Below are 55,134 nucleotides of genomic sequence, written 5' to 3'. Positions count from 1 at the left end.
CCGCCAGCTCCTCCAACGTCCTGCCCTTCTGCAGGTAGCCGGAGCGAAGGTACGGGAACAGCGGCACCGGGAACGGCTTGGCCATGCCCAGCGGATACTTGCGCACATAGGTGTGATCCGCGATTTGCCAGGACTGGACCGGCTCGCCCTCGGGAACGGACTTGATCATCGCGTCCACGTAGTCGTAGTAGCCGTTGGCCTCGTTGACAAAGCGCCTGCCGTTGGCCAGCACGCCGATGGAGCCGGGCTTGGCACGGTCCATGATGTGCGGGAAGGTGCCCACGCGTCCGCTGCGGTACGGCACCAGGGAGACCGGGCACCAGGCCGCGGCGGAGGCCAGGTCCGTCGTGAACCGGGCACCGACGGACTGGCCCAGGTTGATGCCGTCGCCGTCGGTTTCCTTCGGTGCCAGGGTCTAGTGCTCCCGGCCCGTGGGGGTCTTCGGGCACAGTTCGCGGCGGCGTTCGACGTCGTTCGGGAAACCGCCGGCGGCCAACACCACGCCGCGGGCGGCGTTGATGGCCAGCTCGCCTTCGGGGGGAATATACGACGGCTTCAGCCGCAGGATCTCCACGTCTAGGACCGTGAGGGCCGCGAGGGAAACGGGGCGGGTCATGCGGCACTCCTGGCCAGGATATCGGCGATTCCGACGGCGCCGCCGGTCTCCGAAGCACGCTGGGCGGCTTCGATCAGCGCGAGGGTGCGGCCGGCGTCGTCCAGCGTCACCAGCGGCTGCTCCGCACCGCGGGCGACGGCGGCAAAGTGCCGCAGCTGGTTGGTGTAGGAATCGCCGGGGTTCCGCGGTTCATAGCTGACGCTCAGCGGATGGTTCCAGTCCGCGCTGCCGGCCTCGCGGTGCGTGCCGGCGTGGCGGTAGTGGGCCAGTTGCGGGAAGGACAGCGAGCCTTCGGTGCCGGCGATCGAGTAGCAGTTGGTCCCCGGGAAATAGGGGAACGTCGGATCGTCCTCGGTGGCCTGGTCCCAGCTCCACGGTGAGACCGCGGCATCGGATACGACGAACGAACCCAGCGCGCCGCCGTCGAACTCCAGGACCAGGCTGGCGGTGTCCTCCACCTCGAAGCCGCGCACCCTGTTGCTGACCCGGGCCTGGACCGAGGTGATCTCGCCGCAGATGAAGCGCAGCAGATCCAGGTCGTGGACCAGATTGACGAGCATAACGCCGGCCCCCTTGCGGCGGCGCCAGTCGGCGTCGAAATAGCTGTCTGCTTTCCGTGTCAGCCACATGCCGCTGACCGCGACCAGGCGGCCGAGGCCGCCGTCGGCAATGACCCGGCGGGCCGCGGCCACGGCCGGATGGTGGCGCCGGTGGTGGCCCACCAGGATCGGGGTGCTGTTCTGCTGCTGGGCGGCGGACAGTTCTCGGACCTCGGCCAGGGACGTGGCGACGGGCTTCTCCAGCAGGGCCGGGACGCCGGCGTTGAGGCAGTCGACGGCGGTGGCCACGTGGGCGGCGTTGGGATTGGCAATGATGACCGCATCGACCAGGCCGCTGGCCAGCAGGTCGCGGTGGTCCGTGAAGTGCGGCACGCCGGAGGCCTGGGCCAGATCCTTGCTGAACGGATCCGCGACGGCAGTCAGCTCGGTGGCCGGTTCGGCGGCGACGAAGCCGGCATGCCGGCGGCCCATGAAGCCGGCGCCGATGATGCCGATGCGCAGGGGCGCGGGTGAGGGCTGCATGCGTGTTCCTTCTGTGACGGGGGTCGGGCGACGGCTCCACAGTGGCACGGCCCACACAGCGGCGGCAATAGAATTGCCAAATCGTGCCACAATGGGCGCCGGAGGTGCGCAGATGACTGAGGAAGCAGGCGGCCGGAGGCGAACCCTGCCGCGGCCGGTCCGGCTCTACGAGATCGCCCGGGAGGCCGGCGTCGCACCGTCCACCGTCTCCCGCGCGTTCTCCAATCCCGAACGGGTCAACTTCCAGACTGTGGAGCACATCCAGGCCATCGCCGCCATGGGCTACCGGCCGCATCCGCTGACCGAGACGGCCCCCGGGCCCCAGGCCCGGACTCTGGACCTGCTGGTGCAGGACATCGCCAACCCCGTATTATCTGGGACTGATCAAGGGCGCCGAACGGCAGGCAGGCGCCGCCGGCTACACCGTGGTCCTGCGGGATGCCGCGGGGGCCTCGGAACTGGAGCGCGCCCACATCAAGCGGCTGCGCGGGATCGTGGACGGGTTCATGATCGCCGCGCGCTGGCTGTCCGACGCGGAACTGCACCGCCAGCGGCCAGTGGTCCTGTTCAACCGCGAGGTGGAGGGGCTGTCCAGCGTCGTGACGGACTCGGCGGACGGCAGCGGGCAGATCGTGGAGCATCTGGCCTCTCTGGGGCCTGAGTCGATCCTGTATCTTTCCGGGCCGCGGGCATCATGGTCGGACGCGAAGCGCTGGCAGGCGCTGTCCGCGGCGTCGAAGGCGGCCGGCATCACGCTGGCGAAGGCCGGTCCCTTCCTGGCCACCGTGGCCCAGGGTGCGGCGACCGCCGTCGTCGCCTTTAACGACCAGCTCGTGATCGGCGTGCTGCGCCGCTTCCTCAACCGCGGCGTTCGGGTGCCGGCAGAGGTCAGCGTGGTGGCTATGACTACACCTTTGGCTCGGACTTCTGCGAGCCGCCGCTGACCACGCTGGCAGCGCCGGTGGAGCAGGCCGGCAAGGTGCTGGTGGACGTGCTGCCCACACAGTTGCGGGTGCGGGAGTCCACGGGCCGGGCGGGCGAGGCTGAGCCCGGCTGGGCTGAGGCGGAACGGTGGCCTGCGCGCGCTTGGAGGGCATAGGATCGCGTGGGTAAGGAACGTGATGGGCCCGACAAGGGAGGCAGTATGACGCCCAATAACAGCTCCGGCGGCAGGGTGGACTCGAAGGAGGATCTGCTCCGTATTTACCAGGACGCGAAGACCATCGCGGTGGTGGGTGCGTCCGCCAAGGAAGGCAAGCCCGCCAACGCCATTCCGCGGTACCTGCAGGACCAGGGCTACGAGATCATTCCGGTCAATCCCGGCGGTGGGGAGATCCTGGGCCGAAGCGCGGTCGCTTCGCTCGCCGGAATCGAGGGCGCGGTCGACGTGGTCGACGTCTTCCGGCCGCCTGCCGAGGCGGAGATCGTGGCCCGTGACGCGGTCGCCAGCGGCGCCAAGGTGCTGTGGTTCCAGCCCGGCACCCACACCGAGGAGGCCATCCGGCTAGCGGCCGACGCCGGCCTCAGCGTGGTCGCCGAGCGGTGCATGGGCGTCACCCACGGGGAGCTGGGGCTGGGGCCGGGCCCGGACTGAGCGCCGGTTCCAGTGGGTATCAGCTGAGCAGCCAGGCCGCGGCGACGAGCGCGGGGACGGCCATTATGGAGGAGAGCAGCACGACGTCGCGGGCCACGGCAATTCCGCGGCCGTAGCGGCTGGCGAAGAGGAACACGTTCTGGGCGGAGGGCAGCGCCGCCATGAGCACGGCGCCGAAGACCTGCTGGTCCTCGAGCCGGAACAGGAACCGGGCCACCAGATAGGTGAGCACCGGCATGACCGCGGATTTGAGGGCCGTTGCCGTGATGATTTCGGCCCGGCCCTGGCTGATTTTCAGCGGCCGGCTGCCGCGCAGGGACATCCCGAAGGCCATCAGCACCAGCGGGACGGCGGCGCCGCCCAGCAGCATGAGCGGCTCCCAGACAACGTCGGGCAGTTCGACGCCGGTCCACGCCACCAGCACGCCCAGGAAGGATGCGATGATCATGGGATTGCGGACCGGCTGGGTCAGGATGTTCTTCAATGACGGTTTCCGCCCGGAGGTCAGGTCCAGGATGGCCAGGTATGTCGGTGCCAGCAGCAGCAGCTGGACCAGCAGTACGGGCGCCACGGGCGTGGCGTTGCCCAGTGCATACAGGGCGATCGGGATGCCGATATTGTTGGCGTTCACATAGGAGCTGGCCATGGCGCCGACGGCGGTTTCTGCCGCCGGACGGCGGAACCAGACCAGGCTCAGCAGGACGTAGAGCAGGGCCGTGGCCACAGCCGAGACCAGCGCCACCGGCACGTAGGCGGAGAAGACCGCGGCCAGGTCCGCCTGGGCCAGCACGGTGAACAGCAGGGCCGGGTTGGTGATGAAGAAGGCCGTCTGGGTCAGCGCCTGCCCGGCCTGCGGTCCGCCGATCCGGAACCGGGCGGCGATGTAGCCGACCAGGATGACCGCACCGACGATGGCGAAGCCGACCAGTACACCGCCCAAAAGCCCTCCGGATGGAATCGAACCGCGTGGTATCGCGCGTGAAATGGAAGCGGGCTCCGGCCGCTTGCTCCAAGGGCAAGCGGCCGGAACCCGTGTGGCAACCTAGCGCACCAGTGCCGGCCGCTTCGGGTCGAACTGCCAGCCCGGAATCAGGTACTGCATGGCCAGGGCGTCGTCGCGGGCGCCCAGGCCATGCTGCAGGTACAGCCGGTGCGCGTCCTCGAGTGCCTGACGGTCCAGCTCGATGCCCAGGCCGGGGCGCTGCGGGACCTCGATGTAGCCGTCCTTGATCTGCAGCGGGTCCCGGGTCAGGCCCTGGCCGTCCTGCCAGATCCAGTGCGTGTCCAGGGCCGTGATCCGGCCCGGTGCCGCCGCGCCCACATGGGTGAACATGGCCAGCGAGATATCGAAATGGTTGTTGGAGTGGGAGCCCCAGGTCAGTCCGAAATCGCTGCACAGCTGGGCCACGCGCACGGAGCCCTGCATGGTCCAGAAGTGCGGGTCCGCCAGCGGAATGTCGACGGCGTTGGACCGGATGGCGTGGGCCATCTGGCGCCAGTCGGTGGCGATCATGTTGGTGGCGGTCGGCAGCCCGGTGACCCGGCGGAACTCGGCCATGGTTTCACGGCCGGAGTAGGTTCCCTCCGGACCGCACGGATCCTCGGCGTAGGCCAGGACATTGCGCAGCCCGCTGCACAGTTCGATCGCGTCCTTCAGCAGCCAGCCGCCGTTGGGATCCAAGGTGATGCGGGCCTCGGGGAACCGCTCGGCCAGGGCCGTGACGGCAGCAACCTCCTCCTTGCCCTGCAGGACGCCGCCCTTGAGCTTGAAGTCCTGGAAACCGTAGCGCTGCTGCGCGGCCTCGGCCAGGGCCACGATCGCCTCCGGCGTCATGGCCTCTTCGCGGCGCAGGCGCTCCCAGTCGTCGGCCGGATTCTCTTCGGCCAGGTAGGGCAGGTCCGTCTTCTTCCGGTCGCCGATATAGAAGAGGTAACCGAGCATCTGGACCCTGTCCCGCTGCTGCCCCTCGCCCAGCAGCTCCGCCACGGGCACTTCCAGGTGCTGGCCCGTCAGGTCCAGCAAGCAGGATTCCAGCGCGGTGACTGCATGGATGGTGGTGCGCAGGTCGAAGGTCTGCGCACCACGGCCGCCGGCGTCGCGGTCCGCGAACGTGGCCGCCACCTGGCGCAGCAGCTGCCGGAACCGGGCGATCGGCTGGCCCACCAGGAGTTCGCCGGCCTCCTCGATGGTGCTGCGGATGGCCTCGCCGCCGGGGACTTCACCCAGGCCGGTGTTGCCGTTGCTGTCGGTGACGATGGCGATGTTGCGGGTGAAGAACGGTGCATGCGCGCCGCTGAGGTTCAGCAGCATGCTGTCATGGCCGGCGACCGGAACGGCCTCGACCGAGACGATGGTGGGCTGGTTGCTCATGCGGCTACTCTCCTGCGCGCTCGATGGTGCCGTCGATGCGGCGGTTGAGGTTCCATGGGTTGGACCCGCGGACGGCGGCCGGCAGCAGCGCGTCCGGGATGTTCTGGTATGCGACGGGGCGCAGGAAGCGCTCGATCGCCAGGGTGCCGACACTAGTGGTGCGGCTGTCCGAGGTGGCCGGGAACGGCCCGCCGTGGACCATTGCATGGCCCACTTCGACGCCGGTCGGCCAGCCATTCGCCAGGATCCGCCCGGCCTTGCGCTCCAGCACCGGCAGCAGCGGCGCCACCGTCGGGTGGTCCTCGTCGGTCAGATGCAGCGTGGCGGTCAGCTGGCCCTCCAGCCTGCGCGCTGCCTGGACCAGTTCTTCGGCCGATGCGTACCGGACGATCAGCGAGGCGGCGCCGAAGATTTCCTCGTGCAGCACGGTGTTCGACAGGAAGGTTTCCACCTTGGTGCCGAAGACCATGGGTGCCGGAGCGTTCCGGGTCTCTCCGGCCTGCCCGCGGGCAACCAGTTCGACGCCGTCCTGGGCTCCCAGGGACTCGACACCGGAGGTCCACGACTCGGCGATGCCCTTGGTCAGCATGGTCTGGCCCCGGGCCTCGGACATGGCCCGGTTGACAGCTGCGGCGAACCGGTCACCCGTTTCGCCGGCAGGAACGAAGACGAGTCCGGGAGCCGTGCAGAGCTGTCCGCTGGAGCCTGTTACCGACGCGGCGTAGGCCTGGGCCAGCGCATCGGGATCGCCCTTGAGCGCGCCGTCGAAGAAGAAGACCGGATTGATGGAGCTCATCTCGGCGTAGACCGGAATCGGTTCCGGCCGGGCAGCCGCAGTGGCCATCAGCGCCGTGCCACCGGAACGGGACCCGGTGAAGCCGACGGCCTTGATGGCCGGATCGGCTACAAGTGCCTGCCCGATGCTCGTTCCCGGGCCGTAGACCAAGGAGAACACGCCCGGGTGCAGCCCGCAGTCGCGCACGGCATCGGTGATGGCCTGGCCCACGATTTCACTGGTGCCCGGGTGGGCGTTGTGGGCTTTGAAGACCACCGGGCAACCGGCGGCCAGAGCGGAGGCAGTGTCCCCGCCGGCGGTCGAGAAGGCCAGGGGAAAGTTGCTGGCGCCGAAGACGGCCACCGGGCCGAGGGCGACCTTGCGCTGGCGGATGTCCGCCCGGGGCATGGGCTGCCGCTCCGGCTGGGCGGGGTCAATCCGCACTCCGCGGTGGTCGCCCTGGCGGACTACCGCAGCGAAGAGGCGAAGCTGGCCGGTGGTCCGCCCGAGTTCACCGGTCAGGCGCGCCTGCGGCAGACCCGTTTCGGCCATGGCGCGCTCCACCAGTTCGGTGCCGGCAGCCTCGATATTGTCCGCGATTTTCTCCAGGAAGGCAGCGTGTGTTTCCGGATCGAGCGAGCTGAAGCTTTCGAACGCCTCTTCCGCGGCAGCGGTGGCTGTGGCCAGCTGGGCCTCATCGATCAGGGTGTAGGCCGGCTCCAGGGCGTCATTGGTCCGCGGATCGAAGCCGTTGACGGTCCGGCCGTTGCCGGGAACCGGGACGCCGGCAATGATCGAGTGGCCGGCCAGAGAGGTTTGCGTAGTGGGCATCAAGTACTCCTTATGACTGCTGGGGGTGCTGTCGTTGAGTCAGGCAGGCTGGGCGATGGCTGCATCCCGCGGACGGATGCCTGCAGCATCGATCAACGCGGCCAGGTCGGAAATGTCGGTTGCGGTCAGGTCCTGCAGCGGGGGGCGGACCGGTCCGGTGTCCCGGCCGATCGCCTTCAGGCCGCCCTTGACGATGGAGACGCCGTAGCCCTTGGCCCGGTCCCGGATCTCCAGGTAGGGGAGTACGAACCGGTTCAGCTTTTCGTTGACGGCGACCCGGTCCTGGTTGCGCACGTCGCGGTAGAACTCCAGGGCGAACTCGGGCACGAAGTTGTACATGGCGGAGGAATACGTGCTCATGCCCAGCTGCAGTAGCGGCAGGGCAAAAGTTTCGGCCGTGGGCAGGCCGCCAAGGTAGAACAGCCGATCGCCGTTCTTGGCGTAGACCTTGGTCAGGTGCTCAATATCGCCGAGTGCATCCTTGAAGCCGATGAAGTTGGGGTGACGCTCCGCCAGCTTTGCGACCGTGTCCGCCGAGTAGATGGCGTTGGCGCGGTTGTAGACGATCACGCCGATGTTCGTTGCGGCGCATACCTCCGAGACGTGGGCGAATAGGCCGGCCTGGTCGCATTCGGTCAGATACGGGGGCAGCAGCAGCAGGCCCTCCGCCCCTGCAGCCTCGGCATCCCTGGCGTTCTGCACAGCCTGGGCGGTGGACCCGCCAGCGGAGGCCAGTACGGGAACCTTGCCGCCGATCTCATCGACGGCCACCCGGACCACGCGTTCCATTTCCGCCGGCGTCAGGGAGAATCCCTCACCGGTCCCGCCGGCGGCAAACAGCCCGGCAACGTCGTAGCTGGCCTGCCAGGCGAGGTGCTCGCGGTACCGTGCCTCGTCGAACTGCAGGTCCGCGTCGAAGTGCGTCACCGGGAACGAGAGCAGTCCGGATTTGAGTCGGGCAGCGAGTTCGGCTGGAGTCAGCTGTGCCATGGCGAAAGTCCTTTGGTGGGGCGGCCGGGAGGGGCCCGGGCCGCACTGTGACGGTGGATACGCAGATCAGCCTAGGGACCGATGTGATGCTTGTCTAAGAGTGTTTTTGAATGGACTCATACCCGGGGAGCATCGTTGGGGCTGCTGAGCTATGCCTCCTGGGCTACGCCGTCGATTCATTGATGTAGTCCAGGATCCGGTGCAGCGCGGGGTTCTTCGAGTCCCGCCTCCAGATGGCATGCAGCTCCACCGGGTCCTTCTTGAGGCCGCTGAGCTCGGCGTATTCCACGCCTTCAATGCCCAGTACCGTGGCCGAATGCGGAACCAGCGCTGCCCCGCGCCCAGCCGCGACGAGGGACACCATGGTCAGGACCTGGCGCACCGTGTGGACGACATTCTGGTGCGCGATCGGTACCAGGCCGACCACGAGATCGTAGAAGTACCGGGCATGTGTGGGCGAATGCATGATGAGGGGCTCGTGCTTGAGATCCTCGGCATTGACCGGCCGTCCGAGCCGGGCCAGACGATGGCCGGCCGGGACGGCCACGACCATCGATTCCCGGTAGAGCAGTCGGGAATCGAACTGCTCGTCATCGAAGGGCGGCCGGGCCAGTCCGAGGTCGATCTCCCCCTTGGCCAGAGCGGCCACCTGCTCACGGGTGACCATCTCCCGCAGGTCGATGTCGATTTCGGGGAGCTGGCCGGCAAGTTCGTTCAGCAGCGCCCCAAGCAGGCCGAACGTTGACGCCGCAGTGAAGCCGATCCGGATGATGCCAGCGGAGCCGGCCGAGATGCGCCGCGCGTGGTCAGGGGCGCTGTCCGCCAAGGCCAGCAGCTTCCGGGCCTCGGATAGAAAGGCTTCGCCGGCGGCCGTCAGGCTCACCCGCCGGTTGTCCCGCTCGAAGAGTTGCACGTCAATGGACCGCTCGAGCTTCTGGATCTGGCGGCTCAGCGGCGGCTGGGTCATGTTCAGGCGTTCGGCGGCCCTGCCGAAGTGGAGCTCCTCGGCGACGGCGACAAAGCCGCGGAGTTGGTCAAGGGAATACATGATGCAGAGAGGGTATCACTTCATGCAGTAATGAACTTAGACAGGCATCGTACGTGCGTTTAGGCTTCCAACAGCGGCACGGCAGGTGATGGGGTTCACAAATACCGCCGCAGCCGAACAGACTCACGTTGCTAGGAGATTTAGATGAACAAGCTCAAGTTCAGCCGCCGCTCGGGGATGGCGGCGGGCGCCGCCGTCGCAGTTGCGATGACGCTGACCGCCTGCGGTGGCAATGTCGGCACCTCCGGCGCGGCCGGAGAGGGCAGCGAGTTCCCCTCCGGACCGGTGACCCTGACCATCGGCCAGGATCCGGGCGGCAGCACCGACCTGATCGGCCGCGCCGTCGCGGAAAACGCCAGCGACGCGCTGGGCGCACCAATTCCGGTGGTCAACAAGCCGGGCGCCAACGGCGCGCTCGCCACCAAGGAGGTCACCGCCGCTGAGCCGGACGGCCAGAACCTGATCCTGCTGAACGCCTCGCTGATTGCCATCACTCCGCTGGCCGTCCCCGCGGAGGAGGCCGTCACTCTGGACGAATTCGAAATCGTCACCGGCATTTCCCAGGACGACTACGTCCTTGTGGCCAATGCCGATTCCGGCCTGAAGACCATGGACGATCTCACCGGCGCCGGCAAGCAGTTCAACTTCGCCACCACCGGCGTGGGTACCGGCAGTCAGCTGGCCCAGGCACTGCTGTTCAAGCAGGCGGGCATCGAGGGCACCGACGTACCGTTCGACGGCGGTTCGCCCGCCATGACTGCGCTGCTGGGCAACCAGGTGGACCTGGCCACCATCCAGCTCGGCGAGGCCATGCCGCAGATCGAAGCCGGCAAGCTGACCCCGATCGTCACCTTCTCCGAAGAGCGCAACCAGTACCTGCCGGACACCCCCACCGCGATCGAAGCCGGATACGACGTACCGGTCTCCCAGTACCGTGCGATCGCCGCACCGAAGGGCACCCCGGAGCCGGTCCTTGAGGAGCTCCGCGCAGCCTTCACCGCGGCCTTCGAGTCCGAGGCCTACCAGAAGTTCAATGAAGAGAACCTCTTCACGCCGAAGGAGATCGACGGCGCCGAGCTGGCCGAGGACTGGGCCGGTTACGCCGAGAAGTACAAGCAGCTCACCGAGGAGCACGGCATCGACCTCGGCGGCGGACAGTGACCACATCATACCGTGATGCTCTCCGCACCGGCGGCAGCCGCTCGGCTGCCGCCGGTGCGGCGGCTGTGGAGGATGCAGTGAACCCAGACGACCTGACCCCGGAGCAGCTTGCGGAACTCTGGGAAGAGGACCGGTCGCCGGCTGCGGGCCCGCTGGCCAATCTGGCCGCAGCCCTGGCGGTTGCCGCCGTCGGAACAGCCGGCATCGTGGGTTCGCTGGCCCTTGGCCTGGGAACCCCGGCCGCGCCGGAACCCGGCATGTGGCCGTTCATCATCTCGCTCGTGCTGGTGGCGCTGGCCGCCGCGCAGGCCGCGTTCGGGCGCAAGTCCCGGGACGCGGAAAAGTTCTCCGGCTCCAGCTGGCAGGTTCTGGCCGGGCTGGCCACCATGATCGGGTTCGTCCTGCTGGTCGGCGCGATCGGCTTCGAAATCCCGGCCCTGCTGCTGACATTCATCTGGCTGAAGTTCCTTGGCAAGGAAACCTGGCGGATGTCGGTGGTGCTCAGCTTCGCAGTCGTCGCCGCCTTCTACCTGATCTTCGTCATGGCACTCAGCGTGCCCATTCCCCATCTTTTGTAGGGATACCTCATGGAATTTCTTGACCCGGTTATCAGCGGCTTCGGTGTCGTACTGGAACCGATGAACCTGCTCTACTGCCTCATCGGCGTGCTGATCGGCATGCTGATCGGCGTTCTTCCGGGACTTGGCCCGGCAGCGACCATCGCCATCCTGCTCCCGCTGACCTTCGCCGTCGAACCGGTGACTGCCATCATCATGCTGGCCGGTATCTTCTACGGCGCCCAGTACGGCGGAACCATTACATCGGTGCTCCTGCGCCTGCCGGGTGAGGCATCCTCGGTGGTTACAGTCTTCGACGGCTACGCGCTGGCGAAGAACGGCAAGGCCGGCACCGCCCTGGGCATCGCCGCCATCGGCTCCTTCATCGGCGGCACCGTCTCCATCTTCGGCCTGACCCTGCTGGCCCCCATCGTGGCCGGCTTCGCGCTGGACTTCGGTCCGCCGGAATACACCGCGCTGGCCATGCTGGGCATCCTGCTCGTGGCGACGGTCAGCAACGGCGGCAAGATGAAGTCGATTATCGCCGCCTGCCTGGGCCTGCTGCTGGCCACCGTGGGCCGCGACGGCTTCACCGGCGAATCCCGGTTCACCTTCGGCAGCCTGTCCCTGGCCGACGGTCTGGACTTCGTGCCGATCGCCATGGGCATCTTCGGCCTGGGCGAAATCCTGTACAACCTGGAGGAGCGGCACAACAAGGTGCAGGCCCCGTCCAAGGTGGCCAACGTCTGGCCCTCCCGCAAGGACCTCAAGCAGTCCTCCGGCGCCATCGGCCGCGGCTCCGTCCTCGGTTTCTTCCTCGGCATCCTGCCCGGCGGCGGCGCCACGCTGTCCTCGCTGGCCGCGTACGCGATGGAGAAGAAGCGGGCCAAGGACCCCTCACGTTTCGGCAGGGGAGCGGTCGAAGGCGTTGCCGCCCCGGAGTCGGCCAACAACGCGGCGGCGACGTCGTCGTTCATTCCGCTGCTGACCCTGGGCATCCCCGCCAACGCCACCATGGCGATCATCTTCGGTGCCCTGCTGATCCACGGCGTGACTCCCGGCCCCCAGCTGGTGGGCAACGAGCCGGAGCTCTTCTGGGGCGTCGTCAACTCGATGTACATCGGCAACATCCTGCTGCTGATCCTGAGCATTCCGCTGGTGGGCGTCTTCGTGCGGATCCTGCGTGTGCGCGCCGCGATTCTGGCGCCCATCACCGTGCTGATCACGCTGGTCGGTGTCTACACGCTCAACAACAGCGTCTTCGACATCGCGCTGGTCATCTTCTTCGGGGCCGTCGGCTACCTGATGAAGAAGTTCGGCTTCGAACCCGGCCCGCTGGTGCTGGCCTTCGTGCTCGGCGCCCTGCTGGAGGAAAACCTGCGCCGTTCGCTGCTGGTCTTCGGCGGCGACGCCGCCGGCTTCGTCAGCCGCCCCATCTCCGGCGTGCTCCTGCTGCTGTTCCTGGTCGTCGTCTTCCTGCCGCTCATCCAGAACGCCGTCAAGAAGGCACGCGCCAAGAACGCCCCCGAGAAAGAAAAGGAACTGGTATGACCATCCTGATCGGCTATCTGCCGACCCCCGAGGGCGAAGCCGCCTTGGCGGCGGGCATCGAAGAAGCCAAACTGCGCAATAAGGACATCGTCATCCTGAATTCGCCGAGGAAGGGCGCTCCGGTTGACGCCTCTCTGGCTTCCGCCGACCAGGTGGAGGAATTGCTGAAGCGGGCCGCCGACGCCGGCGTCACCGCCACGGTGCGCCAGCCCGGCCACACGGACGACCTGACCGACGAGTTCATGCAGGTGGCCGAGGAAGCCGGCGCCTCCCTGATCGTGATCGGACTCCGCAAGCGCTCGCAGGTGGGCAAGTTCATCCTGGGCAGCCAGGCCCAGCGCATCCTGCTCCAGGCCGACCGGCCGGTGCTGGCGGTGAAGGCTCCGGAGAGCTGATAGGCACCTTAAAAGGACGTACGACGGCGGCGGGCCGGGTTATGCAACTCGGCCCGCCGCCGTCGCCATCGTCCTTCTGGGGGGACTAGCCGGAACGGCGGGCGAGGCGGTCCCGCGAATTGGCCAGGTGCGTCCGCATCGCCGCCGCGGCACCGGCGGCGTCCTGCCGGGTGATCGCGGCACAGATTGACTCGTGCTCGTAGGTGACACGGTCGAAGTGGGCTTCGCGGCCGGCGTCGTCCGCGGCCCCGAGCCGGGTCTGCGGCATGGCGATCATCGTTGGCCCCAGGGACGCCAGCAGCTGGGCGTAGTAGCGGTTGTTCGCGGCGAGGGCGATGTTCCGGTGGAAGCGGTAGTCCGCGTCGACCGCGCCGCTGGGCTTGTCGCGGCTCGCGGCAAAGGATCTCAGGGCGCTTTCGATGTCCTGCAGCTGGGCATCGGTCCGCCGGCGGGCGGCCAGGGCGGCCGCCTCTGCCTCGATACCCAGCCGGAAGTCCAGCAGTTCCAAGCGGCCCGCCACCGTGTGCAGCCCCTCGGGACTGACTTCGAAGGACTCCTCGCTGGGCCGGGTCAGCACGAAGCTTCCCTTGCCCCGGTAGGTCTCGACCAGGCCCGCGGCCTGCAGCCGGGAGACGGCCTCCCGGACCACCGTGCGGCTGACCGCGAACTGATCCATCAGCATGCTCTCCGAGGGCAGCTTCTCACCGGGCTGGAAGTGGCCGCGGATGATCCGGTCCCGCAACTGCTCGACGACGCCGTGGGTGAGCCCCCGGGCGCCGCGCTCCGGGGGCTCGTGGTGCTGTTCTTCGCGCATGCTCACCGGCGGCCGAACTCTACCGAATCGGTGGTCCAGGCCTGCGCCTGCCCGCTGAGCGTGAAGCCGAGCCCGGGCCGGTTCGGGACGATCATGCGGCCGTTCCGCGTCTCGAGCCGCTCGTTGAACAGCGGGTTCAGCCATTCGAAGTGCTCCACCCACGGTTCGCGCGGGTAGGCAGCGGCCAGGTGCAGGTGGATTTCCATGGCGAAGTGCGGGGCCAACTGGAGGCCGGCCTGGTCCGCCAGTGCCGCCAGGCGCAGGAACGGAGTGATGCCGCCGATCCGCGGCGCGTCCGGCTGAATGATGTCCGCGGAGCGATGGTCGATCAGGCTGATGTGTTCGGCCACGCTGGAGAGCATCTCACCCGTGGCGATGGGCGTGTCCAGTGCCTGGGCCAGCTGGGCGTGGCCCTCGGCGTCGTAGGCATCCAGCGGCTCTTCGATCCAGACCAGATTGAACTTCTCCAGCGCCCGGCCCAGGCGGATGGCGGTGGGGCGGTCCCACTGCTGGTTCGCATCCACCATCAGCGGCACGTCGTCGCCCAGATGTTCGCGGACCGCGGCCACGCGGGCCAGGTCCGTCTTGGTCTCCGGCTGGCCGACCTTGATCTTGATGCCGCCGATGCCGTCGGCCAGCGACTGTGTGGCGCGGTCCTTGACCTCTTCGATCGAAACGTGCAGGAAGCCGCCGGAGGTGTTGTAGGTCCGTACCGAGTCGCGGTAGGCGCCCAGCAGCTTGGCCAGCGGGAGTCCGGCGCGTTTGGCCTTGAGGTCGTAGAGCGCGATGTCGATGGCCGCGAGCGCCTGCGTGGCTACGCCGCTGCGTCCCACCGATGCTCCGGCCCACAGGAGCTTCTGGTAGATCCGGCCGATGTCGCTGGGGTCCTCGCCGATCAGATTGTCCGCGACCTCCCTGGCATGGGCGTACTGGGCCGGGCCTCCGGCCCGCTTGGAATAGCTGAAGCCGATTCCCTGGTGGCCGTTTTCGGTGGTGATCTCGGCGAAGAGGAAGACGATCTCGGTCATCGGCTTCTGCCGTCCGGTCAGCACCTTGGCGTCGCTGATGGGCGTATCCAGCGGCAGGGTCAGCGTGGAGAGCTTCGCGTGGCGAACGCGGTCCGGCGTGGCCTCACCGTCGGACCGCACGGGCGGGTTGTGGAGCTGGGTGTCTGTGGTCATCCAAGGGCATCCTTCGGCGAGGGTCGCTGCTTCACTTATCGTATAAGTCTGCTACTTGTTATACAAGACGCACGAGGTGGCACTGGATGCCTCAAAGGGGAGAGTGGGCCGGTGTGGCAAGCTGGAGCCACCCCCCGCACGTCCACCGATCGGAGACCCACGTGAATGTCCCGCCGCTGAAGGTCGCAGACCGCGCCCTGGTCCCGCCGTTCGAAGTCATGAACATCCTCAACCGGGTCGCGGACCTGCGGGCGGCGGGCCGGGACATTATTTCCCTCTGCGCGGGCGAGCCCGCCGGCGGAGCTCCCGGGGACGTCTCCCGCCGCGCCGCCGAGATCCATGCCTCCGGGATGCCGCTGCACTATACCGGCGCGCTAGGTGTCCGCGAACTCCGCGAAGCGGTGGCCGGCCACTACCGGCGCTGGTATGGCCTGGAGATCACGGCCGGCGACGTCGCCATCACCACCGGCTCCTCCGGCGCCTTCGTGCTCGCGTTCCTTGCCGCCTTCAGCCACGGCGACCGCGTGGCCCTGGCCCGGCCCGGCTACCCGGCGTACCGGAACATCCTCGCAGCGCTGGGCTGCGAGGTGGTGGAGATCGACTGCGGACCGGAGGTGCGCTATCAGCCCACGCCGGCGGCGCTGGAGGCAGCCGCCGACGAACACGGCCCGCTGTCCGGCCTGATCCTCGCTTCCCCGGCCAACCCCACCGGCACCATGGTCTCCCGCGCCGAACTGCAGGCACTCACCGGCTGGTGCGCAGCCAACGGGGTCCGCCTGATCAGCGACGAGATCTACCACGGCATCACCTACCCGCAGGATCCTTCGGCACCCGACGCCAAAGGCGTCTGCGCTTGGGAACTGGACCGGACCGGCGTCGTTGTTTCCTCCTTCTCCAAGTACTGGGGGATGACCGGTTGGCGGCTGGGGTGGGCGCTGATGCCCGCGGATCTGGCACCGGCCATCGACGCGCTCGCCGGCAACGTGGCGCTGTGTCCGCCGGCACCCGCCCAGCTGGCCGCGGTGGAGGCGTTCACCGAGGTCTCGTATGCGGAGGCGGACGCGGCGGTGGCCGAGTTCGCCGTCATCCGGCAGCTGCTGCTGGAGAACCTGGGCCGCCTGAACTGGGGCGCGGCCGCTCCCGCCGACGGTGCGTTCTACCTGTATGCGGACCTGGGCGAACAGCTGGCCGGCTTCGCGGACTCGGCGGATTACTGCCAGGCCCTGCTGGAGCAGGAGGGCGTCGCCCTGGTGCCGGGATCGGATTTCGACGCCGTCAACGGCCGCCGCTCCGTCCGGCTCTCCTTCGCTGCGGGCCGGGATGCGGTGCGCGAGGCGGTGGAGCGGATCGTCCGCTTCCAGTCCGGGCGCTGACGGGACGGCGCGTACGACGGCGGCGGGCCGGGCTGCGCACCCGGCCACCGCCGTCGCCGGTCACCCTGCTGCGTTCCCCAAAGGCGCCGTCTTGGCCTCCCAGCCGATCGCCGGCGCGATGTGCCGGGCGATGTTGCCCAGCAGTTTGGCGTTGAAGTCCGCACCGAGCTGGTTGGGCACGGTGAGCATCAGCGTGTCCGCGGCCTGCACTGCGGCATCTCGGGCCAGTTCTTCGGCCAGGACGTCCGGCTCGCCGATGTAGCTGCGGCCGAAGCGGGACATCAGCCCGTCGATCATGCCCACCTGGTCGTGGTCCTCGCCGCCGGCACGCAGGCCGAAGTACCTCCGGTCCTCGTCATCGACGATCGGCAGCACACTGCGGCTGACCGAGACCCGCGGCTCGTGGCCGTGCCCGGCGGCGGTCCAGGCCTCGCGGAACAGGCGGATCTGCTCGGCCTGCAGTTCGTCGAAGGGCACGCCGGTGTCCTCGGTCAGCAGCGTGGAGCTCATCAGGTTCATGCCCTGCTCCGCGGCCCACACCGCTGTCCGGCGGGTTCCTGCGCCCCACCAGATCCGCTCGGGCAGTCCCGACGAGGTCGGCTGGATCGGCAGCAGGCCGGCACTGCCGACAAACTGCGGGTCCGCTTCCGCCACGCCGCCCTCGGCAATCGCGTGCCGGAACACCTCGGTGTGGCGGCGCGCCATGTCCGCCGGAGTTTCCCCGTCGGCCGGGACGTAGCCGAATGCCGCCGCGCCGTTGAGGGCAGGCTCGGGTGAACCGCGGCTGATGCCCAGCTGCAGCCGGCCGCCGCTGATCAGGTCCGTTGCGGCGGCCTCCTCTGCCAGGTAGAGGGGATTCTCGTACCGCATGTCGATGACGCCGGTGCCCATTTCGATCCGGCTGGTCCGGGCCGCAATGGCGGCCAGCAGCGGGAACGGTGCGGCCTGCTGGCGGGCGAAGTGGTGCACGCGGAAGAATGCGCCGTCAACGCCGAGCTCCTCGGCAGCGACGGCCAGTTCGATGCCCTGCAGCAGCGCGTCACGTGCGGTGCGGGTTTGGGAACCCCTGGCGGGGCCCCAGTGGCCGAAAGAGAGGAAACCGATGCGCTTCATAACTGGCCTAACCGGGACGGGCCTGAGGCAATTCCCGCTCATTTGAGCGAGAAAGCATGCTCATGTGATATGCTCACGGCAAGTCCATTACGTAACCCAGCTCACAAGGATCGGATCGATGGCCCAGCTCTCCCAGGACTCCCTCCGCCAGCTCCCGGACAACCTCGCCCGCCCCGCCTACGACCGCTCGAAGCTGACCGCGGGCATCGTCCACTTCGGCGTCGGCGGCTTCCACCGTGCGCACCAGGCGATGTACCTGGACCGGTTGATGAACCAGGGTAAGGCCCTCGACTGGGCGATCTGCGGCGTCGGCGTGCTGCCGGGCGATGCGCGGATGAGGCAGGTCATGGAGGCGCAGGACTGCCTGTACACCCTGGTGGTCAAGAACCCGGACGGCACCCGCGAGGGCCGCGTCATCGGCTCCATCATCGAGTACCTGTTCGCCCCGGAGGATCCGGAGGCGGTGATTGAAATGATGGCCGCGGAGCAGGTCCGCATCGTCTCCCTGACCGTGACCGAGGGCGGTTACAACTTCCACCCCGTCACCGGGGAGTTCGACGCCGGCAACCCCGCCGTCGTTGCGGATCTCGCCGAGGGCGCGGTGCCGGCCACGACCTTCGGCCTGGTCACCGAGGCCCTGGCCCGCCGCCGCGCCCGCGGCCTGGCACCGTTCACGGTCATGTCCTGCGACAACATCCAGGGCAACGGGGACGTGGCGCGGAAGATGTTCACCGCCTTCGCCAAGCTCAAGGACCCGGAGCTGGGTGCCTGGGTGGAGCAGAATGTCGCGTTCCCGAACTCCATGGTGGACCGGATCACTCCAGTCACCATGGACGAGGATCGCGCGTCCATCGCGGCGGAGTTTGGTGTGGAGGACGAGTGGCCGGTGGTCTGCGAGGACTTCGAGCAGTGGGAGCTGGAGGACCATTTCCCGCAGGGCCGCCCGCCCTTCGAGGATGCCGGTGTGCAGTTGGTCGAGGACGTGGAACCGTATGAGCTGATGAAGCTGCGGCTGCTCAACGCCAGCCATCAGGGCCAGTGCTACTTCGGCTACCTGGCCGGCTACCGCTACGCCCACGAGGTCTGCCAGGACCCGACCTTCGCGCAGTTCCTGCTGGACTACATGGACAAGGAGGCCACGCCGACCCTGCGGCCGGTGCCCGGCATCGACCTGGACGCGTACAAGCACAAGCTGATCGCGCGCTTCTCCAATGAATACGTGCGGGACACCCTGGCCCGGCTGTGTGCCGAAAGCTCGGACCGCATTCCGAAGTGGCTGCTTCCGGTGGTGCGCGAAAACCTGGCGAACGACGGCGAGATCCACCGTTCCGCGGCGATCGTCGCCTCCTGGGCGCGCTACGACGAAGGCGTCGACGAGGCAGGCGAGCCAATCGCCGTCGTCGACCGTTTGAAGGAGCCGCTGATGGCGGCCGCGGCCCGCAACCGCGAGGACAAGCTGGCGTTCATTGCCAACCGTGAACTCTTCGGCGATCTGGTGGACAATCCGCGCTTCGTGGAGGCCTACACCGCGGCGTTGGATTCACTGCACGCCAAGGGCGCCCGGGCCACGGTGGAGGCTTTGGTCGCGTAGCGGCGCCGTTTGGTACTCAGGCAGGCACCACCTGGACCTGGCTGGCCATCCACGAGGCCACCTGGGTACGCGAGGCGAAGTCCAGCTTGTTCAGGATGCGTTCGACGTGCCCGTCGACGGTCCGCGGGGAGATCACCAGGGATTGGGCGATGGCGCGGTTGCTCAGCCCTTCAGCGATGAGCACTGCGATTTCGAGTTCCCGTTTGGTCAGCGGCGATTTCGTCGGGGCCGGCGCCGCCTTGGCGCCGGGAACCTCGCCCGGAGCCAGCTTTCCCAAGGCCAGGGCGATGGCCTCCTCCTTGCTCGGATGCGGGTGGCGGGCTGCCGCTTCCGCCATTCGGCGGCCGCCCAGTTCCTTGCGCACCTTCGCACCGGAACGGAGGGAGTCCGCATGGATCTGCGGACCAAACGCTGTCACCGAAGTCCCCAGCGCCGTCCATACAGCACTGGCGGCCGCCTCCAGTTCCGCCGCCTCTTCGAAGCGTTCGTCGGAACACGCGATCCATGATGCCAGTTCGATGGTCAGGGCCGTGCAGATGCTGTCCTTGAACTCCCGCTGCAGCTCCAGGGCCCCGCGTGCCGCTTTCCGGGCATCCTCCAGGTTGCCCAGCCGCCAGTGGCAGATCCCGGAAACCCACAGCGCGTAGGCATGGGTCCAGCGTTCTCCGTGCTGGCTGCTCAGGGCGAGGGTGTGGCGGCAGGTATCCAGTGCGGTGTCCAGGTCACCGTTGTAGGTCTGGGCCATGGCCAGCTGGAACAGTGCCGTAAATGCGGAGGCCGTATCACCTGACCGGTTGTGGACGGTGATGGCCTTCTCGTAGAGGGTGATCGCCTCCGGCAGATTGCCGCAGAAGAGCTGGTGGAGCGCGGACCAGTGGGCGGCATGGGCTTCAAGGACCGGGTCCTCAAGCTGGGCGGCGAGTTCGTGGCATTTCGTCAGGAACCGGGCAGCCCACGAGGCCGTGGTGGCGTTCCTTCGCCGGTATCTCGCCCAGTAGCCGGTTTTTGCACAGAGAGGACCCGTTTTTTGCACTGTGCGGCCGCATTCAGCGAAACCTGCCCATACAAATGTTGTGATTTGGAACACTCAAGGGCGGCGGCAGCGAGGCCGCTTGGAACAGAAGGGAGATGCCATGAGCGATGTGTTTGACGCCCGCGGCCTGCGCGACTGCTTCGGTAAGTTCGCCAGCGGCGTGACTGTGGTGACCTGCCAGACCCCGGACGGCACGGCGCACGGGGCGACGGTCAGCGCCTTTACCTCCGTGTCGCTGGAACCGGCGCTGGCTCAGGTGACACTGACCCGGGGGGCGAAGATCGCCGATTACGTGCCCAGCGTCCCGTTCGCGGTCAATATCCTGGCCGAGGACCAGCTGGACGTGGCCCTGCACTTTGCGGGCAAGCCGCTTCGCACCGAGCCCGAATGGATCCTGGACAGCGGCATTCCGGTCCTGTGCGGGACCGTGGCGACGCTGGAATGCGATCCGTGGAACGTCTACGACGGCGGCGACCACCTGATTGTGGTCGGCGAAGTGAAGCGGCTGAGGACGAACGATGCGGGGCCGCTGCTGTTCTCCGGCGGCAAGTTCCACGAACTGGGCCCGCGGATGGGCGGCAACCCGTGGCAGGGCTGCGGCGATGCTCCCGAACTGGGCTGGTTCACCGCCACCACCGACTTCGGGAGCCTGGCCGGGCACCGCGCTGCCTAAGCACTCCGCGTGACCCACCATTCAACCCCTGATTTCACTGCTGAGAAAAGGAATCACCATGACCGAAATTCTGGAAAACCCCACTGATATCGCCGGCATGAGTGAGCGGACCACCCCTGCCAATCCGCTCAGGCCGATGACCGGCGATGAGTACATCGAATCCTTGCGCGATGACCGGGAGGTGTGGATCTACGGCGAGCGGGTCAAGGACGTCGCCGAGCACCCTGCGTTCCGCAACTCCGTACGCATGGCTGCCCGCCTCTACGACGGGTTCCACAAGCCGGAGACCGCGGACAAGCTGCTGGTGCCCACCGATACAGGTTCCGGCGGCCTGACCCACCCCTTCTTCAAGGCAGCCCGCAGCGTCGAGGACCTGCAGGCGTCCCGGACCGGGATCGAGACCTGGGCGCGTATGTCCTACGGCTGGATGGGCCGCTCCCCGGACTACAAGGGCGCCTTCCTGGGCACGCTCGGGGGCATGCCGGACTTCTACGAACCGTTCAAGGACAACGCGCTGCGTTGGTACCGCGAATCGCAGGAGAAGGTCCTGTACTGGAACCACGCGATCATCAACCCGCCGGTGGACCGGCACCTGCCGCCGGACCAGGTGGGGGACGTGTTCATGAAGGTGGAGAAGGAGACCGACGCGGGCCTGGTCGTCTCCGGCGCCAAAGTCGTGGCCACCGGATCGGCAATTACGCAGTACAACTTCATCGCGCACTACGGGCTGCCGATCAAGAAGAAGGAATTCGCGCTGATCTGTGCCGTGCCCATGGATGCGCCCGGGGTCAAGCTCATCTCCCGGGCCTCTTACTCCCATCAGGCCGCGGTCATGGGCACCCCTTTCGACTACCCGCTCTCCTCCCGTCTGGATGAAAACGACTCGGTGTTCGTCTTCGACAAGGTCCTGGTTCCGTGGGAGAACGTCTTCGCCTACGGGGACATCGAAAAGATCAACAATTTCCTCCCGCAGACCGGCTTCCTCAACCGGTTCACGTTCCAGGGCGTGATCCGCCTGGCCGTGAAGCTGGATTTCATCGCCGGCCTGCTCCTGAAGGCACTGGAGATCGCCGGCACCCAGGATTTCCGCGGCGTGCAGGCCCGCGCCGGGGAGGTTATCGGCTGGCGCAACATGTTCTACGCCCTGGCCGACGCCATGGCCCTGAACCCGGACCCGGGCCCGGACGGGACCATGCTGCCGAAGCTGGACTACGGGTTGGCCTACCGGATGTTCATGGCCACCGGCTACCCCCGGATCAAGGAAATCATCGAACAGGATGTCGCCTCCGGGCTGATCTACCTCAACTCCTCCGCCCTGGACTTCAAGACGGTGGAGATCCGCCCCTATCTGGACAAGTACATCCGCGGCTCCGGCGGCATCCAGGCCGTGGACCGGGTCAAGCTGATGAAGCTGCTCTGGGATGCCATCGGCACCGAATTCGGCGGCCGCCACGAACTCTACGAGCGCAACTACTCCGGCAACCACGAGAACGTGAAGGCCGAGCTGCTCTTCGCCGCCCAGGGCCAGGGCCACACGGACATGATGAAGGGCTTCGCCGACCAGTGCATGGCCGAATACGACCTGGACGGCTGGACCGTTCCTGACCTCATCAACAACGATGACGTCAGCCTCTTCCTCAACCGCCGGTAACCGGATACTGCGGCTGGTGAAACTGCCTGGGCGGCCCCGGTCCCGGACCGGGCCGCCCGGGCAAACTCCACAGGAGGCCTCATGCCCGCTGTCAACCCCGCCGACGGGGTGCACGAACACACCACAGACCAACATCCACCCCGCGCCGCAGGGCGCCGGGAAGTCCTGGTCCACACCGCGTGGGCCGGCTGGTATTACGACACAGAACCGGAAACGGAGGGAATCCAATGACGCAGGAACTCATGGACGCAACCGAGGAGCGCGCCACCGCCGCCGCCTCGGGCGCATCGGCCACAGAGCGGTTCCGGGAGAACAAGAAGATCCAGGGGACCACCAGCAAGGAGCGGGTCAGCCTGCTGGCCTCGGAAGTCATCAACGCCGTCAATGACACTATCCGCCGCCACAAGGTTACTTACGACGAGTACAACGCGCTGAAGGCCTGGCTGATCCAGGTGGGACAGGACGGCGAATGGCCGCTGTTCCTGGATGTCTGGGTCGAGCACGCAGTCGAGGAAGTCGCGAATGAAAACCGCCAAGGCAGCAAGGGCTCCATCGAAGGTCCCTACTACCTGCCCGGTTCCCCGCAGCTTCCGGCGGACGCCACGCTGCCGATGCGGGCAGACGAGGCGGGTACGCCGCTGCTGTTCCAAGGCCAGGTCACGGACACCGCCGGCAACGCCCTGCCCGGTGCGCAGATCGAAATCTGGCATGCCGACGACGACGGCCTCTACTCCCAGTTCGCTCCGAACCTGCCGGAGTGGAACCTGCGCGGCACTGTCGTCGCCGACAGCGCGGGCGGGTTCCGGATCCGCACCATGCAGCCGGCGCCGTACCAGATTCCGACCGACGGCTCCTGCGGCAAGCTGATCGCCGCGGCCGGCTGGCACGCATGGCGCCCGGCGCACCTGCACCTGATTGTCTCGGCTCCGGGGCATCTGCCCATCACGACGCAGCTGTACTTCGAAGGCGACGAGCATGTCGGTGACGATATTGCTTCGGCGGTGAAGCCCGAGTTGATCCTCGCGCCGGTCCCGGCCGCGGACGGCACCGGACGGGAAGTCACTTACAACTTCGTCCTCGACTCGGCGTAGGCCGGACCGGCAGCCGTCCTTCCGGCGGCCTGCCTTGGCCCTTCGGGGCCGGGGCAGGCCGCCGGGCGTGCGGTCCAGGGACCGCACGCCCGGCATGGCGCAGCAGGATGCCCAGGATCGGCGCGGCGACCGCCACGATCACCGCCCCGTAGCCAAGGGTTGTGGCGTGGAGCCCGACGATACCCACCAGGGCGCCGGCGGCCACGGCTGGCAGGCCGAAGCCCAGGTAGCAGATGACGTAGCGGATAGCAGGCTGGCGCGCTCGTGGGGCTCGCTCAACGGAAGGATGGCCCGCAGGACGGCATAATATCCGGCGCCGAAGCCGGCGCCGGCGGCCACGGTTCCGGCGAAATAGGCGCCCGCGGCACCCAGAACGACACCGGCGACAATCGCCCCGACTCCCGCTATCAGTGCTCTCCTTCGTACTGTCCCTGGCGTGAGGCCTGCCGGACTTAGCGGCGTCCGGGCGCCGGCACACGGATGGACAGCGGGTCCATCGCCTGGAACGTCTCATACTGGCCGTTGAAGACTTCCCGCCCCTCCGGGGTGAGAAACGCGTCCACGGCCTGCCATACGAGGTGTTCACCCGCCACCCGCGGCACGGCGGCTTTGAAAGCGACCAGGGGGATCCGCTGGAGAGCCTCGGCAGCGGCGTCGGCGTCTCCGGAGGGGATGGACAGGACCCCGCCGGTCGGCGAGAAGCTGACCCACGGATCCGTGATCCGGACAAAGAGCATGCCGTAGTGGCCGGACAGCCGGACGTCGCCGCCGAAGCGCAGCGTGCCCGTGCCGACGGCCGGGTCGTAGTCTCCGCCGCCGGGTGCGAAGTTGAAGAAGCCGGATTTGAGCATTTCCGCGCCGTCGGTCGCCGAAACAGTCCCGTCCGGCAGCTCCATCATGTACCTGATGAAACTGCGCTTGATGCCCCATGTCAGGCCGAGCGGAGGCGGCCCGTCCTGTGCCGGGGAATCAGAAGCCATGTGGTCCTCCTTGGACAGCAAATCCCTTGTTGCTTCCGAAGCTTAGCGGACCTTCGGCAACCTCTTGACGTGGGCGTAACAGAGGCGCAGACTGTAATCAACTATATGGTTGATCAACAAATAGGTTGAATGCGGCGAGGGGAACGGGCGTGGCACCGGAGAACGAGGAACTGCTCAACAAGGCGTTCCTTGCGCTCGCGGATCCGGCCCGCCGCCGGATCATCGCGCGGCTCAGCCGCGGACCGGCCACCGTCAATGAGCTGGCGGAACCCTTCGAGATCTCGAAGCAGGCGGTCTCGAAGCACATCCAGGTCCTTGAGCAGGCGCAGCTGGTGACGCGTTCCCGCGATGCCCAGCGCCGGCCCGTCCACCTGAACCCTGCACGGCTGGAGGCGTTGACCGCCTGGATCGACCAGTACAGACTGGTCCGGGAGGCGCAGTTCCGCAGCCTCGATGCCGTACTCCGGAAGCAGCAGCAAAAAGCAGCACAGCACCCTGAGGAGTCATCATGAGCAACGACCTGAAACTGACAGTTCCCGAAGGCGTCCCGTTCATCGACTGGACCCGTGAGTTCGACTTCCCCGTGGCGGACGTCTTCCGCGCCCACAAGGAGCCGGAGCTGATCACCCAGTGGCTCGGACCGCGGGGCACCAACGTGGACATCGACCACTACGACTTCGTCTCCGGCGGCTCGTACAAGTACCTCCACACCGGCCCGGACGGCGCCTCCTACGCATTCAGCGGCATCTTCCACACCGTCCGCGAGAACGACTTCGCCATCCAGACGTTCGAGTTCGACGGTTACCCGGACGTCGTGAGCATCGAGTTCCTGACGTTCGAGGACCTCGGCGGCGGGCGCTCCCGGCTGGCCGGGCACGCGGTCTACCCCACCCAGGAGGCACGCGACGGCATGGCTGCCTCCGGCATGGAGGGCGGCATGTCCGAAGGCTATGAGCGGCTCGAGGAGCTGCTTGGAAAGGAATCGTCATGAGCAACGCACTGAAGCTCACCCTGCCGGAGGCCAGCCCCTACATCGAATATGAGCGGGAGCTCGACTTCCCCGTGGCCGAGGTGTTCCGCGCCCACACCGACCCGGAGCTGTACCGGCAGTGGATCGGTCCGCGAGGGCTGACCACCCGGATCGACCGGTTCGAGTGTCGTGCCGGCGGCTCCTACCGCTTCGTCCAGTGGGGCGAGGACGGCACCGAGCACGCCTTCCGCGGCACGTTCCACACGGTCCGCGGGAATGAATTCATCCTCCAGACCTTCGAGTACGAGGCCTGGCCGGACGCAGTGTCCCTCGAGTACTCGACCTTCGAGGATCTGGGCGGCGGCCGCTGCCGGCTCATCGGCCGCTCGGTCTGCTCCAGCATTGAGGCCCGCGACGCCATGGCCGCTTCCGGCATGGAGGGCGGCATGGCTGAGGGCTATGAGCGGCTTGAGGAGTTGCTCGGCGCACCTTAACTACGAGTCGAAGCCGGGCCGCGGCACATGCGACATGAGGCTCTGGGAGAAGCCGCCGTCCGCCACAATGTCCTGGCCGGTGACGTAGGAGGAGCGGTCGGAGGCCAGGAACAGAATGGCGTTGGCCATGTCCGCCGGGTCGGCGATCCGGCGCAGTGGGACAACATTCTGTCGCGCTTCGAGCACCCCGGGGGTCTGGTAGAAGCTCTCGCTCATCGGCGTGCGGACCAGGCCGGGGCTGACCACGTTGGAGCGGATGCCGTGCGGGCCCCATTCGAACGCCAGCTGGCGGGAGAGCATAGTCAGGCCGGCCTTGGCGGGGGAGTAGGCACCGCTGTAGGGCTGGGGTTCCGATCCCGCGATGGAACCGACATGGACGATGGAGCCGCCGCGGTCCATGAGGCGGCGGGCGCCCTGGGCGACCAGGGAGGCTCCGGTGAGATCGACATTGAGGGTCAGGTTACAGTCCTTCTGCGCCAGCTCGTCCAGCTTTCCGGCCGTCAGGACGTTGGCCACGTTGGCCAGCACGTCCAGCGTTCCCCAGTCGTCCTGCACGCGTTGGAAGGTCGCGGCGACGTCGTCCTGGTCGGCGACATTCGCCGTGTAATGCGGGGTTCCGGTGCCGGCTATTTCCTTGATGAGCGGGGCGGTTTCGGCCGCGCCCTCGGCGTTAAGGTCCATCGGTGCTGGAGTGCCCCGGCTTCGGCGAAGGCCAGGGCGACCTGCCGCCCGATACCGCGGCTGCCGCCGGTGACAATGACCTTCTTGCCGTCGAGCCCGAGCCATGACGCCGCTGTCTGCTCAGCCATGATGTGTTCCTTCCTGCGGGGAGTCTCCCGCCATGGTGGCACTCCGGAGGAGGGCGGCGTGGGACGCATGCCGTTGAATGGAAAGAAGGCGGTTCACTCGGCGCCGGTTGGGTCTGGAAGGAGTCGCGCTAACTGACCAATGGCCACTTGGTGGACAACGTGATTTGACCATTGGTCACTGGGCGGGGGCCGCCACGGGCTCTAAACCCCGTACACGTCCCGCCGCGCCGCCACGTACCGGCCCCGCACCTCGGCGCCCCAGCCCGATGTCCCCGGTTCGAAGGACTCCTCGATGGTCCGTTTCCAGTCCGGGTACTCGCCGGTGGCGGCCCACCCCGCCTGCCGGGCGGCGCCGAGCGCCACGTATTCGCCCGGGGACGGCACCTCCACCGGCACGCCGAAGACGTCCGCCGCGGCCTGCCGCAGCGCTTGGGACTTGGAGCCGCCGCCGATCAGCAGCACTCTGGTCACGGGCACGCCGTGGCTCTCCAGCAGTTCCTTCGCATCGGCCAGTGAATTCAGTACGCCCAGGATGCCGGCGCGGGCCACGTTCTCCGGTTTCATGTTCGCCCGGGTCAGCCCGGCCAGCGTGCCGCGCGCGTCCGGCAGGTTGGGGGTGCGCTCGCCGTCCAGGTAGGGCAGCAAGGTCAGGCCGTCGGCGTCCGGTGCGCCGGCCCGGGCCAGCCGGTCCAGTTCCGGCAGGTCGACGTTGAGCATGCCGGCAGTGGCGGTCATGATCCGGGCGGAATTGATCATCGCCAGCAGCGGCAGGTGCCCGCCGGTGGCGTCGGCGAAACCGGCGACGGCGCCGCTGGGGTCGCGCAGAGGTTCGACGGCGGAGGTAAAGACGGTGCCGGAGGTGCCGACGGAGACCACCACTTCGCCGGGGCTGATCCCCAGTCCCAGCGCCGCGCCGGCGTTGTCGCCCGCGCCGGCGCCGACGACGGCGTCCCCCGACTTCCACCCCGGCAGCACCCTGCAGCCGTGCCCGTCCGGGGCGACGACGCGCGGCAGTTCCGGAACCCGGCCGAAGAACCGTTCCAGCAGGTCCGGGCGGTAGCTGTCCGTGACGGGGGAGAAGTAGGCGGTGCCGGAGGCGTCGGAGCGGTCGGTGAAGAACTCGCCGGTCAGGGCATGGTTGAGGTAGTCGTGCGGCAGCACCACGCGGGCCACGCGGTCGGCCAGCTCCGGCCGGTTCTGCGCCAGCCAGGCCAGTTTGGTCAGGGTGAAGGAGGCCACCGGCACCAGGTTCACCGCGTCCACCCAGGCCTCGGCGCCGAGTTCGGCCAGCATGCTGGCCGCCTGCGGCGCGCTGCGCGTATCGTTCCACAGCAGCGCATCGTGCACGGGCTGGTCCTGCGCGTCGAGCGCCACCATGCCGTGCTGCTGCGCCGCGACCGCGACGCCGGCGATTTCCGCGCCGTAGCCGGGGACACCGGCGTCGTGCCAGGCTTCCCGCAGCGCCGCCGTCCAGGCGGCCGGATCCACGGCAGTGCCGTCCGGATGGGCGGCCGAGCCGGAGCCGCTGACTTCGCCTGTGGCGGCATCCACAGCGACGACCTTGCAGGACTGGGTGGAGGAGTCCACGCCGATGACGGTGCTCATTCGCCCGCCGCTTCCTTCGTCTCGAGGCCGGGGAGTTCGCTGAGCGCGGCGACCAGGTCGTTGTCCGCGATCAGGGTGGTGATGAAGCCGGCCTTGGCTGCGGCCAGCACAGCCTGCGCCCGGGCCGCTCCCTGTGCGACGGCGATGACCTGCGGGGTGTGGCGGAGCTGTTCCACGGTCACGGCCAGCACCCGGGAATCCAGCTCGGTGGCCAGCGGCCGGCCGTCGGCGTCCAGCAGCCGGCCGGAGCATTCGGTGACGGCCCCCGCCTGGGCGGCGGCCAGCCGGACGGCGTTGTCCACGCGGTCCCAAACAGTGGAGAGCCCGGGTGCCCAGGCGCCGATGGCGACGACGGCCAGGTCCAGTGAGTCCGCCTTGGTCAGGGCGGAGGCGATTTCCGGTTGCCGCGCCAGGCTTTGGGCGGTGGCGGCGTTCTCCACCACCAGCGGCGCCCAGACGGGCCAGGTGCTGCCGCCGGACAGCTGGCCCAGCCGCTGGGTGAGTTCCAACGAATTGCCGCTGCCGGCCACAGGCAGTGCTCCGGCGAGCTGGACGATGTCGCACCGGGGCAGTTCGGTGACATGGCGGGCGGCCAGATCCAGAGTACGGGACCAGGAGATGCCGACGGTGGCGCCCGGCCGGGCCGCCGCCATGAGCTCCTTGGCCGCAGCCTGGGCCAGCAGCTCCCGGCCCTCCAGGTCGTCCGATCCGGTATGGATGGAGATGATGTGCTTCAGGCCCAGTGCCTTCGCCAGGGCCTTGGCGTCGATGCCCTCGCCGCTGTGCGGGAAGCGGATTTCGATCTTCACAATGCCCAGTGCCCGGGCTTCGTCCAGCATCCGCGCCACCTGGAACCGGGAAATGCCGTAGGTCCGGGCGATCTCCACCTTTGACTGGTTGTCAAGGTAGTAGTCCTTGGCGATCCGGGCCAGGAGTTCCTCATGGGACGGTGTCACGACCGGGCTGCCCTTCTGCTGTGGGTGCTCTCGCTGCATAACGAATGAGCGCTGGCTCTTGCTCAGATGAGTATATATGACTAGAGTCACTTACCAAATGAGCATGACCCAAGTCACAGATGAGCGAAGGGCGACAGTGTGAAATTCCGACGCAAGGGCGCGCCGCTGCGGCTCCTGACAGGCCTGGGAGCCGTCCTGCTGGGGCTGACCGGGTGCGGGGCCAACGCCGTGGGCGGCAGGGAGGAGATCGTCGTAGCGATCGTGTCCAACCCGCAGATGCAGGATGCGATTTCCCTGCAGGACGACTTCCGCGCCAAGCACCCGGATGTCGACATCCGGTTCGTCTCCCTGCCGGAGAACGAGGCCCGGGCCAAGATCACGGCCTCCGTGGCCACCGGCGGCGGCGAGTTCGACGTCGTCATGATTTCCAACTATGAGACGCCGATGTGGGCGGCCAACGGCTGGATCACCGACTTGCAGGATTACGCCGAGCAGACCGAGGGCTATGATCCGGAGGATTTCATCCCCACCATCCGCGAGGCGCTCAGCTATGAGGGGAACCTGTACTCGGTGCCCTTCTACGGCGAGTCCTCCTTCCTGGCCTACCGCAAGGACCTCTTCGACCAGGCCGGACTGACCATGCCGGCCCAGCCCACCTGGGAGGACATCCGCGGCTTCGCCGAACGGCTGCACGACCCGGCCAACGATTTCTCCGGCATTTGCCTGCGCGGCCTGGCCGGCTGGGGCGAGGTGATGGCGCCGCTGAACACGGTGATCAATACCTACGGCGGCCGGTGGTTCGACCAGGACTGGAACGCCACTCTTGATTCCCCCGAAGTGGAAGCTGCGGTCACGGACTATGTCAGCGTGCTGCGCGACTACGGCCAGCCCGGTGCCGCCACCAGCGGCTACGGCGATTGCCTGACCCGGTACGCGCAGGGCCAGGCCGCCATGTGGTACGACGCGACGGCGATGGTCTCCAGCGTGGAGGATCCAGGTTCGTCCGAGGTCGTGGGGAAGACGGCCTACGCGCAGGCGCCGGTCAATGAGACGGAGAACGCCGGCTGGCTGTACAGCTGGTCCCTGGCCATTCCGCAGACCAGCGAGCACAAGGACGCCGCCTGGGATTTCGTGTCCTGGATGACGGACAAGGACTACATCAACCTGGTCGGCAATGAGATCGGCTGGGAACGGGTGCCTCCGGGCAGCCGGCTGTCCACCTATGAGAATCCGGAGTATACGCGGATCGCGCAGGCCTATGCCGAGCCGACGCTGACTGCCATGGCCGGTGCCTCGCAGGAGACCAGCATGACCGGTCCGGTGCCCTACACCGGACTGCAGTTCGTCGGTATTCCGGAGTTCCAGGACTTGGGCACCCGGGTCGGGCAGCAGATCTCGGCAGCCATAGCGGGCCAGAAGACCGTCGAGGAAGCACTGGCCCAGTCGCAGCAGTACGCCGAAACCGTGGCGGAAACCTACCAGGCGGGAGAACGCTGATGGCCACCCTCGTGGACAACCACAATCTCAGGCAGCGCCGGCTGCGGGCCGAGCGGGGCAGCGCCATGCGAGGCATGTCCCCGGCCGAAGGCTGGCGCCGCCGGGCGCCGCTGCTGCCGGCACTGATCTTCACGATCATCGTCACCCAGCTGCCCTTCCTGTTCACGCTCTGGTATTCGCTGCGGTCCTGGAACCTGCTGCGCACCGACGGCGACATCTTCGTCGGGCTGGGCAACTACGTGGACATCTTCTCCGATTCCACGTTCCGCGGCGCGGCCCTGAACAGCGTGCTCATTACCCTGGGCTGTGTCTTCGCGGCCATGGTGCTGGGCATCGTCTTCGCGCTGCTGCTGGACCGCAGCTTCAAGGGCCGCGGGCTGGTGCGGACGCTGCTGATCACCCCGTTCCTGATCATGCCGGTTGCCGGCGCCACACTGTGGTCCGTCTCCATGCTGAACCCGAGCTACGGCCTGGTGAACTGGCTGATCGGGCTGGTGGGCATCCCGGCGGTGGACTGGACGTCGTCGTACCCGGTGCTCTCCATCCTGATGGCGCTGGTGTGGCAGTGGACGCCGTTCATGATGCTGCTGGTCCTGGCCGGGCTGCAGGCCCAGCCCAAGGATGTGCTGGAGGCGGCGCAGATCGACGGCGCCAGCTGGTGGCGCACCTTCACCGGCGTGACGCTGCCGCAGCTGCGCCGGTACATCGAACTGGGGGTGCTGCTGGGCGCCATCTACGTGGTCAACACCTTCGACCAGATCTACCTGATGACCGCCGGCGGTCCCGGTACGGCCAGCGCCAACCTGCCGTTCTACATCTATCAGCGTGCGTTCCTGGGCTTTGACATCGGCCAGGCCGCGGCGATGGGCGTCGTCGTCGTCATCGCCACCATCATCATCGCAACCTTCGCGCTGCGTCTGATCTTCCGCAGCTTCGACGTAAAGGACTGACACCGTGGCCATCGATACTGCAACCCCCGCCCCGCCGGCCGCGCCGGCGCCGGTCAACCGGCGGGCTGCCCGGCAGCGGCCCCAGTCCTCGCTGCTGACCGCGCTGACCTGGATTGTGGCCATCGGCTTCTTCGCTCCGGTGCTCTGGCTGGTGCTCACCTCCTTCAAGCAGGAGGCGGACGCGGCCTCCAACCCGCCGACGTTCTTCTTCGAGCCGACGCTGGACCAGTACCAGGCGGTGCTGGAGGCCGGGGCCGGTGCGTATTTCATGAATTCCATCATCGCCACCGGCGTCTCCACGCTGCTGGTGGTCCTGCTGGCGGTGCCGGCAGCATACGCGCTGAGTATCCGGCCGGTGAAGAAGACCCAGGACGTGCTGTTCTTCTTCATCTCCACCAAGATGCTGCCGGTGGTCGCGGTGATCACGCCCATCTATGTCATCGCCGGGCAGCTGCGGGTGCTGGACAACATCTGGACCCTGGTGGTCCTATACACGGCGATGAACCTGCCCATCGCGGTGTGGATGATGCGTTCCTTCTTCCAGGAGGTGCCCGGGGAGGTGCTCGAAGCCGCGCAGATGGACGGCGCGGGGCTGCTCAAGACCCTGCGGTCCGTGCTGATGCCGATGGTGGCCCCGGGGCTGGCGGCGACCGCGCTGATCTGCGTGATCTTCGCGTGGAACGAGTTTTTCTTCGCCCTGAACCTCACCGCCGCCCGCGCGGCGACGACGCCGGTGTTCCTGGTCTCCACCATGACCAGCGAGGGCCTGTTCCTGGCCAAGCTCTCCGCGGCGTCGGTGCTGGCGTCCCTGCCGGTGGTCATCGCCGGCTGGGTGGCGCAGAAGCAGCTGGTGCGAGGACTGTCCATGGGTGCCGTGAAGTAACCTTCGCCACCCAGGTTGATTCAGCGCCAGGTGCTCGAAAGATGCGGCTTTCGAGCACCTGGCGCTGAGCGAACGGGAGTGGACGCTACCGGGGCCGCCCCCACCGCCGCCACCACGGGCGCCTGGCCTCCGGTTCCGGGGCCGGTTCCGGGGCCGCGGCCGCCCGGCGCTCCTGCCAGCGCGCCACCTCGAGGTCAACGTCGCGGGTCTTGGTGATGACGGGCGGTCCGCCCTGAAGCTGGCGGCGCGCGTCGATCACCCGGGCGTTGAAGTCTTCGACGGTCGCGCGGACCTGCTTTTCCGAGTACAGCCGGTCGAGCCGGTCGTCCAGCTCGGCATCCTCGGTGCGGAGCAGAATGGCCTTCGGCCCCAGACCGGTGAGGTTTTCGCGCTGGATCAGCCCTTTGAGCCACCAGTCGGGGTCGTACCCGTTGCCGAGCCCGGGGATGGGCTTGCCGGCGTACTTCAGGTTGTCGAATTCCCCCCGCGCCATGGCATCCCGGACCAGGTACTCGGCTCTGGCCGCGTCGTCGATCTTCTTGCGCTTTTGCCGGAGATCCTCGTCCTCCGCGGCTTCGGTGTCGTCCTGATCGGCACCCGATGCGCGGGCCGCGCGCAGTTCCGCGGCGCGCTCCAGCCGGAGTTCGTACTCTTCTGCTGCTCCGCCGTTCATCGCCTGCCACCGCCTTCAGCACGTCCGGGAGCGAAAACCCTGACCCCACCAGTATTCCCAGCGTGGGGCGCCGGCGGCAACGGGAGCGGTACCGCGCTCAACCGCCGGGCGGTTACGATGCGGCCATGGCAGTTGACGTGCCCCAGCCCTCCCCATGCTGGCCGTGAGAGAAGGCGCTCGTCTCCTCCCGGTTCTGGCTGCTCTTCGTCTCAGGCATTGTTCGGGACCGGAATCGCTGAGGTGAACGACGGCACTATCAAGTTCCAGACAGTCTTGGACGGGACCAGCCAGCCGGCAGGATCCCCGAAGGCGTTCACCGACCTTCATTCGCTGGGCCTCCGGACGTTGCGGGGCAAGCGTCCGCCGGAAGTGGGAAGGGCCTACAAGCTCGTCGGGATCGCCAGAGATCAGGGAGAAATCGAGCTGGCTGCAACCAGCGAAAACCTCAGCGTTCTCGTGTACCGGCTCCGGCGCATCCCCGGGTAGCCGGCCACGAGCCCAACCGCGCCGGGCCTGTCTTCAAAGCAGCCGGTGTAGGCGTACCCCTTGGCAGATGACGCAGGCTGCGGCCCCCGGTCCTGGTGGACCGGGGCCGCAGCCTTGTTGGTTCGGGTAGTCAGCCGGCGTCCGGCTGGATACGGGCTGTTACAGCGCCGGGGTTCCCGGAGTGTCGAAGCCGCGGTCGATGTAGCGGGTCAGGAAGGCGGCCATGGCGTCGCGGTTGACCGGATCGTACGGGTGGAAGGATCCGTCCGTGAAGCCGGTGGTGATCTCCGTGGACTCCAGCCACGCGATTTCCTTGTAGAACTGGTTGTCCGTGGCGACGTCTTCGAACGGCGAGACCTCCGGGGTGGTGAACTCGGGCGAGCCGGCCATCCGGTACAGGAAGGCTGCCATCGCGTCGCGGTTGACGGTCTGCAGGTACCGGAACGTGCCGTCGCCGAAGCCGGTGGTGACACCGGTGGTCTGCAGCCAGGAGATTTCCCGGAAGAACTGGTTGTTCGGTGCCACATCCCGGAACGGGGTTGCCGGGGCGGTGAACTCCGGCTGGCCGGCCAGGCGGAACAGGAAGGCTGCCATGGCGTCGCGGTTCACGGGCTGGACCGGGCGGAAGGTGCTGTCCGGGAAGCCGGTGGTGATGCCCAGATCGGCCAGGCGGGCGATCTCCGCAGCGAACTGGGTGTCCGCGGCGACGTCGGTGAACGGGGTGGCGACCGGTACCGGGTCAACCGGCGGGTCGACCGGTGCCGCGGCGGGAGCGGGTGTCGTCCGTCCGGAAACGACGAACTGGTCGGTTTCGCCCACCAGGAGCGGCTCGTCCAGCGGAGCACCGGTTCCGTCCGTGATCTGCTCGATCCGGTAGACGTTGGTGTCGTACGGGCTGCCGGTCACCGTCGTCGCTGTGGCGCCGTCGCCGAGGAAGCCTTCCGCAGCCGCGGTGGACTTCAGGAACGGTCCCACGTCGCCTTCCAGCAGACGCTGGTAGTCGGCGGCATCGCAGTTCCCGGACAGGCAGCCGACCTCGCTGCCGGCATCCGCCCGGCCGGTCTCATCGGTGGTGACGGTTGCCGCACCGTAGGGGTGGGTGATGCGGTAGGTGGCGCCCGGAACGGCATCCAGGAGACGGAGGCCGAACCCGTTGATGGCGATCTGGTTGCCGTCGATCACGGAGCCGGTGGTGAAGCCGGTTTCGGCACTCGCCTCCAGCCGCGCGGTGCCGCCGCCGGTCAGGGGCGTGTCGGCGTTTGCGGACCAGTAGAGGGCTTCCTCGGGCCAGGCCGTCAGCGGCGTTCCTGCCGGAACATCAAGGTAGAGCGTCTGGCCGGTGTTGTCAGTGAGCGACTCCGGGAAGCCGTGCTCCCCGACCGCGCCGACCGAGGCGAGGTTGTGGATGGTGTACCGGTTGGAGGTGACGGCGCCTTCCACTCCCTCGTCGTTCACCGCGATGGCGTTGACGGTGGTGGAGCGGGCCAGGTACAGCGGCTCGGTGTATTCGCGGGTGGTTCCCTGCGGTTCGCCGTCGACGACGCTCGGCGTTGACCCGTCCAGGGTGTAGTAGACGGTGGTGTCGAGGCCGGCCGGATCCGCTCCGGTCAGGGTCACTTCCTGGTGTCCGGCGTGGACCACGGAGGCGTCCAGATCCGCGATGGCCGCCGGAAGGTTTCCGTTGACTGTGTAGGTCTCGGTGTAGACCCCGGTCGGGGCGTTGGTGGCCAAGTCCACGGCAATGAACTTCAGGACAGTTTCCACGGCTGCGGGCTCGTCGACAGGGTCGACGGGGTCAACGGGTGGGTCGACGGGGTCAACGGGTGGGTCGACGGGGTCAAGGGGTGGGTCGACGGGATCGACGGGTGGGTCGACGGGATCGACGGGTGGGTCGACGGGGTCAACGGGTGGGTCGACGGGATCGACGGGTGGGTCGACGGGGTCAACGGGTGGGTCGACGGGATCGACGGGTGGGTCGACGGGATCGACGGGTGGGTCGACGGGGTCAACGGGTGGGTCGACGGGCGGGTCGACAGGGGCGGGCACACCGACCGTTACGAGTGCGCCGTCCGCCGGGTTCCCGGCCGTGGGTGCCCACTCGGTGCCGTTGGTGACGTTACCTTCGGCGTCGACCGCGGGATCCGTGCCGTCCGTGGTGTAGACGAGCTTGGATTCAGCGGGGAAGGAGGACTGGATCTTGACCTGCTGGGGAGCCGCGTACAGTCCGCCGGGAATGTTGACGCCGGCCTTCAGTTCGGCGATCTTGCCCTGGATCGTGAACAGGTTCGTCTGAACGGAGTTCACGCCGGGGCCGCCCGCGTTCGGTCCTTCGATCCGGAAGACGTTGGTGCCGTAGGGGCTGCCGGTGACCGTATGCGGGACGGCGGCATCGCCCAGGTGGCCGGCCGGGGCGCCCTGGTCCCAGCGCAGGAACGGGCCGACACGTCCGGTCAGGGCCGCATCGAAGTCATCGGCGCAGGGAGCATCCAGGCAGCCGATGTCCTCGGTGTAGTTAATGGAACCTTCGCCGTTGCCCTCGTCTTCGGCGACGAACTGCTCGACACCGTACGGGTGGGTCACGGTGTAGGTCTGCCCCGGGACGAGGCCGTCGATACGGATCCGCAGCCGCGCGAAGGCGGTCTGGTCGCCTTCGACCGGTACCTCATTGGCGAAGGCGGCCTCCTGGGCCATGATCAGCAGCGCCCGCGAACCGACCGGGCGGTCGATGGAGGCCTCGCCGGACCACCACATCGCCTCTCCCGGAAAGTTCTCCGGAACGGATACGGGAGCAGTTGGATCCGGAATCGGGTCCTCGAGCATCAGCGGGCATTCGGCGGCGTCCAGGCACAACTCCAGCCGGTTGCCGTCCTTGTCCTCGTACCAGTACGGGAACCCGGTCGTTGGATCCACGGGACCGACGGCGGCCAGTTGGCCGTCCGGGTCCGGTGTAGAGATGGTCACAGCCCCGGCGGGTACTGCCAGCAGCGGAGCCAGCAGTGCCCCGGTGGCCAGGCCGACGGTGATGCCGCGGGCGGTGAGGCGGCGGAAGGTCAGGCGCCGGACGGAGAGCCAGGGATGAGCCCCGGCGCCGCTGTGGCGTCGATTGTATTCAGTCATTTGAAGTTATCCCCCAGATTGAACGGTTCGGGGTGAACGGCCCACCGCTTCCCCTCCGCGGTAGGTTTCCCCTGCGACATTTATTCCGGAGTGATGCTGGGAAAACCTTGGGGCCCGGCTGTCGTGCGGTGATTGTGACGGTGCGGCAGAAAATCTGTTTCAGGGTCTTCTCCCGGCCATTTGCTGCCTGTACCCTGAAAGTCCGCGTCTGCGTGGACGTCCACCGGAAGGGACGGTCCGCCGGAGCGGGAAGCCCACCGCTGTGGGCCCGCTGAAACCGTCGTCGAAGGTAAGCCATGGGACAGGCACACCTTCGTATTCATCGGTGGTCACTGACGATCACCGGCCCTGAATTGCAAACGGCTTACCGCCGGGACGCATCCCAAAAGGACGCCCCTGCTTACAAGGAAGTTGTGGTGGCTCAATGACTGTTACTGCTCCACGAGACAACATCTCCAGCGGCCGGCCGGCCCTGGCGCACGGGCCCGAGGTGCCCTTCTGCCTGGACTGCCGGTCGGATGAATTCCTGATCTTCGAGGATTTCGTTCCAGCCCGGATCCAGCCGAACGGGCTGCAGAACCAGGCCAACGCGAGCTACTCCTGCAGTAAATGCGGCCAGTTCAGCGGACACCAGGTGCCGCCATCATGGACGCCTCCCGGATGGGACTGGTATGCCTAGCGCTTAGCCGGACGTGCCGGTGCTAGTACCCTTAGTGTTCGGGCTTTTTTCATAAGGGGGTACGGCATGCGGCTGGTGGCCAGTGACCTGGACGGCACGATTGTCGGCCGTGACGGCAGAATCAGCACGCGGACTATCCGGGCCTTTCACGCCTGCCGCGATGCCGGCGTCGAGATTGTCTTTGTGACCGGGCGCCCGCCGCGCTGGCTGGCACCGCTGAGCGAGCAGATGGGCCACACCGGCACCGTGATCTGCTCCAACGGAGCCGTGGTCTATGATCTAGCAGCCGAACAGCTGCTGCGGGCGGAGGTCCTGCCGCTGGAGAAGGTCTTCGAGGCGGAGGAAATTATCCGGACCCTGTTTCCGGCAGCTACCTTTGCGGCCGAAACCGTCGACGGCTTCCATCTGGAGCCCGGTTTCGTTGAACCTGGATCCGTGGAGCTGCTGTCCGAGGTCCAGCCCGGCACCCTGCGCGCCAGCCTACCCAAGGACGCCGGCGTCGTGAAATTCCTGGCCAAGGAACCGGACATCAGCCCGGACGATTTCCTGGCCGCGGTGGGGCCGGAAGTGGCGCATCTAGTGGCTACGACACATTCGGCACCCAACGTGGCCATGCTGGAAATGGCGGTCCGCGGCATCAACAAGGCGGTGACCCTGGCCGAATACGCCGCGGCCCTGGGCATTGACCGTTGCGACGTCGTCGCCTTCGGCGACATGCCCAATGACATCCAGATGCTGGGCTGGGCGGGCCATGGCTACGCCATGGCCTCCGGCCACCCGGATGCGCTGGCAGCCGCGGGACGGACCGCGCCGGCATTCGACGATGACGGCGTCGCCCAGGTCCTCGAACACCTCCTGGAGCGGCTGGACAAGGGCCAGCTGGACAAGGGAGGGCCGGACGCCGGCGCGCTCAGTTCACCCGGACTCCGTTGACCAGTTCGACGACGGTCCCGGCGCGGCGGGCCTGCAGCGCGGCCCGCAGCCGGTTGGCCAGCGGCACCACCGTCACGCTTTCGAGCTCGTCCGGCGGCAGGAAGCGGTAGCTGAGCAATTCCGCGTCCGGCAAGGTGATGACCGCATCCTCAGCCAGGGTGCCGCCATCGTACACAAAGAGCATGGAGTCACCGTACGGTTCCGGATGGAACTGGTGCTCGATCACCAGCAGCGCGCCCAGGGTAAGGTCTAGCCCCAGCTCCTCGGTGCATTCCCGCTCGCAGCCGTAGCGCGGATCCTCGCCCGCCTCCACCGTGCCGCCCGGGATCTCCCAGTATTCCTTGTAGTCGGGCTCGACCATGAGGACTTCGCCGGCGCCATTGGTCAGCAATACCCCCGCTCCAATGCGGCGGCGGGGCAGCGAGGCAAAGAAATCCAGCGTCTGCTGGGCCGTGGGATAGTTCTTCGTCATCCATTCTCCCGGCGGTAGAGTCGTGCTGTGGAGGCACCAGTTCCGTTGCCCGGTAAACCTGTTCCGTTCCTGAATAATACTGGGCCGCACCTGGATTCCGGCCGGCCGCAGGCCTGGCCGCTGGCGTTCGCGCATCGCGGCTTCTCCGTTACCGGCTGCGAGAATTCGCTGGCCGCCTTCCGCAGTGCGGTGGAGCTGGGCTTCGCGTATGTGGAGACGGACGCGCGCACCACCCGGGACGGCGTGCTGATGGCGTTCCACGATGACACCTTGGACCGGGTCACCGACGGACTGGGCCCGATCAACAGCCTCACCGCGGCGGAGCTGAAGCGGGTGCGGATCGGCGGAGTGGAGCCGATCCCGACCATGGACGAGCTGCTCTCCGAATGGCCGGATCTGAAGATCAACATCGACGTCAAAGACCTGGCCGGCGCCGACCTGCTGGCCGAGCTGATCGAACGGCACCGGGCGCACGACCGTGTCCTCGTCGCCTCCTTCTCCGACCGCCGACGGCTGCGCGTGCTGCGCCGGCTGACCCGGCCCGCCGCCAGCTCCGCAGGCGTACTGGCCATCGCCCTGCTGGTGCTGCTGGGGCCACTGGGGCTGTCCCGGTTCATCGTCGCCCGGCTGGGGCCCATCCACTGCGTGCAGGTTCCCGCCCGCACCCGCTTCCTGAAGGTGGTGACTGCGCGCTTTGTGCGGCGCTGCCACCGGGCGGGGCTGCAGGTCCACGTCTGGACGGTCAACGATGCGCCGGCCATGCGGGAACTGCTGGACATGGGGGTGGACGGGATTATGACGGACCGCGCGGACATCCTGGCCGAAGTTATGCAGGAGCGCGGCTGCTGGCTGCCCCGACGGTAACGGCCCGCCTCACCCGGCTGCCTGACCCGGGTGGCAGGATGGTTCCATGCACGTACTGATTGCACCGGACAAGTTCAAGGGAACGCTCTCCGCCGCCGAGGCGGCCCACGCCATGGCCGAGGGGGTCCTCCGTGTCTATCCGGACGCGCAGGTCAGCATGGTGGCCGTGGCCGACGGCGGCGAGGGAACCCTGGAAGCGGCGCTGGCGGCGGGCGGGGAGGAACAGACCTCGCGGGTGCGCGGCCCGCTGGACCGTGACGTCACCGCCAACTGGGCGCTGCTGCGGACCGGGACGGGGACGACGGCGGTCATCGAGACCGCGCGGGCCTCTGGCCTGCTGCTGGTGGACCCCTCAGTACAGACCGCCCTCGCGGCTCACAGCTACGGCACCGGACAGTTGATTACTGCCGCCCTGGACGCCGGCGCCACCGAGATTGTGCTGGGTGTCGGCGGTTCCGCGATGACGGACGGTGGTTCCGGGGCCCTGCGTGCGCTGGGCCTGCAGGTCCATGACGACGCCGGCAGCCAGCTCCCGCTGGGCGGCGCGGCTTTGGCGCTGGCCGGCAGCGTGGATGCCTCGGGCCTGGATCCGCGGCTCGCCTCGGCCAGAATCCGGATCGCTGCGGATGTGACCAATCCGCTGTACGGGCCGGAGGGAGCCGCGCATGTCTTCGGCGAGCAGAAGGGCGCCGATGCGGTGTCCCGCCGTCTGCTGGACGAGGGCCTGGAGAAGTGGGCCCGGCTGCTGTCGGAGGCCACCGGAGTGGAAGTGCAGCGGCCCGGCGCGGGAGCGGCGGGCGGATTTCCGGCCGCCTTCCTCGCCTTCACCGGAGCGGCCCTGGAGCCGGGCTTCGACCTGATCGCAGGACTCACGGGACTGGACGCAGCGCTGGCCGAGGCGGATCTGGTGGTCACCGGGGAGGGCTCGATGGACCAGCAGTCCCTGCAGGGCAAAGCCCCTCTGGGCGTGGCGCGGCGGGCGCACGCGCGGGGACTGCCCGTCGTCGTAGTTGCCGGAAGGATCACCTTGGCGCCGGAGCAGCTGGCGGAGTACGGCGTGGTTGCGGGCGTAAGCCTGCTGGACCTGGCCCGCACCCCGGAGGAAGCGCTCGGCCAGGCCGCGAAATACGTCTCCTGGGCGACCCAGCAGGCTCTTGAGGGAGCGTGAAGCCGGTCCGGGGCCTTTTCAGACCCGGCCGCCCGTGGTAGAAAAGTAAGCATACTGATTATTTAGCTTCAGGAGGAAACGATGGCAACGTGCGATACCTGCGGCAATACCTACGACAAGACCTTCACCATCACCCGGGGCGAGGAGACCGGCACGTTCGACAGCTTCGAATGCGCCGCGCACAAGATGGCCCCGACGTGTGCCCACTGCGGCTGCCGCGTCCTGGGACACGGGGCGGAAGCTGGCGGCAGCATCTACTGCTGCGCCCACTGTGCGCGGGAATCCGGGCATCCAGAGGTCACTGACCGGGCATGACCGGGCAACGCTACCTCGACCGCCGCGAGGCCGGAGAGGTTCTGGCCCACGAGCTTCTGGCCTGCCGCGGCCAACCCAAGCTGCTGGTCCTGGGGCTGCCCCGCGGCGGGGTGCCGGTTGCCGCCGAGGTGGCCCGTGAGCTGGACGCTCCGCTGGACGTCGTCGTGGTGCGGAAAGTCGGGGTCCCGGGGCATTCCGAGGTTGCGATGGGAGCCCTGGCCGACGTGGCCGGAAACATAGAGACGGTCCGGAACCCGGAAATCATGGCCGGACTGAATGCGAGGAACGGCAACGGCAGGATTTTCGAGGCGGTGGCCGTCCGGGAGCAGGCGGAACTGGCGCGGCGGCAACAGGTCTACCGCGGCGGCCGGCCTCCGCTGGATGTATCCGGACGGACCGTGATCGTCGTCGACGACGGTCTGGCCACCGGAGCCACCATGCGGGCAGCTGTTTCGGCGATCCGCAAGCACCAGCCGGCCCGCCTGGTAGCGGCGGTACCGGTGGGGGCTGCGGACAGCGTCGCCCAGCTCCGGGACCTGGTGGACCAGGTCGTGTGCGTCTGGATGCCGGAGCACTTCATGGCTGTGGGGCAGGCCTATAAGCACTTCGATCAGACCAGCGACGAGGAAGTATGCAGACTGCTTAATGAAGCTGAGGAACGCGGTTCAAAGGTAGGCGGTTAAATGGCAGCAAGTAGCACACATTAGAGCGGCTTCCGGTCTGGAACCCGGATTGGCCGCAAAGGTAAAATTGAGTTTATAAGTTGGCCTGTAGTCTGTTTTGAGCTGGGCAAGGCGGAGCCACCAGGCACGGAGAATCGGTAGGCCATTAAGGCCGGCGATTCATTCTTTAAATCCGGGCTATGAGTTTTCGACATCCTTCCGCGATCAACTTTCCTGCGTACAACCAGGTGCGAGCGCATGGGCTGTTGATCGTGAGCGATTTCCTACCTCCCCCATCTGACATCGGCGTGAAATGCGCTGGAGAACGAAGACTGATCCAAATGAAACCCACCCAAAATACTCCGTTATCGGAGGAAGAGCTATCGGCGCAGGGCGGCATAGCCCTTCCTGACAAGGAAGTGGCATCGATTCTTGATCTCAATGCCGACCTCGACCTGTCCATCGACGCCAGTGCGCCGATTGATCTGGCCATCGCGGCGAATGCCAACGTGGCGGCTCCCATTGACGCGGCCGTTGGCGCCAATATCCTGTCGCCAGGGTCGACGGCGGAAGCGCTGGGTGACCAGGGCGCGTCCATCACCCACAGCATTACTGCCGATGCGACGGCCAACTCGCTGCAGGGCAGCAACATTGACCAGAGCAACGACGTCGTCGACGCCGGCAGTTCAGCCGGTGCTGGTGCAGGCGCTGGTGCCGGTGACGACGGCATAGAGGCGCCTGAAGCTCCGGTAGTGGATGTTGAAGCTCCGGAAGAGCCGGTAGTTGAAGAGCCGGTTGTGGATATAACCGATCCCGCGGCCGATGCTGAAGAGGCAGCCGGTGCGACGCCGGCCGCTGCCTTCGGTGCCGCAGCTGATCCCGTTCCCGCTCCGGTGGATGACCTGATCCAGTCCAGCGATCCCCGGATTACCCCGGTGGTCACTGAGACTGTTGGCGGAGGGCTTTCCACAGTGGCTCCGGTTCTGACTCCGGCAACGGGTGCTGGCGGTGTGACTGACTCGGCTTCAGAGACCCTGGCTCCGGTTCAGCAGGTTGCCGCTCCCGTGGTTAACTCCGTGGCCCCGGTGGCCGAGGGTGTTGCCCCGGTTGTTTCTGACACTGTTGGTGGTGTGGCGGATACTGTCGGTGGCGTCGCTGGTGCGGTGCCGCCAGTGGTTGAATCCGTTGCTCCGGTTGTCTCGGATACCGTTGGTGGTGTGGCGGATACTGTCGGTGGCGTCGCTGAGGCTTTGCCGGGTACGGTGGCTCCGATTGCTGAGGCTCTGCCGGGAACCGTCGCTCCAGTTGCCGAAGCGCTGCCGGGTACGGTGGCTCCGATTGCTGAGGCTCTGCCGGGTACGGTGGCTCCGATTGCTGAGGCTCTGCCGGGTACGGTGGCTCCGATTGCTGAGGCTCTGCCGGGTACGGTGGCTCCGATTGCTGAGGCGCTGCCCGACGTAGTGGGTCCGGTTGCCGAAGCGCTGCCGGGTACGGTTGGTCCGATTGCCGAAGCGCTGCCGGGTACGGTTGGTCCGATTGCTGAGGCTCTGCCAGGCACCGTCGGTCCGGTTGCTGATGCCTTGCCCCCTGTGGTTGAGGCTGTGGCTCCTGTGCTGCAGGAGACAGTGGGAACGGTCGGTGATGTCCTGAACCAGCTCGATGCGGGCGGAGTGCTTGACGGGGACCTGCTCAAGGTGAATATCGACCTGGCAGCCGATGTCGACCTGGCGGCTCCAATCAATGGTGCAGTCGCGGCTAACGCCAACGTTGCTGCCCCCATTGATGCTGCTGTTTCGGCCAACATTCTGTCCCCGAACAGCGAAGCCGCGGCCGTGGCGCAGCAGGATGCGGTCATCAACCAGACCATCACCGGTTCTGCCACAGCTACTGCCGATCAGCAGTCGGAAATTCTGCAGTAATCCGCCATGACGACGGTCACCAATGGACCGCCGGCATCCGACGGACCATCCCATTCCGCGGCGCTGCCGGCGGTCGATATTCCGGCCCGGGCCGGTGGGCTTGTGCTCATCGGCGAAATGCGGGGCTCTGGATACCGCGAGCCGCCGGCGCTCGTGCGCCGCGGGGATGGCCAAACGATCCAGCTGACCCGTCTCCTGTACCTCGTACTGGAGTCGATCGACGGCGTCCGCGCGCAGCAGGAGGTTGCCGACCGGGTCAGCTCCAAATCCGGCCGGTTGGTCACCGCCGACAATGTCCAGGCCCTGATCAACCGGCACCTCCGTCCACTGGGCCTGCTCAAACGGGCGGACGGTTCAGAGCCGGAAGTCAAGAGGTCCAACCCGCTGCTGGGACTGCGGCTGCGCGTCGCGGTGACCAATCCGGCAATGACCCGGCGGCTGACGGCGCCGTTCGCTTGGCTCTTCCATCCGCTGATCGTGTCCTGCATACTGCTGGCGTTCCTGGGTGTCTGCTGGTGGGTGCTCATGGAGAAGGGCCTGGCGTCCGCAACCTATGAAGCCTTCAACGAACCTGGCCTGCTGCTGCTGATCTTCCTGGTGACGATCCTTTCGGCCGGTTTCCACGAGTTCGGCCACGCCGCGGCCGCAAAGTACAGCGGTGCTATCCCGGGCGTGATGGGTGCCGGGCTCTATTTGGTGTGGCCGGCTTTCTATACCGATGTGACGGATGCCTACCGGCTCCCGCGCAGCGGACGGCTGCGGACGGATCTCGGCGGACTGTATTTCAATGCCATAGTTGCCGTCGGGGTTATATTCGCCTGGTGGATCACCGGCTTCGACGCACTGCTGCTGGTGATCGTGACCCAGATCCTGCAGATGGTCCGGCAACTGATCCCGTTCATCCGGTTCGACGGCTACCACATCCTGGCGGACCTGACGGGCGTGCCGGATCTGTTCCAGCGGATCAAGCCGACGCTGCTGGGCATGCTTCCCCGGCACTGGGGAGATCCGGCGTCGAAAATCCTCAAGCCCTGGGCACGTGCGGTCGTCACGCTGTGGGTTGTGCTGGTGATTCCGCTGCTGCTGTCCATACTGGCGCTGATCGTGGTGGCACTGCCCCGGCTGATGGCGACCGCGTGGGCCAGCATCCGGGACCAGAGCGCAATGTTCGCCGCCAGCTGGAACGGCGGGGACATGCTCGACGCCGGGGACCGCGCCTTCTCCATCGTCGCCATCGCCATTCCGGTTCTGGGCAGTATCTATATTCTGGCGCGGCTGGTGCGGCAGGTCGTCGTTCCGGTCTGGCGCAGCACCCGGGGCAAACCAAACCAGCGTGGGATGGTGCTGCTTGCCGCTGCAGGGATCGCCGCCGGACTGACCTGGGCATGGTGGCCCAGCGACGACACGTACCGCCCCATCCAGCCCTACGAGCGCGGCACGATCGTCGACGCCCCCTTGTTTTCCGCCGCGGACATGTTTGCCCGCCCGGGCATCACCACCAGTCTCGCCGAGGGCCAGACCGGACGGCTGCCGGCGAACCTTCCAACCCCCGCCGACGCTCCCGCAGCCTGGCCCGATGGCCGCGTGCCCACGCCCGAGGAGCCGGAGCTGGCGGTCATCCTGGTGCCCCGCGGGCCGGCGGAGCCGCCGCAAGAACCGCCGCCGGCTGTGGGCGCGTGGAACGGTCCGGCCGCTGTCCCACCGGTCCCGGTCCCGCCGGAAGCAGCGCCGCCGGTCGGAGCAACGGACGACGCCGGCCCCGCCGCCGGTACCAGCAGCGACGGAACCGCCGCCGCCACCACGGATCCCACGGTCAGCTCAACGACCGAATCGGCAACTGCTGAAAGCGCACCTACACAAAGCAACGGCGCCGCACTTAGGGGAGGAAGCGGACCTCCCATTTCCATGGACGACATCGAGCCGCCGGCTTGGGTATTTCCGTTCAACGAGCCGCTGCCTCCCGAGGATGGCGACAACCAGGCGCTCGCCATCAACACCTTGGATGGATCCGTGGTGTACGACGTTGCCTTCGCGCTGGTGTGGGTGGAGGACGAGGAACAAGTGCTCAATATCAATGAGGCGTATGCCTTCGCCGACTGCACCAACTGCACGACCGTGGCCGTGGGCTTCCAGGTGGTGCTGGTGGTGGGCGAGACGGAGGACATTGTTCCACAGGATCTGTCCGGAGCCGTCAACCACGAATGCGTTAATTGCATCGCCCAATCGCTGGCGCAGCAGCTGGTCCTCCCGCTGGACAGCCCACTGAGCGATGAAAGCGAGGACCAGGTCGAGGAAGTATGGGATGAAATCGCTGCCTACGGCGAGCAGCTTGGGGGGCAGCTGCCGGAGCTGTCGCTTCCGGAGATCCAGTCCCAGCTGACCGCCTACGAGAACCGCATCCTCGACATTGTCCAGCAGGATCCGACGGCCAGGATTGACAGTCTTGATCCTAACTTCCAGTTCGGGACAGGCACTCCGGCGGCCCCGGTTGATCCGGCGGCCCCGGTTGATCCGGCTTTGACGCCGGCGCCCGCTGCACCGGACACCGCGGTGCCGGACCCTGCGGTGCCGGACCCTGCGGTGCCGGACCCTGCGGTTCCCGGTGCCCCGGGTATTCCACAGGCCCCGACACCTACCCCCACACCTACGCTGACGCCGACGCCGTCCCTCACGCAGACTCCGACCCCGGTACCCGGTGGAACGGCCACCCCGACGCTGACGCCGACCCCGACACTGACGCCGACGCCCAGCCCAACCCCGACGCTCACACCGACTCCCACCCCGGTACCCGGTGGAACGGCCACACCGACCCCGACGCTGACGCCGACCCCGACACTGACGCCGACGCCCAGCCCAACCCCGACGCTCACACCGACTCCCACCCCGGTACCCGGTGGAACGGCCACACCGATTCCGTCACTGACACCGCCGCCGCTGAGCCCGACGCCGACTCCGCCCCTGGTACCCGGGGGGACGGCCACCCCGATTCCATCGCTGACGCCACCGCCGCTGAGTCCGACGCCGTCGCTGCCGCCCAGCCCGACTCCGGTTCCTGCCCCGTCCCCGACCCCGACGTTGGCACCCGCACCCGCACCGGCACCGTCGCCCCTACCGACCGCACCGGCTCCGGCGTCCAGCCCGGCGGCCCCTTCAGCTGTCCCGCCGCCGCCGCCGTCGTCGACCCCGGCCCCCGCGGCACCGCCCCCGCCGTCGCCAACGCCATCGGGAACGGTCGCTCCGGCACCGTGAGATGGAGCAGGGGCTGGGTGCCGTTGCGTCTGGAGGTACTTTCGCGGGGGTATAGGCCCGCTCACCCCAGCTTGCTGGGCTCTACCCCTTGGTCCTGGTGTTCGGTCTCGTCCGCCACAGCGCCGGTAACGCGGTTGACGGCCGTCATGCCGTGGTAAATGATCAGGGCCGCCGCGGTGCCCAGCGCAATTCCGGCAAACTGGAGTTCACCCGCGGTCCACGTGTAGTCGGCGATGCCGATGATCAAGGCGACGGCCGCCGTCGTGAGGTTGATCGGGTTGGCGAAGCTGACCTTGTTCTGCACCCAGATGCGGACGCCCAGCACGCCGATCATGCCGTACAGCACCGTTGCGGCGCCGCCGAGCACGCCCGGCGGAACGGTGGCGATGATCGCGCCGAACTTCGGCGAGAGACTGAGCAGGACGGCGGCGACGGCGGCGACCCAGTAGGCGGCCGTCGAGTAGACCTTCGTGGCGGCCATGACACCGATATTCTCCGCGTAAGTGGTGGTCCCGGAGCCGCCGCCGGAACCTGCAATCACCGTGGCCAGTCCGTCCGCCATCAGCGTCCGGCCGGTCATGGTGTCCAGATTGTGCCCGGTCATCAGTGCGACGGACTTCACGTGCCCGATGTTCTCCGCCACCAGCACCAGCACCACCGGGACGAACAGCCCCACGACGGAGAGATGGAACTCGGGCGCATGGAAGTCCGGCAGCCCGAACCACGGCGCATCACTGATTGCGGAGTAGTCCACCTCGCCCTGGATAGCGGCGGCAAGGTAGCCGACCGCCACGCCGACCAGGATGGACAGGCGGCCCAGGATGCCCTTGAACAGCACCGTCACCAGGATAATGCTGAGCAGGGTGACCAGCGCCGTCAGGGGCGCCAGCATGAAGTTGTCCTTGGCGGCTGGGGCCAGGTTCAGTCCGATCAGGGCCACGATGGAACCGGTGACGATCGGCGGCATGACCACCTGGATCCAGCGCGCGCCGGCCAGCTGCACGATGAGTCCCACAAGGAACAGCACCGCCCCGGCCATCACAATCCCGCCCAGGGCCCCGCCGGGACCGAACTGGTTCATGGCGGCGCCGATCGGGGCGATGAACGCGAAGCTGGAGCCGAGGTAGCTGGGCACCCGTCCGGCCGTGATGACCAGGAAGAGCATGGTGCCGAGGCCGGAAAACAGGAGCGTGGTGGCGGGCGGGAAACCGGTCAGCAGCGGGACCAGGAACGTGGCGCCGAACATCGCGACGACGTGCTGGACGCCGATCCCGATGGTCCGCGGCCAGCTCAGCCGCTCGTTGGGGGCGACCACTTCGCCCGGGGTAATCTGCTTACCGTCGCCGTGTTGCGACCACTTGAGGCCGAGCATGGACATGGGGGTGCCTTCCAAGGGGGTGCGGGGGATCAGGAAGATTTTACCCCCAGCTCCACCACGAGAAGCGGCCCCGGTCCGCGGAAGCGGTCGCGGAACCGCTTCGTTGGACCAAGGCCGCTTCCTCGGCGAAAGCTGGATCAGGAAATGACGCCGTCCACGAGCGCCTTGGCCTCGGCCTGGACCTGCTTGAGGTGGTCTTCGCCCTTGAAGGACTCGGCGTAGATCTTGTACACGTCCTCCGTGCCGGACGGCCGGGCGGCGAACCAGGCGTTCTCCGTGGTGACCTTCAGGCCGCCGATGGCCGCGCCGTTGCCCGGCGCCTCGGTCAGCTTGGCGGTGATTTCCTCGCCCGCCAGGGTGGTGGCTGTGACATCGGCGGCGGACAATTTGCCCAGGGCCGCCTTCTGCTCGCGCGTCGCTGCGGCGTCGATCCGCGCGTAGACCGGGGCGCCGAACTTTTCGGTCAGGCCCGTGTACAGCTGGGACGGGGTTTTGCCGGTCACGGCGGTGATCTCGGAAGCCAGCAGCGCCAGCAGGATGCCGTCCTTGTCGGTGGACCAGGGCCGGCCGTCCAGACGCAGGAAGGAGGCACCGGCGGATTCCTCGCCGCCGAACGCTCCGGACCCGTCCAGCAGGCCCGGGACGAACCATTTGAAGCCCACCGGAACCTCGACGAGCTTGCGGCCCAGATCGGCGGCAACGCGGTCGATGATCGAGGAGGACACCAGGGTCTTGCCGATCGTGGCCCCGGGGCCCCAGCCTTCGCGGTTGCGGTACAGGTAGTCGATGGCCACGGCCAGGTAGTGGTTGGGGTTCATCAGCCCGCCGTCCGGGGTGACGATACCATGGCGGTCCGCATCGGCGTCGTTCCCGGTGGCGATGTCATACTCGGAGATCCTGCCGATCAGCGAGGCCATGGCGGAGGGGGAGGAGCAGTCCATGCGGATCTTCTCATCCCAGTCCAGCGTCATGAAGGCCCACTGCGGGTCCACCTGCGGGTTGACCACGGTCAGGTTCAGGTTGTGCCGTTCGGCGATGGCCCCCCAGTAGTCCACGGACGCCCCGCCCATGGGGTCCGCGCCGATGTGGAGCCCGGATGCGCGGATGGCATCGAGGTTCAGCACGTTGGGCAGGTCCTCGACATAATGGGTCAGGAAGTCGTAGCCGCCAATGGCATCGGAGAACTGGGCCTGCGCCAGCGGGATCCGCTTGACGTCCTTCAGGCCGCCCGCCAGCAGTTCGTTGGCGCGGGCGGCGATCCAGTTGGTCGCGTCGCTGTCCGCCGGGCCGCCGTGCGGCGGGTTGTACTTGAAACCGCCGTCGCTGGGCGGGTTGTGGGACGGGGTGATGACGATGCCGTCCGCGGTGTCCCCGTGGTTGCCAGAGTTGTAGGTCAGGATGGCGTGGCTGAGGGCTGGGGTGGGCGTCCAACCGGTGCGGGCGTCGGTGAGGACCTTGACGTTGTTAGCGGCCAGCACCTCGAGCGCGGTGTTCTGGGCCGGATCGCTCAGCGCGTGGGTGTCCTTGCCCAGGAAGAGCGGGCCGGTGATGCCTTGTCCGGCGCGGTACTCGACGATCGCCTGTGTGATAGCGGCGATGTGGTTCTCGTTGAAGGAGGCCTTCAGGCTGGAGCCGCGGTGGCCCGAGGTGCCGAACGCCACGCGCTGGCCGGGATCACTCAGGTCCGGGACGACGTCGTAATAAGCGTCCAGGAGGGCGGTCAGGTCGACAAGGTCAGTGGGAAGGGCTACTGTGCCCGCACGGCTGCTCATGGCACCAGCATGTCAAAGAAGGCACCGCAGTGTCAGACGATGTCCGCACTGAGGCGCCACATTACGCAACGGTCGAAGTTTGAACCGCACTGGATCCCGGTGCAGGTTCGCGCGCTACTGTTGGGATAACAAGCAGGCGGGACAAGGACCATGAGCAACAGCGAAAACCAGTCTGGAAATTTTCGGAAGCCGGAGGGTACAACGCCGCAGCAGCCGGCGGCGAAGTACCGCAACCCCTACCTGGATGAGCACGGCAGACTGCGGGATGCCAAGGCCTCGCCGGAGAGCGGGTTCGCTCATCCCGGGCAGGTCCCGGTGCCGCCGCCGAACCCGTACCAGGACCAAGCGCAGTCCAGGCACCCCCAGCCGGGGTACGCCCAGCCCGGGCATGGTGACCCGTCTTCCGGCTACGCGCAGCCCGGCTACTCCCAGCCGTACGTCCCCGAAGCCAGGACCATGAGCCTCGTGGCAATGATCGTGGGCATCATCGGCATAGTTACCGGGGGCATTTTCCTCGTTCCCCAGATTCTGGCGGTGGTTTTCGGGCACATCGGCCTCCGGAAGGAACCCGCAGGCAGGGGGATGGCAATTGCCGGTCTGGTGATGGGTTACCTGACTCTTGGCCTCGGGTTGCTGTTCTGGATTCTTTTCGTGTTCATGGGCTTGATGATGGGCATTCCTGCCTAGGATTCGACGCCACAAGGCAGACGAAGGCTTAGCGGACCCCGCCCATCAGCCGGCGGATCGGCCGTACGGCAACGGCCAGGGCCGCTGCCAGCACAATGGCCACCACACCGATCACGCCGAAGTACGGTGCCTCGTCCGACGGATCGTAGTAGCCGGCGAGCACACCGGACATGGCCGAACCCAGGGAAACGGACAGGAAGAACAGTGCCACCATCTGGGTCTTGAAGGCTTCGGGAGCCAGCTTGGTGGCCAGTGACTGGCCGGTCGGGGAGAGGAAGAGTTCCGCGAGCGTGAACAGGAACAGGATGCCGACCAGGGCCAGCAGCGGTGCGCTGTTGGCGCCTCCACCGGTCAGCGGAATGAAGGCCAGGAAGGCCAGGCCCATGATTCCCAGTCCCAGCGCGAACTTGGCCGGTGAGGATGGCTGGCGGTTGCCGAGCTTGGTCCACACCGCGGCGAAGATGCCTGCGAAGATGATGATGAAGACCGGATTGATGGACGTCACCCAGGACACCGGCATCTCCCAGCCGAACAGGTTCCGGTCCAGGCGCTCATCGGCATAGACCGTGACCACGGTGAACTGCTGCTGGAACAGGGACCAGAACGCAGCGCTGGCAATGAACATCGGAATGAAGGAATAGACCCGCCTGCGCTCCACCGCATCCACCTTGGGACTGCGCAGAATGACAGCGAAATAGGTCACGGCGGCGATGACCGCAACCCACGCCACTACCTGGGCCAGGTTCTCCACGGACAGCAGTCCGATGGCGAAAGCTGCGGCAATAACGACGACGGCGGCCGCCGCGAGGCCGTACATCTTGCCGTAGGCGGCGCGCGGCAAAGGATTGGCGACGGTCCGGGCGCTCTCCGGCAGGTTCCGGCGGGTCAGGGCGTACTGCGCCAGGCCGATGGCCATGCCCCCAGCGGCAAGGCCGAAGCCGAAGTGGAAGCCCCACTGCGCCTGGGCGAAGCCGGTCAGCAGCGGACCCAGCAGACCACCGATGTTGACGCCCATATAGAAGATGGAGAAGCCCGCGTCCCGCCGTTCGTCCCCGGGAGCATAAAGCGAACCGACCAGGGCCGTTGCATTGGCCTTCAGGCCGCCGGAGCCAACGCCGACCAGCACCAGGCCAAGCGCCAGGCCGGCCACGGACGGAACCAGCGCCAGGGCAATATGGCCCGCCATGATCATGATGGCGCTGTAGAAGAGGACCTTCTCGGAGCCGAACAGGCGGTCCGATACCCAGGCGCCGAGGATGGTGGAGAGGTAGACGAGGCCGCCGTAGGCGCCGACGATGCCCAGGGCGGTGCCTTGATCCATTCCCAGGCCGCCCTCGGCCGCGCTGTAGTACATGTACAGGGCCAGGATCCCCTGCATGCCGTAGAAGGAGAACCGTTCCCACAGTTCGACGCTGAAGAGGTTGGCCAGCATCCGGGGTTGGCCGGCGAAGGTCTTTTCCGCCTGGACCGCACGGTCCGGAGTTTGGGTTGCTTGTTTACTCACCAGTATATTTTGGTGCTCCGTGCGGGCTTCCCTGTCCACAGTCCCGGGCAAGGTGGGCGTTTTCACTGCGTCCTGTTCAGGAAATCACCCTTAACTGTGCCTGCAGTCACACGGCCGCGGCATTAGCTGTACCAGTACCAGCCCTGAGGGTTCCAACCGGCGGGAACGGGATGGCCGCTGAACTGGTCGCAGTGGCTGCAGGTGTAGCTGACGTTGGCCGGCCGCCGGTCACCGTTGGGGAGGACCGTGGCGGGGACGAAGCTTTCGATGATCAGGAATTCATCCGTCCGGCACTGGGTGCAGAGCGGAACGTGGAGCTGGAATGCCGGGCCGGTTCCGGTCCGCGCTGGCCGTGGGGCGGCGGCGCGGATGCGCGGGGCGGGCTGAGGAGCTGAAAGAGTCATGGTTCTCCCACCACTTCTTCGTCGGGGCGTTGGGATTATCCGGATAATCCAGCCTAATCGCCGACGGTTGGGCGGCGTAAGGGACGCAGTGTAAACAGCGTGTTAATTCATGTGTCCTGGGTCTCAGTATGCAATAACCCATCCTCCAGCTGGGCGGCCACGGCCAGCAGCCGGGCTTCGGCTCCCGGCAGTCCGATCAGCTGGATCCCCATCGGAAGGCCCGCTCCGGTCCAGTACGTCGTGATGGCGATGGCCGGCAGTCCGCAGACGTTGACCAGCGAACTGAACGGCGAGTACTGGCACTGCCGCATGTAGTCGATATCCGGCTCCACTGAGGTATACCAGCCGACCGGACGCGGGGTCATTGCCATCGCCGGCGTGAGCACCAGGTCGTAGGCGGAATACTGGGCGATGGTATCCGCCTCGAATTTCCGCAGCACGTCCAGTGCCTCCTGCAGCACCGAGGCCGGCCGGGCGATCGCACGGTTCCGGAAGGTGCGAGTCAGCGGCATGAGCCGCGCCTCTCGGTCCGGCGGAATGCGCGCTTCGGCCAGTCCGGAGGTCCAGACCGTACCGAAGGCCGCCGGGTAGCGGTTGTCGTAGCGCAGGTCCGCTTCAACGACGTCATGGCCCAGCCCTGTCAGTGCGCGGATGCCGGCGTCGAGCGCCGCCCGGGCCGCAGGTTCCAGCGCAATGGCGTAGGTGGCGGTGAAGGGGGAGTTGGTGCTCACCCCGATCCGCAGCCGGCGGAAGCCCTCCGGTCCTTCCGCATGCTGCGCAGCCGCAAGGTACGACCCCGGCCGCCCGCCGTCGTCGGACACGGTCCCGTCAGCCATCGCCTCCAGCAGCAGCGCCGCATCGGCCGCGGTGCGCGCAAGCGGACCGGCCACCACCAGTCGGCCGGCATCGGTGCCGGAACCCGCGGGAACCGTGCCGCGCCCGGGCTTGAGCCCCACCAGCCCGGTGGCCGCAGCGGGAATGCGGATGGAACCGCCGCCGTCGGAACCGGGGGCGAAAGGGAGCAAGTGTGCCGCCACCGCCGCAGCGCTGCCGCCGGAGGAGCCGCCGGGACTGAGCACCGGATCCAGCGGATTGCGCGCCGGCGGGGCGATCCGGTTCTCGCTGTAGCTGGTCAGCCCGAACTCGGGCACCTGCGTCTTGCCCAGGCTGATGGTCCCGGCCCGGCGCAGCACCTCCACGATCGGGCTGTCCTGGGCCGCAGGGTGACGGTCGACGGCGGCGCTTCCGTGGGTGGTGGGGACACCTGCCACATCGGTGAGGTCCTTGTAGGCCACGGGCAGCCCGTGCAGCAGCGGCAGCTCCGCGCCGCGCAGGCGGGCGCGGGCCTGGCGCTCGTCCGCTGCAGCGGCCTGGGCCATCGCTTCCTCCGCCGTCACCGCGATGAACGCGCCCAGGGCGGGGTTGAGCTCCTCGATCCGGTCCAGGTAATGGGCGGCCAGTTCCCGGGCGCTCAGCTCGCCGCGGGCGATCGCGTCCCGCTGCCGGAGAGCGGTCAGTTCATGGAGTTCAGCCAAGTTCAGCGCGTTCCCAGGTAGCGTGCGTCGATCCGTTCCTCCACAGCCACGGCGTCGGGCCCGTCCCCCGCGGCGGCCCGGACCAGGTACGCGGCCGGGTGGTGGTGTGCCGATCCGCGCTCCTCGCTCACCGCCTCCACAAGTTCGGTTCCCCGGTACACCAGCCCGACGCCGTCGTCGGTGCAGTGCGTCTCGCCCAGGATGCCGTCGGCCACCAACTGGTGGACCATGCGGCGCCGCTGCGGCTCGGAGTCATAGTGGACCGTGTTGCCGTAGGGCAGCAGGGCCAGGCCGTTGGTGACCGGGCGCAGTCCGGGGCCGAAGGAGTCCGTGGCCCCGCCCTGGAACCAGCAGGTGGACCCGGCGGAGACACCCGCCAGGACGACGCCGGCCTGCCAGACATGGTGGAAGATCCGGTCCAGCTGGTGCACCCGCCAGACGGCCAGCAGGTTGGCCAGGGAACCGCCGGAGACCCAGACGACATCCTGGGACAGCAGGTGCTCCTCGATGTGCTCGACGTTCGGCATCGTGAACAGATTCAGGTGGCTGAGGTCGAAGCCCTCCACCCGCGCGGCCTCGTCCAGTTCGGCGCTGTAGGCCCGCTGGTCCCCGCCGGCAGTGCCCAGGTGCGTGATCCGCGGGGCGCGGTTGTGGACGCCGGCCAGCTCGACGGCGTAATGGA

At 67.5% G+C, this 55,134-nt stretch carries 54 protein-coding genes and 2 pseudogenes (2 of these 56 only partly in view); 30 read left to right on the top strand and 26 right to left on the bottom strand.

Features of this window, described 5'->3' with window-relative positions; all coding sequences use genetic code 11:
* The 3 genes in view from AC5RWU_RS06675 to AC5RWU_RS06665 are tightly spaced (at most 3 nt apart) and all read right to left on the bottom strand, a layout consistent with a single transcriptional unit that may run on beyond the window.
* Positions 1–412, bottom strand: the 5' portion of a protein-coding gene (locus AC5RWU_RS06675; protein WP_494031814.1) for an FAD-binding protein. Its footprint begins 380 nt before the window's first position; only the first 412 of its 792 coding nucleotides appear in the window; the start codon lies at positions 410–412; the stop codon falls past the left edge of the window.
* A gap of 3 nt (positions 413–415) precedes the next feature.
* Positions 416–616, bottom strand: a complete 201-nt coding sequence (locus tag AC5RWU_RS06670) for a hypothetical protein (protein ID WP_494031775.1) — start codon at positions 614–616, stop codon at positions 416–418.
* A complete protein-coding gene (locus AC5RWU_RS06665) occupies positions 613–1,698 on the bottom strand; it encodes a Gfo/Idh/MocA family protein (protein ID WP_494031776.1) in 1,086 nt (361 codons plus the stop codon). Before AC5RWU_RS06665 ends, AC5RWU_RS06670 begins: the two co-directional genes overlap by 4 nt.
* Here AC5RWU_RS06665 and AC5RWU_RS06660 point away from each other — a divergent pair.
* From AC5RWU_RS06660 to AC5RWU_RS06650, 3 genes and pseudogenes are all read left to right on the top strand, one after another.
* A pseudogene (locus AC5RWU_RS06660) lies at positions 1,646–1,978 on the top strand (LacI family DNA-binding transcriptional regulator); the annotation flags it as partial. The gene AC5RWU_RS06665 and the pseudogene AC5RWU_RS06660 sit on opposite strands and share 53 nt — an antisense overlap.
* An 88-nt stretch (positions 1,979–2,066) precedes the next feature.
* Positions 2,067–2,642, top strand: a pseudogene (locus AC5RWU_RS06655) (substrate-binding domain-containing protein); the annotation flags it as partial.
* A gap of 200 nt (positions 2,643–2,842) precedes the next feature.
* Positions 2,843–3,292, top strand: a complete 450-nt coding sequence (locus AC5RWU_RS06650; protein WP_494031777.1) for a CoA-binding protein — start codon at positions 2,843–2,845, stop codon at positions 3,290–3,292.
* Positions 3,293–3,311: 19 nt separating this feature from the next.
* Here the strand turns inward: AC5RWU_RS06650 and AC5RWU_RS06645 are convergent, their stop codons facing one another.
* The 5 genes from AC5RWU_RS06645 to AC5RWU_RS06625 all read right to left on the bottom strand — a co-directional run bounded on the left by AC5RWU_RS06645 (position 3,312) and on the right by AC5RWU_RS06625 (position 9,307).
* Positions 3,312–4,232: an AEC family transporter gene (locus tag AC5RWU_RS06645; RefSeq protein ID WP_494031778.1), complete on the bottom strand. Its 921-nt coding sequence runs from the start codon at positions 4,230–4,232 to the stop codon at positions 3,312–3,314.
* Positions 4,233–4,334: 102 nt separating this feature from the next.
* Positions 4,335–5,663 carry an enolase C-terminal domain-like protein gene (locus tag AC5RWU_RS06640; RefSeq protein WP_494031779.1) on the bottom strand — a complete coding sequence of 443 codons (1,329 nt, stop codon included), beginning with the start codon at positions 5,661–5,663 and terminating at the stop codon, positions 4,335–4,337.
* 4 nt (positions 5,664–5,667) lie between these two features.
* Positions 5,668–7,269, bottom strand: a complete 1,602-nt coding sequence (locus AC5RWU_RS06635) for an aldehyde dehydrogenase (NADP(+)) (RefSeq protein WP_494031780.1) — start codon at positions 7,267–7,269, stop codon at positions 5,668–5,670.
* A 39-nt stretch (positions 7,270–7,308) separates the two neighbouring features.
* Positions 7,309–8,259 (bottom strand): 5-dehydro-4-deoxyglucarate dehydratase, encoded by a 951-nt coding sequence (gene kdgD / locus AC5RWU_RS06630; protein WP_494031781.1) that lies wholly within the window; start codon positions 8,257–8,259, stop codon positions 7,309–7,311.
* Positions 8,260–8,422: 163 nt separating this feature from the next.
* Positions 8,423–9,307 (bottom strand): LysR family transcriptional regulator, encoded by an 885-nt coding sequence (locus tag AC5RWU_RS06625; protein ID WP_494031782.1) that lies wholly within the window; start codon positions 9,305–9,307, stop codon positions 8,423–8,425.
* Between the two features lie 144 nt (positions 9,308–9,451).
* Between AC5RWU_RS06625 and AC5RWU_RS06620 the strand changes: the two genes are divergently transcribed.
* The 4 genes from AC5RWU_RS06620 to AC5RWU_RS06605 all read left to right on the top strand — a co-directional run bounded on the left by AC5RWU_RS06620 (position 9,452) and on the right by AC5RWU_RS06605 (position 12,971).
* The gene (locus AC5RWU_RS06620; RefSeq protein ID WP_494031783.1) at positions 9,452–10,468 is read left to right on the top strand and encodes a tripartite tricarboxylate transporter substrate binding protein; all 1,017 of its coding nucleotides are present in this window, start codon (positions 9,452–9,454) and stop codon (positions 10,466–10,468) included.
* A gap of 77 nt (positions 10,469–10,545) precedes the next feature.
* Positions 10,546–11,046, top strand: coding sequence for a tripartite tricarboxylate transporter TctB family protein (locus AC5RWU_RS06615; RefSeq protein WP_494031784.1), 501 nt, complete (start codon positions 10,546–10,548; stop codon positions 11,044–11,046).
* A 9-nt stretch (positions 11,047–11,055) separates the two neighbouring features.
* On the top strand, positions 11,056–12,576 hold the full coding sequence (locus AC5RWU_RS06610; protein ID WP_494031785.1) for a tripartite tricarboxylate transporter permease: 1,521 nt from the start codon (positions 11,056–11,058) through the stop codon (positions 12,574–12,576).
* The gene (locus tag AC5RWU_RS06605) at positions 12,573–12,971 is read left to right on the top strand and encodes a universal stress protein (RefSeq protein ID WP_494031786.1); all 399 of its coding nucleotides are present in this window, start codon (positions 12,573–12,575) and stop codon (positions 12,969–12,971) included. Before AC5RWU_RS06610 ends, AC5RWU_RS06605 begins: the two co-directional genes overlap by 4 nt.
* 85 nt (positions 12,972–13,056) lie before the next feature.
* On the opposite strand, the gene AC5RWU_RS06600 is transcribed toward AC5RWU_RS06605, so the two are convergent.
* A complete protein-coding gene (locus tag AC5RWU_RS06600; RefSeq protein ID WP_494031815.1) occupies positions 13,057–13,785 on the bottom strand; it encodes a FadR/GntR family transcriptional regulator in 729 nt (242 codons plus the stop codon).
* Positions 13,786–13,787: 2 nt separating this feature from the next.
* Complete coding sequence (locus AC5RWU_RS06595) at positions 13,788–14,966, bottom strand: L-talarate/galactarate dehydratase (RefSeq protein WP_494031787.1); 1,179 nt, start codon at positions 14,964–14,966, stop codon at positions 13,788–13,790.
* A gap of 218 nt (positions 14,967–15,184) precedes the next feature.
* On the opposite strand from AC5RWU_RS06595, the gene AC5RWU_RS06590 reads away from it, so the two are divergent.
* The gene (locus AC5RWU_RS06590) at positions 15,185–16,339 is read left to right on the top strand and encodes a pyridoxal phosphate-dependent aminotransferase (RefSeq protein ID WP_494031816.1); all 1,155 of its coding nucleotides are present in this window, start codon (positions 15,185–15,187) and stop codon (positions 16,337–16,339) included.
* Between the two features lie 60 nt (positions 16,340–16,399).
* On the opposite strand, the gene AC5RWU_RS06585 is transcribed toward AC5RWU_RS06590, so the two are convergent.
* The gene (locus tag AC5RWU_RS06585) at positions 16,400–17,452 is read right to left on the bottom strand and encodes an LLM class flavin-dependent oxidoreductase (protein ID WP_494031788.1); all 1,053 of its coding nucleotides are present in this window, start codon (positions 17,450–17,452) and stop codon (positions 16,400–16,402) included.
* Positions 17,453–17,570: 118 nt separating this feature from the next.
* Here AC5RWU_RS06585 and AC5RWU_RS06580 point away from each other — a divergent pair, with 118 nt between their 5' ends.
* Positions 17,571–19,043 carry a mannitol dehydrogenase family protein gene (locus AC5RWU_RS06580; protein WP_494031789.1) on the top strand — a complete coding sequence of 491 codons (1,473 nt, stop codon included), beginning with the start codon at positions 17,571–17,573 and terminating at the stop codon, positions 19,041–19,043.
* 16 nt (positions 19,044–19,059) lie between these two features.
* Here the strand turns inward: AC5RWU_RS06580 and AC5RWU_RS06575 are convergent, their stop codons facing one another.
* Positions 19,060–20,076 carry a helix-turn-helix transcriptional regulator gene (locus AC5RWU_RS06575; RefSeq protein ID WP_494031790.1) on the bottom strand — a complete coding sequence of 339 codons (1,017 nt, stop codon included), beginning with the start codon at positions 20,074–20,076 and terminating at the stop codon, positions 19,060–19,062.
* A 100-nt stretch (positions 20,077–20,176) separates the two neighbouring features.
* Between AC5RWU_RS06575 and AC5RWU_RS06570 the strand changes: the two genes are divergently transcribed.
* From AC5RWU_RS06570 to AC5RWU_RS06550, 5 genes are all read left to right on the top strand, one after another.
* Positions 20,177–20,749 carry a flavin reductase family protein gene (locus AC5RWU_RS06570; protein WP_494031791.1) on the top strand — a complete coding sequence of 191 codons (573 nt, stop codon included), beginning with the start codon at positions 20,177–20,179 and terminating at the stop codon, positions 20,747–20,749.
* 58 nt (positions 20,750–20,807) lie between these two features.
* Positions 20,808–22,400 carry a 4-hydroxyphenylacetate 3-hydroxylase family protein gene (locus AC5RWU_RS06565; protein ID WP_494031792.1) on the top strand — a complete coding sequence of 531 codons (1,593 nt, stop codon included), beginning with the start codon at positions 20,808–20,810 and terminating at the stop codon, positions 22,398–22,400.
* Positions 22,401–22,481: 81 nt separating this feature from the next.
* Complete coding sequence (locus AC5RWU_RS06560; RefSeq protein ID WP_494031793.1) at positions 22,482–22,631, top strand: hypothetical protein; 150 nt, start codon at positions 22,482–22,484, stop codon at positions 22,629–22,631.
* Complete coding sequence (gene catA, locus AC5RWU_RS06555; RefSeq protein WP_494031794.1) at positions 22,628–23,491, top strand: catechol 1,2-dioxygenase; 864 nt, start codon at positions 22,628–22,630, stop codon at positions 23,489–23,491. The genes AC5RWU_RS06560 and catA overlap by 4 nt, the downstream gene beginning before the upstream one ends.
* Positions 23,492–23,585: 94 nt before the next feature.
* A complete protein-coding gene (locus tag AC5RWU_RS06550) occupies positions 23,586–23,798 on the top strand; it encodes a hypothetical protein (protein WP_494031795.1) in 213 nt (70 codons plus the stop codon).
* 145 nt (positions 23,799–23,943) lie between these two features.
* Here the strand turns inward: AC5RWU_RS06550 and AC5RWU_RS06545 are convergent, their stop codons facing one another.
* The gene (locus tag AC5RWU_RS06545) at positions 23,944–24,471 is read right to left on the bottom strand and encodes an HtaA domain-containing protein (protein ID WP_494031796.1); all 528 of its coding nucleotides are present in this window, start codon (positions 24,469–24,471) and stop codon (positions 23,944–23,946) included.
* 149 nt (positions 24,472–24,620) lie between these two features.
* Between AC5RWU_RS06545 and AC5RWU_RS06540 the strand changes: the two genes are divergently transcribed.
* The 3 genes from AC5RWU_RS06540 to AC5RWU_RS06530 are packed head-to-tail and all read left to right on the top strand — an operon-like array spanning position 24,621 to position 25,935.
* Complete coding sequence (locus tag AC5RWU_RS06540) at positions 24,621–24,983, top strand: ArsR/SmtB family transcription factor (protein WP_494031797.1); 363 nt, start codon at positions 24,621–24,623, stop codon at positions 24,981–24,983.
* Positions 24,980–25,462, top strand: coding sequence for an SRPBCC family protein (locus AC5RWU_RS06535; protein WP_494031798.1), 483 nt, complete (start codon positions 24,980–24,982; stop codon positions 25,460–25,462). The genes AC5RWU_RS06540 and AC5RWU_RS06535 overlap by 4 nt, the downstream gene beginning before the upstream one ends.
* On the top strand, positions 25,459–25,935 hold the full coding sequence (locus tag AC5RWU_RS06530; RefSeq protein WP_494031799.1) for an SRPBCC family protein: 477 nt from the start codon (positions 25,459–25,461) through the stop codon (positions 25,933–25,935). Before AC5RWU_RS06535 ends, AC5RWU_RS06530 begins: the two co-directional genes overlap by 4 nt.
* Here AC5RWU_RS06530 and AC5RWU_RS06525 read toward each other — a convergent pair whose 3' ends face one another.
* The 4 genes from AC5RWU_RS06525 to AC5RWU_RS06510 form a co-directional block, all read right to left on the bottom strand.
* A complete protein-coding gene (locus AC5RWU_RS06525) occupies positions 25,936–26,616 on the bottom strand; it encodes an SDR family oxidoreductase (RefSeq protein ID WP_494031800.1) in 681 nt (226 codons plus the stop codon).
* Positions 26,562–26,744: a hypothetical protein gene (locus tag AC5RWU_RS06520; RefSeq protein ID WP_494031801.1), complete on the bottom strand. Its 183-nt coding sequence runs from the start codon at positions 26,742–26,744 to the stop codon at positions 26,562–26,564. Before AC5RWU_RS06520 ends, AC5RWU_RS06525 begins: the two co-directional genes overlap by 55 nt.
* Positions 26,745–26,945: 201 nt before the next feature.
* A complete protein-coding gene (gene xylB / locus AC5RWU_RS06515; protein ID WP_494031802.1) occupies positions 26,946–28,349 on the bottom strand; it encodes a xylulokinase in 1,404 nt (467 codons plus the stop codon).
* Positions 28,346–29,305: a sugar-binding transcriptional regulator gene (locus AC5RWU_RS06510; protein WP_494031803.1), complete on the bottom strand. Its 960-nt coding sequence runs from the start codon at positions 29,303–29,305 to the stop codon at positions 28,346–28,348. The genes xylB and AC5RWU_RS06510 overlap by 4 nt, the downstream gene beginning before the upstream one ends.
* Positions 29,306–29,443: 138 nt before the next feature.
* Between AC5RWU_RS06510 and AC5RWU_RS06505 the strand changes: the two genes are divergently transcribed.
* From AC5RWU_RS06505 to AC5RWU_RS06495, 3 genes are all read left to right on the top strand, one after another.
* Complete coding sequence (locus tag AC5RWU_RS06505; protein WP_494031804.1) at positions 29,444–30,802, top strand: ABC transporter substrate-binding protein; 1,359 nt, start codon at positions 29,444–29,446, stop codon at positions 30,800–30,802.
* Between the two features lie 65 nt (positions 30,803–30,867).
* Positions 30,868–31,752 (top strand): carbohydrate ABC transporter permease, encoded by an 885-nt coding sequence (locus AC5RWU_RS06500; RefSeq protein WP_494031817.1) that lies wholly within the window; start codon positions 30,868–30,870, stop codon positions 31,750–31,752.
* Between the two features lie 10 nt (positions 31,753–31,762).
* Positions 31,763–32,635 (top strand): carbohydrate ABC transporter permease, encoded by an 873-nt coding sequence (locus AC5RWU_RS06495; protein WP_494031818.1) that lies wholly within the window; start codon positions 31,763–31,765, stop codon positions 32,633–32,635.
* A gap of 85 nt (positions 32,636–32,720) precedes the next feature.
* Here AC5RWU_RS06495 and AC5RWU_RS06490 read toward each other — a convergent pair whose 3' ends face one another.
* Positions 32,721–33,308 carry a DnaJ family domain-containing protein gene (locus AC5RWU_RS06490; RefSeq protein WP_494031805.1) on the bottom strand — a complete coding sequence of 196 codons (588 nt, stop codon included), beginning with the start codon at positions 33,306–33,308 and terminating at the stop codon, positions 32,721–32,723.
* A 240-nt stretch (positions 33,309–33,548) separates the two neighbouring features.
* Here AC5RWU_RS06490 and AC5RWU_RS06485 point away from each other — a divergent pair, with 240 nt between their 5' ends.
* Positions 33,549–33,794, top strand: a complete 246-nt coding sequence (locus AC5RWU_RS06485) for a hypothetical protein (protein ID WP_494031806.1) — start codon at positions 33,549–33,551, stop codon at positions 33,792–33,794.
* 159 nt (positions 33,795–33,953) lie between these two features.
* Here AC5RWU_RS06485 and AC5RWU_RS06480 read toward each other — a convergent pair whose 3' ends face one another.
* Entirely contained in the window at positions 33,954–36,911 is a 2,958-nt protein-coding gene (locus AC5RWU_RS06480; protein WP_494036941.1) for an S-layer homology domain-containing protein, read from the bottom strand.
* Between the two features lie 424 nt (positions 36,912–37,335).
* Between AC5RWU_RS06480 and AC5RWU_RS06475 the strand changes: the two genes are divergently transcribed.
* Both AC5RWU_RS06475 and AC5RWU_RS06470 read left to right on the top strand, forming a co-directional pair.
* A complete protein-coding gene (locus AC5RWU_RS06475) occupies positions 37,336–37,590 on the top strand; it encodes a hypothetical protein (RefSeq protein WP_494031408.1) in 255 nt (84 codons plus the stop codon).
* 66 nt (positions 37,591–37,656) lie between these two features.
* The gene (locus AC5RWU_RS06470) at positions 37,657–38,523 is read left to right on the top strand and encodes an HAD family hydrolase (RefSeq protein ID WP_494031407.1); all 867 of its coding nucleotides are present in this window, start codon (positions 37,657–37,659) and stop codon (positions 38,521–38,523) included.
* On the opposite strand, the gene AC5RWU_RS06465 is transcribed toward AC5RWU_RS06470, so the two are convergent.
* Positions 38,501–38,995 carry an NUDIX domain-containing protein gene (locus AC5RWU_RS06465; RefSeq protein ID WP_494031406.1) on the bottom strand — a complete coding sequence of 165 codons (495 nt, stop codon included), beginning with the start codon at positions 38,993–38,995 and terminating at the stop codon, positions 38,501–38,503. The genes AC5RWU_RS06470 and AC5RWU_RS06465 overlap by 23 nt on opposite strands.
* Positions 38,996–39,040: 45 nt before the next feature.
* Between AC5RWU_RS06465 and AC5RWU_RS06460 the strand changes: the two genes are divergently transcribed.
* The 6 genes from AC5RWU_RS06460 (at position 39,041) to AC5RWU_RS06435 (ending at position 47,172) form a co-directional block, all read left to right on the top strand.
* Positions 39,041–39,859 (top strand): glycerophosphodiester phosphodiesterase family protein, encoded by an 819-nt coding sequence (locus AC5RWU_RS06460; protein ID WP_494036940.1) that lies wholly within the window; start codon positions 39,041–39,043, stop codon positions 39,857–39,859.
* Positions 39,860–39,905: 46 nt separating this feature from the next.
* The gene (locus tag AC5RWU_RS06455) at positions 39,906–41,027 is read left to right on the top strand and encodes a glycerate kinase (RefSeq protein ID WP_494031404.1); all 1,122 of its coding nucleotides are present in this window, start codon (positions 39,906–39,908) and stop codon (positions 41,025–41,027) included.
* Between the two features lie 81 nt (positions 41,028–41,108).
* Entirely contained in the window at positions 41,109–41,342 is a 234-nt protein-coding gene (locus AC5RWU_RS06450) for a metallothionein (RefSeq protein WP_494031403.1), read from the top strand.
* On the top strand, positions 41,339–42,025 hold the full coding sequence (locus AC5RWU_RS06445) for a phosphoribosyltransferase (RefSeq protein WP_494031402.1): 687 nt from the start codon (positions 41,339–41,341) through the stop codon (positions 42,023–42,025). Before AC5RWU_RS06450 ends, AC5RWU_RS06445 begins: the two co-directional genes overlap by 4 nt.
* Before the next feature lie 320 nt (positions 42,026–42,345).
* The gene (locus AC5RWU_RS06440; protein WP_494036939.1) at positions 42,346–43,923 is read left to right on the top strand and encodes a hypothetical protein; all 1,578 of its coding nucleotides are present in this window, start codon (positions 42,346–42,348) and stop codon (positions 43,921–43,923) included.
* Between the two features lie 6 nt (positions 43,924–43,929).
* Positions 43,930–47,172 carry a M50 family metallopeptidase gene (locus tag AC5RWU_RS06435; protein ID WP_494031400.1) on the top strand — a complete coding sequence of 1,081 codons (3,243 nt, stop codon included), beginning with the start codon at positions 43,930–43,932 and terminating at the stop codon, positions 47,170–47,172.
* Positions 47,173–47,233: 61 nt separating this feature from the next.
* On the opposite strand, the gene AC5RWU_RS06430 is transcribed toward AC5RWU_RS06435, so the two are convergent.
* Positions 47,234–48,550, bottom strand: coding sequence for a uracil-xanthine permease family protein (locus AC5RWU_RS06430; protein WP_494031399.1), 1,317 nt, complete (start codon positions 48,548–48,550; stop codon positions 47,234–47,236).
* A 137-nt stretch (positions 48,551–48,687) separates the two neighbouring features.
* A complete protein-coding gene (gene pgm, locus AC5RWU_RS06425; RefSeq protein ID WP_494031398.1) occupies positions 48,688–50,322 on the bottom strand; it encodes a phosphoglucomutase (alpha-D-glucose-1,6-bisphosphate-dependent) in 1,635 nt (544 codons plus the stop codon).
* A gap of 150 nt (positions 50,323–50,472) precedes the next feature.
* Between pgm and AC5RWU_RS06420 the strand changes: the two genes are divergently transcribed.
* Positions 50,473–51,009 (top strand): DUF4190 domain-containing protein, encoded by a 537-nt coding sequence (locus tag AC5RWU_RS06420; protein ID WP_494031397.1) that lies wholly within the window; start codon positions 50,473–50,475, stop codon positions 51,007–51,009.
* A 28-nt stretch (positions 51,010–51,037) separates the two neighbouring features.
* Here the strand turns inward: AC5RWU_RS06420 and AC5RWU_RS06415 are convergent, their stop codons facing one another.
* The 4 genes from AC5RWU_RS06415 to AC5RWU_RS06400 form a co-directional block, all read right to left on the bottom strand.
* Positions 51,038–52,513, bottom strand: coding sequence for a peptide MFS transporter (locus AC5RWU_RS06415; RefSeq protein ID WP_494031396.1), 1,476 nt, complete (start codon positions 52,511–52,513; stop codon positions 51,038–51,040).
* A 122-nt stretch (positions 52,514–52,635) separates the two neighbouring features.
* Positions 52,636–52,917, bottom strand: a complete 282-nt coding sequence (locus AC5RWU_RS06410) for a hypothetical protein (protein WP_494031395.1) — start codon at positions 52,915–52,917, stop codon at positions 52,636–52,638.
* Positions 52,918–53,024: 107 nt separating this feature from the next.
* Positions 53,025–54,452: an amidase gene (locus AC5RWU_RS06405; protein WP_494031394.1), complete on the bottom strand. Its 1,428-nt coding sequence runs from the start codon at positions 54,450–54,452 to the stop codon at positions 53,025–53,027.
* Between the two features lie 2 nt (positions 54,453–54,454).
* Positions 54,455–55,134, bottom strand: the 3' portion of a protein-coding gene (locus tag AC5RWU_RS06400) for a Type 1 glutamine amidotransferase-like domain-containing protein (protein ID WP_494031393.1). 85 nt of this gene lie beyond the right edge of the window; only the last 680 of its 765 coding nucleotides appear in the window; the start codon falls outside the window, past its right edge — the gene reads right to left on this strand; it ends in the stop codon at positions 54,455–54,457.

Source organism: Arthrobacter sp. B0427-1-12, assembly GCF_059092905.1.
The sequence above is the reverse complement of the archived record's forward strand: the minus strand, read 5'-3'. Positions and strand labels throughout refer to the sequence as shown.

Coding starts and splice junctions, on each gene's coding strand:
- AC5RWU_RS06550 (WP_494031795.1), top strand. CDS start 23,586: ATGGCGCAGCAGGATGCCCAGGATCGGCGCGGCGACCGCCACGATCAC.
- AC5RWU_RS06475 (WP_494031408.1), top strand. CDS start 37,336: ATGACTGTTACTGCTCCACGAGACAACATCTCCAGCGGCCGGCCGGCC.
- AC5RWU_RS06600 (WP_494031815.1), bottom strand. CDS start 13,785: ATGCGCGAAGAACAGCACCACGAGCCCCCGGAGCGCGGCGCCCGGGGG.
- AC5RWU_RS06545 (WP_494031796.1), bottom strand. CDS start 24,471: ATGGCTTCTGATTCCCCGGCACAGGACGGGCCGCCTCCGCTCGGCCTG.
- AC5RWU_RS06565 (WP_494031792.1), top strand. CDS start 20,808: ATGACCGAAATTCTGGAAAACCCCACTGATATCGCCGGCATGAGTGAG.
- AC5RWU_RS06470 (WP_494031407.1), top strand. CDS start 37,657: ATGCGGCTGGTGGCCAGTGACCTGGACGGCACGATTGTCGGCCGTGAC.
- AC5RWU_RS06560 (WP_494031793.1), top strand. CDS start 22,482: ATGCCCGCTGTCAACCCCGCCGACGGGGTGCACGAACACACCACAGAC.
- AC5RWU_RS06590 (WP_494031816.1), top strand. CDS start 15,185: ATGAACATCCTCAACCGGGTCGCGGACCTGCGGGCGGCGGGCCGGGAC.
- AC5RWU_RS06535 (WP_494031798.1), top strand. CDS start 24,980: ATGAGCAACGACCTGAAACTGACAGTTCCCGAAGGCGTCCCGTTCATC.
- AC5RWU_RS06500 (WP_494031817.1), top strand. CDS start 30,868: ATGCGAGGCATGTCCCCGGCCGAAGGCTGGCGCCGCCGGGCGCCGCTG.
- AC5RWU_RS06650 (WP_494031777.1), top strand. CDS start 2,843: ATGACGCCCAATAACAGCTCCGGCGGCAGGGTGGACTCGAAGGAGGAT.
- AC5RWU_RS06525 (WP_494031800.1), bottom strand. CDS start 26,616: ATGGACCTTAACGCCGAGGGCGCGGCCGAAACCGCCCCGCTCATCAAG.
- AC5RWU_RS06605 (WP_494031786.1), top strand. CDS start 12,573: ATGACCATCCTGATCGGCTATCTGCCGACCCCCGAGGGCGAAGCCGCC.
- AC5RWU_RS06530 (WP_494031799.1), top strand. CDS start 25,459: ATGAGCAACGCACTGAAGCTCACCCTGCCGGAGGCCAGCCCCTACATC.
- AC5RWU_RS06585 (WP_494031788.1), bottom strand. CDS start 17,452: ATGAAGCGCATCGGTTTCCTCTCTTTCGGCCACTGGGGCCCCGCCAGG.
- catA (WP_494031794.1), top strand. CDS start 22,628: ATGACGCAGGAACTCATGGACGCAACCGAGGAGCGCGCCACCGCCGCC.
- AC5RWU_RS06435 (WP_494031400.1), top strand. CDS start 43,930: ATGACGACGGTCACCAATGGACCGCCGGCATCCGACGGACCATCCCAT.
- AC5RWU_RS06670 (WP_494031775.1), bottom strand. CDS start 616: ATGACCCGCCCCGTTTCCCTCGCGGCCCTCACGGTCCTAGACGTGGAG.
- AC5RWU_RS06440 (WP_494036939.1), top strand. CDS start 42,346: ATGAAACCCACCCAAAATACTCCGTTATCGGAGGAAGAGCTATCGGCG.
- AC5RWU_RS06490 (WP_494031805.1), bottom strand. CDS start 33,308: ATGAACGGCGGAGCAGCAGAAGAGTACGAACTCCGGCTGGAGCGCGCC.
- AC5RWU_RS06430 (WP_494031399.1), bottom strand. CDS start 48,550: ATGTCCATGCTCGGCCTCAAGTGGTCGCAACACGGCGACGGTAAGCAG.
- AC5RWU_RS06410 (WP_494031395.1), bottom strand. CDS start 52,917: ATGACTCTTTCAGCTCCTCAGCCCGCCCCGCGCATCCGCGCCGCCGCC.
- AC5RWU_RS06520 (WP_494031801.1), bottom strand. CDS start 26,744: ATGGCTGAGCAGACAGCGGCGTCATGGCTCGGGCTCGACGGCAAGAAG.
- AC5RWU_RS06570 (WP_494031791.1), top strand. CDS start 20,177: ATGAGCGATGTGTTTGACGCCCGCGGCCTGCGCGACTGCTTCGGTAAG.
- AC5RWU_RS06455 (WP_494031404.1), top strand. CDS start 39,906: ATGCACGTACTGATTGCACCGGACAAGTTCAAGGGAACGCTCTCCGCC.
- AC5RWU_RS06620 (WP_494031783.1), top strand. CDS start 9,452: ATGAACAAGCTCAAGTTCAGCCGCCGCTCGGGGATGGCGGCGGGCGCC.
- AC5RWU_RS06465 (WP_494031406.1), bottom strand. CDS start 38,995: ATGACGAAGAACTATCCCACGGCCCAGCAGACGCTGGATTTCTTTGCC.
- AC5RWU_RS06445 (WP_494031402.1), top strand. CDS start 41,339: ATGACCGGGCAACGCTACCTCGACCGCCGCGAGGCCGGAGAGGTTCTG.
- AC5RWU_RS06640 (WP_494031779.1), bottom strand. CDS start 5,663: ATGAGCAACCAGCCCACCATCGTCTCGGTCGAGGCCGTTCCGGTCGCC.
- AC5RWU_RS06665 (WP_494031776.1), bottom strand. CDS start 1,698: ATGCAGCCCTCACCCGCGCCCCTGCGCATCGGCATCATCGGCGCCGGC.
- AC5RWU_RS06480 (WP_494036941.1), bottom strand. CDS start 36,911: ATGACTGAATACAATCGACGCCACAGCGGCGCCGGGGCTCATCCCTGG.
- AC5RWU_RS06580 (WP_494031789.1), top strand. CDS start 17,571: ATGGCCCAGCTCTCCCAGGACTCCCTCCGCCAGCTCCCGGACAACCTC.
- kdgD (WP_494031781.1), bottom strand. CDS start 8,259: ATGGCACAGCTGACTCCAGCCGAACTCGCTGCCCGACTCAAATCCGGA.
- AC5RWU_RS06610 (WP_494031785.1), top strand. CDS start 11,056: ATGGAATTTCTTGACCCGGTTATCAGCGGCTTCGGTGTCGTACTGGAA.
- AC5RWU_RS06595 (WP_494031787.1), bottom strand. CDS start 14,966: ATGACCACAGACACCCAGCTCCACAACCCGCCCGTGCGGTCCGACGGT.
- AC5RWU_RS06625 (WP_494031782.1), bottom strand. CDS start 9,307: ATGTATTCCCTTGACCAACTCCGCGGCTTTGTCGCCGTCGCCGAGGAG.
- pgm (WP_494031398.1), bottom strand. CDS start 50,322: ATGAGCAGCCGTGCGGGCACAGTAGCCCTTCCCACTGACCTTGTCGAC.
- AC5RWU_RS06635 (WP_494031780.1), bottom strand. CDS start 7,269: ATGCCCACTACGCAAACCTCTCTGGCCGGCCACTCGATCATTGCCGGC.
- xylB (WP_494031802.1), bottom strand. CDS start 28,349: ATGAGCACCGTCATCGGCGTGGACTCCTCCACCCAGTCCTGCAAGGTC.
- AC5RWU_RS06420 (WP_494031397.1), top strand. CDS start 50,473: ATGAGCAACAGCGAAAACCAGTCTGGAAATTTTCGGAAGCCGGAGGGT.
- AC5RWU_RS06450 (WP_494031403.1), top strand. CDS start 41,109: ATGGCAACGTGCGATACCTGCGGCAATACCTACGACAAGACCTTCACC.